The organism is Halanaerobium kushneri, from assembly GCF_900156285.1.
GTDB classification, from domain to species: domain Bacteria; phylum Bacillota; class Halanaerobiia; order Halanaerobiales; family Halanaerobiaceae; genus Halanaerobium; species Halanaerobium kushneri.
Window position 1 is genome coordinate 58,620 of record NZ_FTNC01000009.1, and the last position, 57,671, is coordinate 116,290.

The 57,671-nt window shown below is 35.9% G+C and carries 49 protein-coding genes and 1 tRNA gene (1 of these 50 only partly in view); 45 read left to right on the forward strand and 5 right to left on the reverse strand.

Translation table 11 applies throughout. The features are described 5' to 3' along the window. Positions 1–366 precede the first annotated feature (366 nt). The 6 genes from BW929_RS07710 to BW929_RS07735 all read left to right on the forward strand — a co-directional run bounded on the left by BW929_RS07710 (position 367) and on the right by BW929_RS07735 (position 8,804). Positions 367–1,176, forward strand: a complete 810-nt coding sequence (locus BW929_RS07710; RefSeq protein ID WP_076544794.1) for a pyruvate, water dikinase regulatory protein — start codon at positions 367–369, stop codon at positions 1,174–1,176. Positions 1,177–1,190: 14 nt separating this feature from the next. Further along, positions 1,191–3,815, forward strand: a complete 2,625-nt coding sequence (gene ppdK / locus BW929_RS07715) for a pyruvate, phosphate dikinase (RefSeq protein WP_407645373.1) — start codon at positions 1,191–1,193, stop codon at positions 3,813–3,815. 189 nt (positions 3,816–4,004) lie between these two features. Next, positions 4,005–5,543: a glutamine-hydrolyzing GMP synthase gene (gene guaA / locus BW929_RS07720; RefSeq protein ID WP_076544796.1), complete on the forward strand. Its 1,539-nt coding sequence runs from the start codon at positions 4,005–4,007 to the stop codon at positions 5,541–5,543. Positions 5,544–5,566: 23 nt separating this feature from the next. Next, positions 5,567–5,860, forward strand: a complete 294-nt coding sequence (locus tag BW929_RS07725; RefSeq protein ID WP_076544797.1) for a YerC/YecD family TrpR-related protein — start codon at positions 5,567–5,569, stop codon at positions 5,858–5,860. A gap of 82 nt (positions 5,861–5,942) precedes the next feature. Then, the gene (locus tag BW929_RS07730) at positions 5,943–7,199 is read left to right on the forward strand and encodes a hypothetical protein (RefSeq protein ID WP_076544798.1); all 1,257 of its coding nucleotides are present in this window, start codon (positions 5,943–5,945) and stop codon (positions 7,197–7,199) included. 201 nt (positions 7,200–7,400) lie between these two features. After that, complete coding sequence (locus BW929_RS07735; RefSeq protein WP_076544799.1) at positions 7,401–8,804, forward strand: NAD(P)/FAD-dependent oxidoreductase; 1,404 nt, start codon at positions 7,401–7,403, stop codon at positions 8,802–8,804. An 87-nt stretch (positions 8,805–8,891) separates the two neighbouring features. On the opposite strand, the gene BW929_RS07740 is transcribed toward BW929_RS07735, so the two are convergent. Further along, positions 8,892–8,968: transfer RNA gene (locus tag BW929_RS07740), tRNA-Pro, on the reverse strand. Positions 8,969–9,125: 157 nt separating this feature from the next. On the opposite strand from BW929_RS07740, the gene BW929_RS07745 reads away from it, so the two are divergent. From BW929_RS07745 to hslO, 10 genes are all read left to right on the forward strand, one after another. Continuing rightward, a complete protein-coding gene (locus tag BW929_RS07745; protein WP_076544800.1) occupies positions 9,126–9,587 on the forward strand; it encodes a redoxin domain-containing protein in 462 nt (153 codons plus the stop codon). Positions 9,588–9,830: 243 nt separating this feature from the next. Continuing rightward, positions 9,831–10,319 (forward strand): DUF456 domain-containing protein, encoded by a 489-nt coding sequence (locus BW929_RS07750; RefSeq protein WP_234978077.1) that lies wholly within the window; start codon positions 9,831–9,833, stop codon positions 10,317–10,319. A 73-nt stretch (positions 10,320–10,392) separates the two neighbouring features. Beyond that, positions 10,393–12,372, forward strand: coding sequence for a UvrD-helicase domain-containing protein (locus tag BW929_RS07755; RefSeq protein ID WP_076544802.1), 1,980 nt, complete (start codon positions 10,393–10,395; stop codon positions 12,370–12,372). A gap of 2 nt (positions 12,373–12,374) precedes the next feature. Beyond that, entirely contained in the window at positions 12,375–14,585 is a 2,211-nt protein-coding gene (locus tag BW929_RS07760) for an ATP-dependent helicase (RefSeq protein WP_076544803.1), read from the forward strand. After that, entirely contained in the window at positions 14,586–15,383 is a 798-nt protein-coding gene (locus tag BW929_RS07765) for a PD-(D/E)XK nuclease family protein (protein ID WP_076544804.1), read from the forward strand. A gap of 94 nt (positions 15,384–15,477) precedes the next feature. Beyond that, on the forward strand, positions 15,478–16,056 hold the full coding sequence (locus BW929_RS07770) for a hypothetical protein (RefSeq protein ID WP_076544805.1): 579 nt from the start codon (positions 15,478–15,480) through the stop codon (positions 16,054–16,056). A 13-nt stretch (positions 16,057–16,069) separates the two neighbouring features. Beyond that, on the forward strand, positions 16,070–18,376 hold the full coding sequence (recJ, locus tag BW929_RS07775) for a single-stranded-DNA-specific exonuclease RecJ (RefSeq protein WP_076544806.1): 2,307 nt from the start codon (positions 16,070–16,072) through the stop codon (positions 18,374–18,376). A 61-nt stretch (positions 18,377–18,437) separates the two neighbouring features. Further along, positions 18,438–19,136 carry a 2-phosphosulfolactate phosphatase gene (locus BW929_RS07780; RefSeq protein WP_076544807.1) on the forward strand — a complete coding sequence of 233 codons (699 nt, stop codon included), beginning with the start codon at positions 18,438–18,440 and terminating at the stop codon, positions 19,134–19,136. Continuing rightward, entirely contained in the window at positions 19,137–19,427 is a 291-nt protein-coding gene (locus BW929_RS07785) for a hypothetical protein (RefSeq protein WP_076544808.1), read from the forward strand. Between the two features lie 128 nt (positions 19,428–19,555). After that, complete coding sequence (hslO, locus tag BW929_RS07790; RefSeq protein ID WP_076544809.1) at positions 19,556–20,488, forward strand: Hsp33 family molecular chaperone HslO; 933 nt, start codon at positions 19,556–19,558, stop codon at positions 20,486–20,488. Positions 20,489–20,535: 47 nt separating this feature from the next. Here the strand turns inward: hslO and hflX are convergent, their stop codons facing one another. Further along, the gene (hflX, locus tag BW929_RS07795) at positions 20,536–21,765 is read right to left on the reverse strand and encodes a GTPase HflX (protein WP_076544810.1); all 1,230 of its coding nucleotides are present in this window, start codon (positions 21,763–21,765) and stop codon (positions 20,536–20,538) included. A gap of 432 nt (positions 21,766–22,197) precedes the next feature. Here hflX and adhE point away from each other — a divergent pair, with 432 nt between their 5' ends. The 18 genes from adhE to BW929_RS07885 all read left to right on the forward strand — a co-directional run bounded on the left by adhE (position 22,198) and on the right by BW929_RS07885 (position 44,301). Next, positions 22,198–24,792 (forward strand): bifunctional acetaldehyde-CoA/alcohol dehydrogenase, encoded by a 2,595-nt coding sequence (gene adhE / locus BW929_RS07800; RefSeq protein ID WP_076544811.1) that lies wholly within the window; start codon positions 22,198–22,200, stop codon positions 24,790–24,792. Positions 24,793–24,959: 167 nt separating this feature from the next. Next, positions 24,960–25,208, forward strand: a complete 249-nt coding sequence (locus BW929_RS07805; protein ID WP_076544812.1) for a (2Fe-2S) ferredoxin domain-containing protein — start codon at positions 24,960–24,962, stop codon at positions 25,206–25,208. Then, a complete protein-coding gene (locus tag BW929_RS07810; protein ID WP_076544813.1) occupies positions 25,201–26,928 on the forward strand; it encodes a [Fe-Fe] hydrogenase large subunit C-terminal domain-containing protein in 1,728 nt (575 codons plus the stop codon). Before BW929_RS07805 ends, BW929_RS07810 begins: the two co-directional genes overlap by 8 nt. Next, complete coding sequence (locus tag BW929_RS07815; protein ID WP_076544814.1) at positions 26,928–28,082, forward strand: SpoIIE family protein phosphatase; 1,155 nt, start codon at positions 26,928–26,930, stop codon at positions 28,080–28,082. Before BW929_RS07810 ends, BW929_RS07815 begins: the two co-directional genes overlap by 1 nt. Before the next feature lie 19 nt (positions 28,083–28,101). Next, positions 28,102–28,341, forward strand: coding sequence for an NAD(P)H-dependent oxidoreductase subunit E (locus BW929_RS07820; RefSeq protein ID WP_076544815.1), 240 nt, complete (start codon positions 28,102–28,104; stop codon positions 28,339–28,341). An 11-nt stretch (positions 28,342–28,352) separates the two neighbouring features. Next, entirely contained in the window at positions 28,353–29,774 is a 1,422-nt protein-coding gene (locus tag BW929_RS07825) for a monomeric [FeFe] hydrogenase (RefSeq protein ID WP_076544816.1), read from the forward strand. A gap of 167 nt (positions 29,775–29,941) precedes the next feature. Then, positions 29,942–30,385 carry a GIY-YIG nuclease family protein gene (locus BW929_RS07830; RefSeq protein ID WP_076544817.1) on the forward strand — a complete coding sequence of 148 codons (444 nt, stop codon included), beginning with the start codon at positions 29,942–29,944 and terminating at the stop codon, positions 30,383–30,385. A 50-nt stretch (positions 30,386–30,435) separates the two neighbouring features. Next, a complete protein-coding gene (gene pcrA / locus BW929_RS07835) occupies positions 30,436–32,583 on the forward strand; it encodes a DNA helicase PcrA (protein ID WP_076544818.1) in 2,148 nt (715 codons plus the stop codon). Positions 32,584–32,595: 12 nt separating this feature from the next. After that, a complete protein-coding gene (ligA, locus tag BW929_RS07840) occupies positions 32,596–34,611 on the forward strand; it encodes an NAD-dependent DNA ligase LigA (RefSeq protein ID WP_076544819.1) in 2,016 nt (671 codons plus the stop codon). A 79-nt stretch (positions 34,612–34,690) separates the two neighbouring features. Then, on the forward strand, positions 34,691–34,978 hold the full coding sequence (gatC, locus tag BW929_RS07845; RefSeq protein ID WP_076544820.1) for an Asp-tRNA(Asn)/Glu-tRNA(Gln) amidotransferase subunit GatC: 288 nt from the start codon (positions 34,691–34,693) through the stop codon (positions 34,976–34,978). 25 nt (positions 34,979–35,003) lie between these two features. Then, positions 35,004–36,446, forward strand: a complete 1,443-nt coding sequence (gene gatA / locus BW929_RS07850; RefSeq protein WP_076544821.1) for an Asp-tRNA(Asn)/Glu-tRNA(Gln) amidotransferase subunit GatA — start codon at positions 35,004–35,006, stop codon at positions 36,444–36,446. Positions 36,447–36,467: 21 nt separating this feature from the next. Then, positions 36,468–37,913, forward strand: a complete 1,446-nt coding sequence (gene gatB / locus BW929_RS07855) for an Asp-tRNA(Asn)/Glu-tRNA(Gln) amidotransferase subunit GatB (protein WP_076544822.1) — start codon at positions 36,468–36,470, stop codon at positions 37,911–37,913. Between the two features lie 110 nt (positions 37,914–38,023). Continuing rightward, the gene (locus tag BW929_RS07860) at positions 38,024–38,647 is read left to right on the forward strand and encodes an NUDIX hydrolase (RefSeq protein ID WP_234978078.1); all 624 of its coding nucleotides are present in this window, start codon (positions 38,024–38,026) and stop codon (positions 38,645–38,647) included. A 94-nt stretch (positions 38,648–38,741) separates the two neighbouring features. After that, positions 38,742–39,254, forward strand: coding sequence for a YeeE/YedE thiosulfate transporter family protein (locus tag BW929_RS07865; protein ID WP_076544824.1), 513 nt, complete (start codon positions 38,742–38,744; stop codon positions 39,252–39,254). A gap of 19 nt (positions 39,255–39,273) precedes the next feature. Further along, complete coding sequence (locus BW929_RS07870; RefSeq protein WP_076544825.1) at positions 39,274–39,810, forward strand: DUF6691 family protein; 537 nt, start codon at positions 39,274–39,276, stop codon at positions 39,808–39,810. Between the two features lie 65 nt (positions 39,811–39,875). Then, positions 39,876–41,252: an MBL fold metallo-hydrolase gene (locus BW929_RS07875; RefSeq protein WP_076544826.1), complete on the forward strand. Its 1,377-nt coding sequence runs from the start codon at positions 39,876–39,878 to the stop codon at positions 41,250–41,252. A 165-nt stretch (positions 41,253–41,417) separates the two neighbouring features. Continuing rightward, positions 41,418–41,747, forward strand: a complete 330-nt coding sequence (locus BW929_RS07880; protein ID WP_084566130.1) for an ArsR/SmtB family transcription factor — start codon at positions 41,418–41,420, stop codon at positions 41,745–41,747. A gap of 49 nt (positions 41,748–41,796) precedes the next feature. Further along, entirely contained in the window at positions 41,797–44,301 is a 2,505-nt protein-coding gene (locus BW929_RS07885) for a CoA-disulfide reductase (RefSeq protein ID WP_076544827.1), read from the forward strand. Positions 44,302–44,416: 115 nt separating this feature from the next. Here BW929_RS07885 and BW929_RS07890 read toward each other — a convergent pair whose 3' ends face one another. Then, the gene (locus BW929_RS07890) at positions 44,417–45,796 is read right to left on the reverse strand and encodes an MATE family efflux transporter (RefSeq protein WP_076544828.1); all 1,380 of its coding nucleotides are present in this window, start codon (positions 45,794–45,796) and stop codon (positions 44,417–44,419) included. Positions 45,797–45,813: 17 nt separating this feature from the next. Then, complete coding sequence (locus BW929_RS07895) at positions 45,814–46,743, reverse strand: AEC family transporter (RefSeq protein ID WP_076544829.1); 930 nt, start codon at positions 46,741–46,743, stop codon at positions 45,814–45,816. A gap of 202 nt (positions 46,744–46,945) precedes the next feature. Between BW929_RS07895 and rlmD the strand changes: the two genes are divergently transcribed. From rlmD to BW929_RS07925, 6 genes are all read left to right on the forward strand, one after another. Then, a complete protein-coding gene (rlmD, locus tag BW929_RS07900; protein ID WP_234978079.1) occupies positions 46,946–48,310 on the forward strand; it encodes a 23S rRNA (uracil(1939)-C(5))-methyltransferase RlmD in 1,365 nt (454 codons plus the stop codon). Between the two features lie 160 nt (positions 48,311–48,470). Further along, a complete protein-coding gene (locus BW929_RS07905) occupies positions 48,471–48,743 on the forward strand; it encodes a hypothetical protein (protein ID WP_076544831.1) in 273 nt (90 codons plus the stop codon). A gap of 39 nt (positions 48,744–48,782) precedes the next feature. Next, on the forward strand, positions 48,783–49,016 hold the full coding sequence (locus tag BW929_RS07910; protein ID WP_076544832.1) for an FmdB family zinc ribbon protein: 234 nt from the start codon (positions 48,783–48,785) through the stop codon (positions 49,014–49,016). A 119-nt stretch (positions 49,017–49,135) separates the two neighbouring features. Continuing rightward, positions 49,136–50,278 carry a DUF362 domain-containing protein gene (locus BW929_RS07915; RefSeq protein ID WP_076544833.1) on the forward strand — a complete coding sequence of 381 codons (1,143 nt, stop codon included), beginning with the start codon at positions 49,136–49,138 and terminating at the stop codon, positions 50,276–50,278. 16 nt (positions 50,279–50,294) lie between these two features. After that, positions 50,295–50,789, forward strand: coding sequence for a metallophosphoesterase family protein (locus BW929_RS07920; protein ID WP_076544834.1), 495 nt, complete (start codon positions 50,295–50,297; stop codon positions 50,787–50,789). Next, on the forward strand, positions 50,789–51,178 hold the full coding sequence (locus tag BW929_RS07925) for a YlbF family regulator (RefSeq protein ID WP_076544835.1): 390 nt from the start codon (positions 50,789–50,791) through the stop codon (positions 51,176–51,178). Before BW929_RS07920 ends, BW929_RS07925 begins: the two co-directional genes overlap by 1 nt. 96 nt (positions 51,179–51,274) lie before the next feature. Here the strand turns inward: BW929_RS07925 and BW929_RS07930 are convergent, their stop codons facing one another. After that, positions 51,275–51,496, reverse strand: a complete 222-nt coding sequence (locus tag BW929_RS07930; RefSeq protein ID WP_076544836.1) for a NifU family protein — start codon at positions 51,494–51,496, stop codon at positions 51,275–51,277. Positions 51,497–51,592: 96 nt separating this feature from the next. On the opposite strand from BW929_RS07930, the gene BW929_RS07935 reads away from it, so the two are divergent. The 5 genes from BW929_RS07935 to pyk form a co-directional block, all read left to right on the forward strand. Further along, positions 51,593–54,949, forward strand: a complete 3,357-nt coding sequence (locus BW929_RS07935) for a DNA polymerase III subunit alpha (protein ID WP_076544837.1) — start codon at positions 51,593–51,595, stop codon at positions 54,947–54,949. A 141-nt stretch (positions 54,950–55,090) separates the two neighbouring features. Continuing rightward, positions 55,091–55,312: a trp RNA-binding attenuation protein MtrB gene (gene mtrB, locus BW929_RS07940; protein WP_076544838.1), complete on the forward strand. Its 222-nt coding sequence runs from the start codon at positions 55,091–55,093 to the stop codon at positions 55,310–55,312. Between the two features lie 51 nt (positions 55,313–55,363). After that, positions 55,364–55,540 (forward strand): hypothetical protein, encoded by a 177-nt coding sequence (locus BW929_RS15360; RefSeq protein ID WP_166637082.1) that lies wholly within the window; start codon positions 55,364–55,366, stop codon positions 55,538–55,540. Between the two features lie 14 nt (positions 55,541–55,554). Continuing rightward, positions 55,555–56,553, forward strand: a complete 999-nt coding sequence (gene pfkA, locus BW929_RS07945; protein ID WP_076544839.1) for a 6-phosphofructokinase — start codon at positions 55,555–55,557, stop codon at positions 56,551–56,553. 21 nt (positions 56,554–56,574) lie between these two features. Further along, a protein-coding gene (gene pyk / locus BW929_RS07950; RefSeq protein WP_076544840.1) for a pyruvate kinase crosses the window boundary here: on the forward strand, positions 56,575–57,671 show its 5' portion. The gene runs 658 nt beyond the window's last position; 1,097 of the gene's 1,755 nt are visible here — the first part of the coding sequence; its start codon is at positions 56,575–56,577; its stop codon lies off the right edge, out of view.

Sequence of the window (57,671 nt, forward strand, 5' to 3'; positions counted from 1 at the left end):
GACGGACTCGATGTCCTAATACTAACTCGACCATGCGTCTTAAAAAAGAAGAGTTAGTGAAAATTTTTCTGCTTTTAAAAAAGGATTTTTTTGACGAATAGAGAATAAATATTATAAGAGAAAACAATTTAGCTATGAAAGTTTAAATTAAAGTTTTATTTTAATATTAACTAATTTAATTAATGCTGAATAAACAAAATAATATTGCTGAAAAACATCCAATTAAAATACTTTATTTTAAATTTTCATAATTTTTTGCGAAAAGTAAAGGGTTATTTTGCAAAAAATAGAAATAAAATACAGGTGGTGATATATAAAAAGAGATATATAATAATTGTAAAAAAGTCTGTAGGATAAGGTGATTATATGATAAAAAATTTCTTAGTCTATGTATTATCTGATTCAGTAGGAGATACTGCAGAACAGGTGGCAAGAGCTTCGGCAGAACAGTATAAAGACTCAGATTATGAAATTAAGAAATATCCCTATGTAGAAAGCAAAACCAAAATTGATAGTATTATAGAAAGCTTGAATTCCGAAAATTCAATCTTTGTTTATACCATCGTTAATAAGGAGATATCTGAATATCTGCGACAGAAATGTGAAGAAAAAAAAGTTCCTTACATTGATGTAATGGCTCCCTGTTTGAATACTTTTACCGACTTTTTGGGACAAGAACCGGTGAGAGAATCAGGTGTTATTCGCAAACTTGATGAGGATTATTTCAAAAGGGTAGAAGCAGTGGAATTTGCTGTTAAATATGATGATGGTAAAGATCCACGGGGTATTTTGAAAGCAGATATTGTTTTAATTGGGGTTTCACGATCATCAAAAACTCCCTTAAGTATGTATCTGGCTCATAAAAACTATAAAGTGGTTAATATTCCACTTGTAAAGGGATCAAAAGTACCAGATGAATTGTTTGAAGTTCCACGCAGAAAAATAATTGGATTGATGATTGATCCTTCAGATTTAATAGAAATAAGAAGAGAGAGAATAAGGGTTTTAGGACTTGATAACAGTGTGGATTATGTATCAATAGAAAAAATTTACGAGGAGTTGGAATACGCTGAAAAGATAATGAGAAAAGTTGGTTGTCCTGTAATTGATATGACTAAAAAGGCTGTCGAAGAAGCTGCTAATTTAGTCATTGATATCATAAATGATCTTAACTAACAAAAGGAGGGGTTTTGTTGAAGAAATATGTATATGGCTTTGAAGAAGGTAAAAAAGAAATGAAGTCACTGTTGGGTGGTAAAGGTGCCAATCTTGCTGAGATGAGTAAAATTGGTCTGCCAGTGCCTCCAGGATTTACAATCACTACAGAAGCCTGTATTCACTATATTGAAATTGGTGAAAAGTTGGAAGATAGTCTCAAAGAAAGTATTTTCGAACACTTAAAAGACTTAGAAAAGAAAATTGGTAAAGATTTCGGTGATGTAAATGATCCTCTCTTAGTTTCTGTTAGGTCTGGAGCAGTTATCTCTATGCCAGGTATGATGGACACAATTTTAAATCTTGGTTTAAATGATAAGAGTGTTGAAGGACTTGCTAAAAAGACCTCCAATCCTCGCTTTGCTTATGATAGTTACAGACGTTTAATTCAGATGTTTGGTAATGTTGTACTGGGAATACCTGGTTATGAATTTGATAATTATCTAGAAAGAAAAAAAGAGAAAAAAGGCTATGACAATGATACTGATTTAACTGTTGATGATTTGAAAGATATAATAAAAGATTTTAAAGCTTTAATAAAAAATAGAAAAGACATAGAATTCCCACAAAAACCAGAAGAACAACTATTAATGGCTGTTAAAGCTGTGTTTAGTTCCTGGAATAATAACCGTGCTATTTCTTACAGAAATCATAATGATATACCTCATGATTTAGGTACTGCAGTAAATGTGCAAACTATGGTTTTTGGTAACATAGGTGAAAATTCTGGTACAGGTGTTGCTTTTACTAGAAACCCTGCAACTGGAGAAAACAAAGTGTTTGGCGAATTTCTGCTTAATGCACAGGGGGAAGATGTTGTTGCAGGTATCAGAACTCCAAAAGATATCAGTGAACTTAATAATTTAATGCCTGATGTTTATGACGAATTTATTGAGGTAACTGAGACTTTAGAGCAGCACTATAAAGATATGCAGGATATTGAATTTACAATTCAGGAAGGAGATTTATTCCTGCTTCAAACCAGAACCGGTAAAAGAACTGCAGATGCAGCAGTCAATATTGCAGTTGACATGGAAGAAGAAGGTTTAATTGATAAAGAAACTGCTGTAATGCGAATCGATCCCGAGGATATAAGCCAGTTATTACATCCAAACTTTAAAGAAGAAGAGCTGGAAAAAGCAGATCTGTTGGCAAAAGGATTGGCAGCATCTCCTGGTGCAGCAACAGGTAAAGTTTACTTTAACTCAGAAGATGCAGCAGAAGCAGCAGCAGATGGAGAGGATGTAATTCTAGTTCGTAAAGAAACTTCACCAGAAGATATTGAAGGAATGGTTAAGTCCAATGGTATTTTAACATCACGTGGTGGTATGACATCTCATGCGGCAGTTGTTGCACGTGGAATGGGAAAATGCTGTGTTGCTGGTGCTGGAGATATTCAAGTTGATGAAAGCTCCAGACAGTTTTTTGTTGATGATCGTGTGTTTAATGAAGGAGATTATATATCATTAAATGGTAGTACTGGGGAAGTTTATGCAGGAATTGTTGAAACTACAGATGCTAATTTAACAGATAATTTTAGAATGCTGATGGAATGGTCTGATGAATATCGCGAGATGGGAGTTTATACTAATGCTGATACTCCTCATGATGCAGAAGTAGCTGTTGATTTTGGGGCAGAAGGTATTGGACTCTGTCGTACAGAGCACATGTTCTTTGATAGTGAAAGGATCATTTCTGTTCGAGAAATGATAGTTGCTGACAGTAAAAAGAAACGTAAAAAAGCTCTGGATAAGCTGTTCCCCTATCAAAAAGATGATTTTAAAGGAATCTTTAAAGTTATGCAGGATAAGACTGTAACAGTAAGGCTTTTAGATCCCCCATTACATGAATTCCTGCCTCAGAATGATAGAGATATTAAAAATCTTGCTGAACAACTTAGTATACCTGTTGATGAGTTAAAACGAATCATTGGTGAATTAGAAGAGATGAACCCAATGCTCGGTCACCGCGGCTGTCGTCTTGGTATTACCTATCCTGAAATTTATAAAATGCAGGTTAAAGCAATAATGTCTGCCGCTCTGGAAGTTAAAGAAGAGGAAGGTTATGATGTTAAAGCAGATATTATGATTCCTCTTGTTGGTACAGCCAAAGAATTAGAAATATTAAGAGAAGATGCTGTTGAAGTTGCAGAAGAACTTCTGGAAAATTCAAGTGTCAAAGTCAATTACAGTGTAGGTACTATGATTGAAATTCCAAGAGCAGCTTTAACTGCAGATAAAGTTGCAGAACATGCTGATTTCTTCTCCTTTGGTACTAATGACCTAACTCAGATGACTTATGGTTTCTCTCGTGATGATGCTGGTAAGTTTATTAGTAAATATCTAGATCAAGAGATATTTGCCAAGGATCCTTTCCAGGTCTTAGATCAGGAAGGTGTAGGTCAACTTGTCGAAAAAGCTTCCGAGCTGGGACGTAAAACAAAACCAGAACTGAAACTTGGAATCTGTGGTGAACATGGTGGAGAACCTTCTTCAATTGAGTTCTGCCATAAAACCGGCTTAAACTATGTATCCTGTTCACCTTATCGGGTTCCAATAGCTCGATTGGCTGCGGCCCAGGCTGCATTAAAAAATGATTAATTAATATCACAGACTCTAATTTTAAGGTTAGATATTAGATAAAAGAAAACTCCTTCCTGTTCAATTCCTTTTAACAGGAGGGAGTTTTAATATTTGAATTTAATAAATATTTTTCTCAGCGACTTATTCCTTGACAAAAGGCTTAATTCCACTGTATACTTTAGTAAATAAAAGCGGAAGGGGAATTAGATGGATTACGATAAGATATTGATTCTTGATTTTGGCGGCCAGTACAGTCAGCTGATTGCAAGAAGAGTAAGAGAATTTAATGTTTATTCTGTAATTAGAGGGCATGATATTGAGCTGGAAGAAATCAAACAAATTGATCCAGCAGCTATAATTTTTTCTGGGGGTCCTGATAGTGTTACAGCTCCTGGAGCACCCGGGGTTGATCAGGGTGTATTTGAACTTGGGATTCCAATCTTAGGTATTTGTTATGGAATGCAGTTGATGGCCCAGCTTTTAGATGGTGGTCATGTAGAAAAAGCAGAGCATGGTGAATATGGTAAGGCTGATTTAGAAATTTATACCGAAAAAAAATTATTTAAAGAACTCGAAAACCACTCTCAAGTCTGGATGAGCCATGGAGATCATGTCAAGGAAGTACCAGCAGGATTTGAAGTTATTGCTAAAACTGATTTAACAGCTACAGCAGCTATGGCTGATTTTGAAAGAAATTTTTATGGAGTCCAGTTTCACCCAGAAGTTAATCATACAATTCAGGGGAAAACTATTCTTCATAATTTTTTATTTAGGATTGTAGATGCCAGAGCGAACTGGAATATGGCAGATTATATTAATGAAGAGGTTGAAAGAATAAGAAATCAGGTTGGTAAAGGCAAAGTTATCTGTGGCCTTTCAGGAGGCGTAGATTCTGCAGTTGCTTCGGCTATTGTTCATAAAGCAATAGGAGATCAGCTGACCTGTATTTTTGTTGATCATGGTTTACTTCGCAAAGGTGAGGCAGAACAGGTCAAGAGAACTTTTGGGGAAGAGTTTAATATTCCTTTAATTTATGTAGATGCCAAAGATCGTTTTCTGAGCCGATTAGAAGGGATAACTGATCCGGAAGAAAAAAGAAAAATTATTGGTGATGAGTTTATCCAGGTTTTCGACGAAGAAGCTGAAAAATTATCAGATGTTCGTTATCTAGTTCAGGGTACAATTTATTCAGATGTCATAGAAAGTGGAGGCACAGATAAGGCAGCGACAATTAAGAGTCACCATAATGTTGGAGGCTTACCAGAAGAAATGAATCTTGAACTGGTTGAGCCGCTGCATTTTCTTTTTAAAGATGAGGTAAGAAAAATAGGTGAGGTACTTGGTTTGCCAGAAGAAATTGTCTGGCGCCAGCCATTTCCGGGTCCTGGACTTGCAATCAGAATAATCGGTGATGTTGACTGGGATAAGTTAGAAGTTTTAAGAGATGCTGATGCAATAGTGCAGGAGGAAATAAAAGAAGCGGGTCTTTACCGTGACATCTGGCAGTCATTTGCCGTTTTACCGGATCTGAGAAGTGTTGGAGTTATGGGAGATGAAAGGACTTATGGCTATCCGATTATTTTGAGAGCTGTAAATAGTGATGATGCTATGACAGCAGATTGGGCTCGCCTGCCCTATGAAGTGCTGCAGTCAATTTCTAATCGAATAGTTAATCAGGTGGAAGACGTTAATCGAGTTGTTTTTGACATTACTTCAAAACCACCTGGAACAATAGAATGGGAATAATGTCCAGAAGAGAGGTGTAAACTTTGTCCAGAAATATAAAGGATAAATTTACTGAGCAGCTGTTTGAAGCCATTTTAAAGCTTGAAAGCAAAGAAGAATGCTATAATTTCTTTCAGGATATAGCAACAATTGGTGAGATAAAAGCTCTGGGTCAGAGGCTGGAAGTGGCTAGAATGCTTAAAGAAGGTTATACATATGATCATATAGTTGCAGAAACAGGTGTGAGTACAGCAACTATTAGCCGTGTTAAACGCTCCTTAGAATATGGTGAAGATGGTTATAATTTGATTTTGAGTCGCCTGGAAGAAAACAATTAAACAAATAATTAACGATTATTAAGAAAAAAGCTCATTTTGAGCTTTTTTCTTTGATAATATAAAAAATTCAAGGAGGAAGAAAATGAAAAAAACACTATTATTTCTATTAACAATTACAATTATTTTTTCGACAGCATTAACTGCCTCTGCCGCACTTGATGCGGAAGCAATTGGGATGGGGGATAACTTTTCTACTATGACAGGTGAGGCAGCCTATTATTCTAATCCGGCTGGACTGGCTTTAAGAGATAATAATTTTGCCTTAAAAGCAAATCTAGGTTTTTCTATCTGGAATAATGTTTTTGAGAACAGTGAATTTTCTAAAGATGAGATTGAGAGCAAGTTAACTGGTGAAGATTTAATTTTGGCCGGTAGAAGTGCTTTTGGAACTCAGTTTTATTATAAGAATTTTGCTCTGGCAGTCAATGGAAGAGCAGAAGGAATGTTGAAAACAGATAGTGATGCAGCTGAGATTCTGACAGGTGATACACCTGAGATTAGTCTTGAGTCACTACAAGATAAAGGTTCAGTTACTGTTGAATTTGGTGACAGTGCTGGTGGAGCAGCTGCTACAGCAGATGTTTCTTTAAGCTATGCTCGTCAGATTTTTAGAAACTGGTCAAATAATTCTCATAATATTGAGTCTGTATATTTTGGAGCTACATATCACTATCTAGAAGGAGAAATCTATAAATTTTCTGGTGGCGGAACAATTAAGGCGACTGTAAATGAAAATTCTGGTGACCCATATGTAGAGTATAGTACTTCAGATGCTGAATTTTATGAAAACCATTCTAAAGATGGAGAGGCGACAGGTGATGCTTTTGATTTTGGTTTAGCTATTAAAACAAGCAATGATTATACTTTTGCCTTCAGTGCAATGAATATTGGTGAATTATCTGCGGATAGTTCTGTTATTGATGGTACGGGATATGGAGTTACAACAGAAAATAATCCAAATGATACTTTAACAGAAAATAATTTAAGTGGTGAAGAAGGTAAAATCACTTATCAACTTCCAAGAGTATATAGATTAGGAATGAAAAAAGAATTCAGTCAAAACACTGTTTTATATGCTGATTATTCAAGAGTAAGCTATGATGGTGGACAGGATGATAACATTTATGCAGTTGGTAGTGAATTTAGAAAGAATAAATTTATTCCCCTGCGTCTGGGAGTTAATTATTCTTCTTTAAGAGAGGATATTGAAGTTGCTGCTGGAATGGGAATTAATATCAGCAACAATGTTAAGGTTAATTTAGGTATTGCTGATTTATTAGCACTTAGTGACAGTGCCAAAGGTGTTAAGTTTGGTATTTCAACTTTGATTGGATTTTAATTTAAAATCTTGCAGAGTTAATTTAAAAATAAAATGAGAAATTTAACTACCGACCTTAACTATTTCTTTAAGGTCGGTTTTTATTTTGAAAAAAATAAAATTAAAAGCAGGAATTTAACTTCTGGTCTAGAAACTATAATATTGGTTTGTCTAAAAAATAATATTTAGACTTTATTAAAAAACCTGGAGGTTTAAAAATTAATGAGCAAAAAAGATTATGATGTGATTATCATTGGAGCTGGACCAACTGGAATATTTACTGCGATGGAATTTGTGAAAAAAGAAGCAGATTTAGATATTCTGATTTTAGAAAAGGGTACTGATCTGGAAAAAAGAGTCTGTCCAATGAAAGAAAATCCTGGGATGGGCTGTGTTAACTGTCCAAGCTGTGCAATAGTATCGGGCTGGGGTGGAGCAGGAGCTTATAGTGATGGTAAACTTTCTCTTTCTCCTGATATTGGTGGAAATTTAGAAAATTACATAGGAAGACAGCGATTAATAGATAATATTTCCTATGCAGATGATATTTATATGGAATTTGGTGCGCCTGATCGTATTTTTGGAGTAGCAGATGATAAACAAGATGAGATTAGGAAAAAGGCTGTCAGAGCAGAACTTAAGTTTATACCTGCCAGTTTACGGCATCTGGGAACAGGATACAGTCAGGTTGTTTTACAGAATATGCAGGATTATTTAGAAGAACAGGGTGTAGAAATAAGGTTTGGAGTTAATGTAAAGCGTTTTATAGTAAAAAACAATAAAATTGAGGCTGTTAAAACAGCTGAAGGCGAAAAAATAACTGCTGACTTTGTGATGGCAGCAGCGGGTAGGGAAAACGCTGAATGGTTAACTAATGAGGCTAAAAAACTTGACATTGAGACGGCAATTAACCCTGTTGATATTGGAGTTCGAGTAGAATGCCCAGCAGCAGTAACAGAATATATGACTGATAATTTATATGAATCTAAATTGATATATCATACTCCTACCTTTGAAGATAAGGTGAGAACTTTCTGTATGTCTCCTTATGGTGAGGTAGTTAGTGAAAATAATCAGGGTTTAATTACAGTTAATGGCCACAGCCATTCTGATCTTAAAACTCATAATACTAATTTTGCTCTACTGGTAAGCAAAACTTTTACAGAACCTTTCCATGAGCCAATTACTTATGGTAAAGACATTGCCAAACTGGCTAATATGCTTGCAGGAGGAGTTCTGGTTCAGAGGCTGGGTGATCTGCTGGAAGGTAGAAGAACTACTGAAGAAAGATTGAAACGATCTGTAACTGAACCGACTTTAAAAGATGCAACTCCTGGAGATTTATCTCTGGTACTTCCTCACAGACACCTGACAGGAATTATTGAAATGTTAAAGGCGCTTGATGAAATTACACCAGGAATTTATGGACGTGATACCCTGCTTTATGGAGTAGAGGTTAAGTTTTATTCTTCCAGATTAGATGTTAAAGATAATCTGGAAAGTAAGGTTGAAAATCTATTCTTTGGTGGGGATGGTGCCGGTATAACCCGAGGGCTGATGCAGGCTTCTGTTTCGGGACTTGTAATTGCTCGTTCAATTATGAAGAAGTTGGAAAAGAATAGCTAAAAAGTTTGTATTAATTAAATAATAATAATAAAGGCAGTAAGCTCAATCTCCTGGATGAGCTTTACTGCCTTTTAGTTTATAAATAAATGGTCTGGCTGCGGGGATTTGAACCCCGGACCTCTTCGTCCCGAACGAAGCGCGCTACCAAGCTGCGCCACAGCCAGTTAATATCATAAAACATTATATCACAATTTTTGTAAATACAAAAGCAAATAATTATGGAAATTGTTAAATTTTCACTTGATATTAAATCTTAAGAGAGTTACAATTAACACAAGTTAATAACTCAGGTTTAAATATATTTAACAGGAGGTATTTCAAATGAAATTAACAAAAGGTGAAAAAATTCCAGAATTTAAGTTAAGTGATCATCAGGAAGAAGAAATTACTTTAGAAAAATTCAAGGGTAAAAATGTATTGCTTTCTTTCCATCCACTTGCCTGGACAAGTGTCTGCCGTAATCAAATGCAGGCTCTAGAAGAGAATTATGATCAATTTGAAAAAAATAATACAGTTCCGTTAGGAATTAGTGTTGACCCTGTTCCTTCCAAACGTGCCTGGGCAGAGGATATTGGACTTGAAAATTTAAGACTTTTATCTGACTTCTGGCCTCATGGTGAATTTGCTTCTAAACTGGGAATTTTCATCAGAGAAAAAGGAATTTCAGGTAGAGTTAATATTTTAGTTAATGATCAGGGAGAAATTCTCTGGGTAAAAGAATATGATATACCGGAACTTCCTGATATTGATGAAGTATTGAAAGTGGTTTCTGACAACGCATAATTTATTGATATTGCTAATTTAATAAAATTTTTAAAAGCAACTGTTATTTAGCGGAATAAAGTAAAAAGTTCACAGTTTATTTATTCAAAAAAAATATTTAAGAGCTAGTAAACCCTGTTTAGATGACAGGGTTTTTTGCTTGCTCTTTGTTTTTTGTGTTATAATAAAATTTAGCTTAGACTTTAGAAGTAGATTAAATGATTTATTATTTTTTTAAAAATTTGAGCAATTCGTTGCCTGGGAGTGATCGGGTTGGAAATTTTTTTATTACTTATGATTTTAATATTATTTACCCTGGAAATTGCGGCAATTTTTTTGCCGGTACTGCCTGATTCTGTTTTTTTCTGGGCTGCAGTTATCTTATACAGAATAATTAAAACTGATATCAGCTACTCACCCTATTTTTGGACCGGTGCAGTGTTGATTACAGTCATTATTTTTCTGGCAGATTATCTGGCTAATGCTTATTTTATTAAACGCCAGGGTGGTACCAACAGGACAATTATAGCTGCTGTTTTAGGAATGATATTAGGGACCTTATTTTTAGGACCGCTGGGTTTTATAATTGGTCCATTTCTTTTAATATTTATCGCAGAATACTGGCAGAGCAGAAATAAAGGGAATTCCTTTAAACTTGCCTTAAGCAGCATCTTTGCTTTTGTTGCCAGTACAGCTTCTCGACTGGGGATGCAGATTTTTTTAATGATCTGGTTTTTTATCGAGATTTATTAATAACTAATTTGTTGTTCTTTTTTGAATTATATTTTAAAATTTTTTCATAATTTTAACTAAAGGAGACTGGCTGATGTACAGTATTTACAGTGGCAATACGGGTAGTGGTAAAACTTCAAAACTGAAAACTGACTACCAAAGGCTGGCAGCTGAACAGGGTAGTGAAAAGATACTCTTGTTTTTAAATTCTGCCCGTTCCGTCAGTCAGTTTAGAGAAGAATTAGATATAGAAATGATGGGAAATTTAAATATCTATACTTATTTTGGCTTTGTCAATCAGCAGTTAAATAAGAACTGGCCTGCTGTAGAGCGAAAATACAGTGGCTCCAATCAACTGATAGAGCCAACATTTATGAATATTGAAACATCTCATTTTTTAATGAGTAATTATGTGGCAAAATATAGAAAAGATAGATCATATTTTCGGAGTATTAAGGCCAGACCTGTTCAGATTGCAGTTCAGTTAATTGATAATTTGAATTTGGCTGCTTTCAACATGCTTGGTTTTAAGGAGCTTAAGCAGAGAATGCTAGGTTGGACTCAGAATGATGAAGAACGTAGAAAATATGCAGAACAGTCTTTAGAGATTATGAAGACTTTTAGAAATTTTTCGCTTACTTATCGGCTCTTTGATTATTCCGCAGCTGTAAGTTTGTTTAACAAATATCTGCTGGCTGATCCTGATTATCTCAGTAATTTAAAAAAACAATATAATTATTTATTGGTAGATGATTTAGAAAAAATGATTCCAGCCGGGCAAGAATTGATAAAGTCATTGATTGAATCTCAGATTAAAGGTATCTTTACTTTTAATGAGAGTGGGGGTTTTAATCGTTTTTTTGGGGGTAATCCTGCTGCGGCCAAAAAGCGTTTTTTTAAAGCGGAAGCAGAAATAATTGAAATTAATAAAAACTACACTGCCTCAGAAGCGAGCAGTGATTTAGCTGCAGAAATAAAAAAAGTAATTAAAGAAAGAAAGTCCAATTTAGTACAGTCTTCACTCCTCTTGGAAGAAATTGATAGTGAGTTAAGAGGTGAAATGCTGATTAAAGTTGGGAAAAAGATTATTTCACTTCTAAAAAAAGGAGTCAAAGCTGATCAAATAGCGGTTATTTCTCCTAAAATTGACAAAGTACTGAGCTTTAGTTTGCAGCAGATTTTAGAAAAAAATGGTTATCGATTGAGTAATTTTAACCGTTCTAAACGACTAATTGATATTCCTTTTGCACGAGCTCTATTAATTTTATATTTATTTCACTGTGAGAGAACTAATATAGTTGGCGTTTCTTCGCTGCAGCAGGCACTGTCGCTGCTTTTAGAATTGGATCCCCTGCGTTCATATATTCTGGCTGAGGAAATTGCTGCTTCCGGTATGAAATTGATAGACCTTGACCAGAGTGGGTTGAGAGAAAAGATAAACTTCCAATCTGCTGAAAAGTATGATTATCTAAAAGACTGGCTGCAGGATAAAAAAGAGGAAGAGCTGGAAATTGAAGATTTTTTTCAGCTGGTTTTTAGTGAAGTTCTGGCCCCTTTAGATCCTTCCCAGGAAGATATTTTTGCCTGCAGACAGATGATCGAATCAGTTGCCCGTTTCCATCAGGCAGTAGAAAATTTTCATCAGCATAAAAATGATCTAAGTGAACGTTATATTAAGATGATTTATGAGGGAACTCTGGCCGCAGAGACTCTATTTAAAGGTCAGGAAAAAGAAGCCGGAGTTATTTTGGCTTCACCCTATAAATTTTTATTTTCACCTGAACTGGCTGGAGTTGACTATCTATTTTTACTTGATATTTCCAGTAGTGACTGGCTGCAGAGTATTGCTAAAGAACTTGTTAATCCCTATATTTATACTGAACAGTGGCAGCAGATTGATAATTGGAATGACAGTCTAGATCAAAAGATAAGGTTAAATCAGCTCAGTGATTTTTTAATCAGTTTAATTTATAAAGTTAAAAAAGGAATTTATATAGCAGATAGTTTTCTAAACAGCAGTGGTAAAGAACAGGAAGGACCACTTTATCGCTGGCTTGATGTGAGAGGAGAGTAAGAATGGAGTTTAAACCCAGACCAGGACAGAAAGAAGTACTAGAATATCGAGGTGGAGAGCTTGCTGTACCTGCAGTTCCAGGAGCAGGGAAGACAACAGTTCTTGCTCATCTGGCAGCAGAATTGATTGCCTCTGAGTTAAATAATAACCAAAAAATATTAATTGTAACTTATATGAATTCAGCAGTGGCAAATTTTCGCAGAAGAATTGGCGATTTTTTAGCCAGCAAAGGACTTCCCCGCAGCCGGGGTTATAGTGTTAAAACCCTGCATTCTCTGGCGCTGGGGATTATTAAAGAAAAGCCAGAAGCCAGGCTGATCAATCAAGAATTTGAATTAATTGAAGCCGGAAGGCGCTACCGCTGGATAAAAGATCTATGCCGCAAATGGGCCGGAGAAAATGGAGAGCTGCTGCAGCAGTTTTTTAATTTAGAAAAAAACAGCTATCAATTTGATAAATATTTAAAAAAATGGAAAGAAGATGATTTTCCAGCCTATGTTGCGTCTATGATTTCTTATTTCAAATTAAAGCTGCTGGAAGGTGACGAGCTTAAAAATATGGTTAAATATTCAAATCTTAAATCAGCCAATATTTTATATCCTGCAGCAGAGATATTTGCCGAATATGAATTTCGTATGGCTCAAGCTGGTTTATTAGATTTTGATGATCTTGTTCAGCAGAGTTTGAAATTACTGAAAGAAGATCCTGAGTTTACAGAACGAATTGCTTCTCAGTATGCATTTGTTTTTGAAGATGAAGCTCAGGATTCCAATCAGGCTCAGGAAGAGATGCTTTATCTGCTGGCTGGGGAAAACAATAATTTAGTAAGAGTTGGAGACAGCAATCAGGCGATTACAGGTACTTTTACTCTTTCAGATCCTGATATTTTTCGCAGCTACTGTAAAAGAGAAGATGTTGATGTAGAGACTATGGCGGTTTCCAGCCGAAGCAGTCAGGATATTATAGACCTGGCAAATTATCTGGTTGACTGGAGCCAAAAAGAATTTGCTGAAAGAGAAATTGAGCCTCTGGAAAAAAAATATATTCAGCCGACTGTTAAGGATGACCCGGCTCCCAACCCCGACCCCGAAGGTTATAGAATTGGAAGCAGAGCTTTTAAAGATTGGAAGACAGAAAAGAAATTTATTGCCAGACAGGCTCTGCGTAAGGCAGGGGAAAATAACAATAACACTACAGCTGTACTGATGCCGACCGGCTGGCAGCTGGAAGAAATAGCAGGAGAGATTAAGAAACTTGGAGGAGAATTTCAGCTCGCCGGGAGCAGTTCAAGTGATGCCTTTTTAACAGAACTGGAAGTTATTTTAAAGTTTTTAACTTCACCTGCTTCTGCAGATAATTTAAAGCTTGTTTTTGCTGAAGTTTTTGCTAAAGAAAAGCCAAAATTAAATCAGCTGCTGGAAGCTGCACTGGCAGAAAGAGAGAATCAGGAGTTGATATTCCCTCTCTCGGGTTTAAATCGTGATAATTTTGAGTCTGAATTTAGAAAAAGAGATAAATTTGATGACTTTTTTAAAGCCCTGACTCGAACTCAGGGATGGCTTGAGGCTTCAATGGATCTGCCGCCTGATGAACTTATTTTATTTCTGGCTGAAAGAATTGAATTGACCGGAAAAAAACTGGCGCTGGCCCAAAACCTGGCATTAGAATTTGGCAGACTTTTAAATGAAAATCCAGCCTGGAGGCTGGACCAATTAACAGCAGAGCTGCCTGAAATTAGAGATCGGCTGCGGCAGTTTGCTGAAACTTTAACTGAAATGGAAGGCTTTGAGGCCAAACCTGATCAGGTAACACTTTCCACCCTTCACAAAGCTAAGGGTATGGAGTGGGATACAGTTTTTATTGGTAGTTTAACTTCAAGCCATTTTCAGCATGATAATGATGATTATTTTATGGGTGAAAAGTTTTATTTGAATGAAGAAATAAAAAACCCCAAAGCTTCGGCAAGAGCAGAATTAGAATATATTTTAAATGAAAAAAAGGAAAGAAATGCTGATTATAAGGCCCGGCAGGAGTTAATTGCAGAAAGAGTGCGTTTGCTCTATGTTGGAATTACCCGGGCCCGGAAAAACTTGTTTTTGAGCACCCATCAAAAAAAGGGCAAATGGGATAAAGATCCTGCTTTTATGTTTATCTCTTTAGATAATTTTATCAAGGAGATAGTAAAGAAATATCAGGCAGAGGAGGCAGATTAGATGGGAGTAAACAGCTTAAAAGATTTATATTTTTCTCAATCGGCCCTCTCTATCTTTAATAACTGCCGTCGTCGTTTTCGCTACCGCTATCTGGATGGTCTTTACTGGCCGGCTGAATGGGGAATGAAAGAAGAGGTAAAAAATGATTTAAAACAGGGAAGACAGTTTCACCTGCTGGCAGAAAGATATTACAGTCAGAGCCTGGGGGAAACCGTACTTGATTCAGCTGATTTGCTGGCCGCCTGGTTCAATAGGTTAAAATCATTTTCGCCAGCAGAGAATGTAGTAGCTGCAGAGCAGGAACTTCGCTACAGGCAGGATAATTTAAAACTTCTGGCTAAATATGATCTATTAAAATATAATTCAGAAGCGAAAAAATTTATAATCTATGATTGGAAAACAGATAAAAAAAGCCTTTATCAAAAAGATGTTGAAAGCTCAATGCAGAGCCGTTTTTATTTATATCTTTTATATGAAGCTGGTTATGATTATTTTGCTGACGATTATAATCTCAAAGAAATGCCGGAACTTATTTACTGGAACCCCCGTTATCCAGATCAGCGGGTGAGAATCAATTATACTTCAGCGGATTTTGAGCAGGATAGAGAATATTTTAAGCAGCTGATCACTGAAATTTTAAATGAAAAAGATTTTCCCCTTACAGATGATTTAAATAAATGCAGATTTTGTGAGTACAGGCCAATCTGCAGAGATAAAAAAACGGAAGCCAGAGAAGTTATAGAAGATGATTTAGATTTGAATCTTGACTGGGAAGCGGTTGAAGAAATAGAATTTTAAGCGAAATTAGATTTAATTAGATTCCTGCATTAGATTTTAATAAATAAAACGAGGTGAGTTTCTGGAGAATAAATTAAAAATTTATTCTTAAATTATGTTTGAATACGAAGATGAGTATCAGCTCCGCTACATTTATCACACCAATCAACACAACAATGCATATCTGGTTGAACTTAATTTAGATAATTATGATGATCTGTTTAACAGCTGGGATGGCTCAGCTCTTGATCGAAAAGAGCTTGATCCAGAATTGAGTCATTTTTTAGAAAGAGCAAGCTATGAGCTGCCCTTAAAGGAAAAAGTGGAGCTCTGCTTTTATCTGCCAGAAGACAAACAGGACGAGGGAGTAGAGGCAGACTCCAGAGCGACAATAAAAAATAATTTTAGAATGAATTTATTTTTTATTGATCAGGATTTAAAAAATAATAACAAAAAAATTATGACCTATATTGTAATGGGCCTTTTATTTTTAATTACAGCCTATTTAATTCCAGAAAATAAAGACCTGTCACTTCTGATTTCCCTGCTGATGGAAGGACTATTTGTAGGAGGCTGGGTTTTTCTCTGGGAAGCCTTTTCAATATTCTTTTTCGGCAGCCGTGAATTAAAAGAAAAGAAAAAAAGATATTTGCGCTATCTAAATTCAGATATAGTATTTAAATATAGAGAGTGAGTGGATTTGAGCTATGCAGATTAAAAAAGCAGAAGTATTTGAACCAGCTGAGGAATTAGTTGAATATCTTGAAAATAAACAGCTTGCCCGACTGGCTCAGAAGCGGGGGCTGAATTCAAAGGCTGAGTTAATAGAATTTATAGAACCAGCTGCTTATTCCCAGCTTGAATTAAGAGACTTTCCTCAGATTATGGAAATTGCAGATTTTATTATAGAACATATTAAAGCAAATAATAAAATTTTAATTTATGGGGACTATGATGTTGATGGAATAACTTCTACTTCAATTCTAGTTGGAGCGCTAAGCCGCCTTTCTGATCAGATAAGCTATCACATCCCTGATCGTTTTAAAGAGGGTTATGGTCTCAATAAAGAAGTACTGGCTTCATACCAGGATCAAATTGATCTGGTTATCAGCTGTGATTGTGGTATCAGTAATTATGAGGAAGTGAAATTTGCCAGAGAACTCGGAATGGATTTTGTCGTCACTGATCATCATGATCTGCCTGATGAATTACCTCCAGCAGATTATGTAATTTCCCCCCGGCTGCTGCCTGAAGATCATCAGGGATACTGGCTGCCAGGAGCGGGGATGGCCTATTTTTTAATAAAAGCAATTTATGAGCGGCTTGAGATGAATGGAGCTGAGAAAGATTATTTGGATTTATTATTACTTGCCATTATAGCTGATGTAGTTCCCCTAAAAGGAGAAAATCGTTACTTATTTAAAACCGGTCTAAAAAGATTGAAAAATACAGATAGAATTGGGCTTAAGGCTCTTTACAATGAACTTGATATAAATCCTCTAACGATAAATGAAAAGACTCTGGGATTTCAGATTGGACCCTTGTTAAATTCAGCTGGTAGAATTGACAGTGCTGAAAAGGGATTAAAATTACTTCTGGCAGATGATAAAAAGCAGGCAGCCGGACTGGCCGCGGAATTATATCAAATTAACCAGCATCGAAAAGAAATAAGCCAGAAAATTTATCTGGAAGCAGAGAAGAAAATCGAAAGCGGCCAGCGGCAGGGAATTGTTGCTTATGATTCCAGCTGGCATCAGGGAGTTATTGGGATAGCAGCAGGAAGAATTACTGAGAACTATCAGGTACCGGCAGTTTTAATGACTTCAAATCAGCAGAGTGAATTGATAACCGGCTCTGCCCGCTCGATTGAAGGCGTAAATATTAATAATTTGATCGGGAAGTGTTCTGATCTTTTAGAAAAACACGGGGGTCATGCAGCAGCAGCGGGTTTCTCATTAAAGAAAGACAGATTGGAAAAATTCCGTTTAAGACTGCAGCGTCTGATTGATCAAAAATTAACAGAGATTGATTCTGAGCTAAAAATTGAGACAGATTTGAATCTGAAGCTGGAAGAAATAAATGATGATTTTTATCAGGGACTGCGACTTTTTGCTCCCTTTGGCGAAGCCAATCCAGAGCCTCTTTTTTATCTGGAAAGCAAAGTCTTAAGCAGTCGTGAAATATCGGCTGGTAAACATAAAAAACTTATTTTCGGTGATCAGGATAAAAAAATCACAGCACTCTGGTGGTGGGCGGGAGAACTGGAAAGCAACTTTTTGCAGCAGACTGCCTGCAGATTAACTGAGAATATTTATCAGGGTAATAAAAGCCTGCAGCTTGAAATAAAAGCACTTGCACCACTAAAAGATGTCGCTAAAAAAGTTAAAAAAGGAAAAAATGAAAAAAGACTGCTTAAAGTAATTGACTGGCGCCAGAAAAAAATTTCAGAACTTGAAGCTGGTGCAGAAAACACGGTTTACTTTGCTGAGGGTCTGCAGGAATATCAACTTTATCCCTTAATAAATCGAAATTATTTTAAAAAGGCTGATAAATTAGTTTTGCTCACCATTCCTCCTTCACTACCTGTCTTAAAAGAAATTATACTTTTAAGTAACTGTCAAAAATTAATTTTAGTTAAGAGCAGAGAAGAGAGTTTAGTTTTTAATAAATTCATCCAAAAATTACTTTCGCTGCTTAAATTCAGCCTGAAGCAGGAGAACGGAATTTTTAATCTGGAGCGGGCTGCACTGGCCCTTTCAGCAGAGGAGATAGCTGTTAAGAGAGCTTTAGAGTTTATTCGGGCTAAGGGAATAATTAGCTTTGAATATATCAGTTATCAGGAACTTTTAATTACAAAAGATGGTTCCAGAGATCAGGGAAAAGCTAATTTAAGCAGGCAAAATTTAAAGAAATTACTAAATGAAAGTTCAGCCTTTAGATCTTTTCTTAAAAATCAGGAAATAGAAAAAATTGAAGATCTTTTAAATAGGAGTCTGGCCTCAGCCAGATATTAAATTTCTCTGGTGTTTAAAAAAATATTAAGCCATAAAATTTGGAAGTTAGGGAAGTGGAAAGATGGAAATAAAAAAACTAAAATTTTTAGAGGGAGCTGCAGAAGCAGAAGGCTTAACAGTAATCATTGATGTTTTCAGAGCCTATACAACTGCCGCCTATCTTTTTGCAAATCAAGCAGAAAATATTTTTATAGTTAGTAAAATTAAGACAGCAAAACAATTAAAAAAGAAATTAAAAAATTCAGTATTGATTGGAGAGAGAAGGGGAATTAAAATTTCAGAATTTGACTTTAATAATTCTCCATACTTCATCTCCTGTCATAATTTTGCGGATAGAAATATAATTTTAAGTACCAGTGCCGGTACTAAAGGAATCATTGCAGCCCAAAATGCAGCTGAAATTATTACAGGTAGTTTTGTAAATATTACTGCGGTGGCTGATTATATTAAAAGCAAGGATCCTCAACTGGTCTCTCTGGTAGCAATGGGCAATAACGGAGTCACAGAGGCAGCTGAGGATAATCTTTATATCGATCAATTAACAAGAATTTTAGAAAACAAAAAAACTTTTTCTAAGGCTGAAATTAAAAAGAGATTAAGGAGTCCTGCCGGAGATAGATTTTTTGTAGAAGAGACTCAATCAGAAATGCCGGCTGAAGATTTTGAGTACTGTCTAAAAATAAATAAATTCAATTTTGTGATTAAAGCAGAGAAAGTAGATTCTGATATTTACCAACTAAAAAGAAAAGAGGGTGATTAAATGAAAAATTTTTTAATAAGCTTAGTAATTATTCTGGTTTTGTTAGTCGGTGCAGCGGTTACGAATCCTTCTCGGGAAGAATTTATCAACTGGGGTGTTGCAGAGATTCGTTCGCAGGCAGACAATGATATTGAAAGAATTTTTGGAGGTGCAGTTGCAGCACCAATGCTTGAGTTGCAGACCGAGGTTGATGATTATGTCTTTTTTAGTATTTTCACTCTACAGAAATCCGAGAGTGAAGTTAGGTATTTGGGGGTTTTTAATAATTTCTTTATACTTACTGAAAATTAAAATGAGAACTTTGTATAATTAAGTTAGAATAAAATAATTTGACATTAGAGCTGAATTTAATAAAATAATGTATGGATAATTAAAATTATAATTTGATTTGTAGCTAATCAATCTGGAGGAGATTATATATGGATGATTATTTAATTCGTGCAATAACAACCAATAAGGAAATAAGAGCTCTGGCAGTTAAATCTACTAATGTTGTGAGAGAAGCACAGGAGAGACACCAGACTACCCCTGTAGCAACTGCAGCTTTAGGTAGGGTTATTACTGGTGCCTTATTAACTGGCTCATTAGTTAAGTCTGGAGATGAAATTGTTCTAAAAATTGAAGGTACTGGACCTGCCGGTAAAATTGTAGCTGATGCCAATCAGGAGGGTGAAGTAAGAGGTTATATTGAAAATCCAAACTTAGATTTATATCAAACTGATACAGGTAAGCTTGATGTGGCAAAGGCTGTTGGGGCAGGAGAACTTTCTTTAACCAAAATTATGAGAATGAAAGAGCCTTATACAGGTAGTGTGCCGCTAGTTTCGGGAGAAATTGGGGAAGATTTAACTTATTATTTTACTGCCTCTGAACAGGTTCCATCAGCTGTAGGTCTGGGGGTTTTAGTAGACACAGATCTCAGTGTTAAAGCAGCTGGAGGATTTATTATCCAATTACTTCCTGATGCTTCTGAAGAGACTATTCAGATGCTGGAAGATAATCTGGCAAAGGTAAGTTCAGTCAGTAAATTAATTGAGGCTGGAATGACTCCGGAAGAATTATTAGAGGAACTGCTGGGAGATATGGATTATAGAATTATGGCCCGCAAAGATGTTAAGTTCAAATGCCGCTGCAGTAGAGAAAGAAGTTATGAATTAATAGCCGGACTTGGCAGAGAGGATATAGAAGAGACTCTGGCTGAAGAAGGAGAAATCGAAGTTCGCTGTCATTTCTGTAATAACACTTATACTTTTAATAAAGAAGAAGTGGAAGAACTGCTTGCTGAACTGGAAGCAAAAGAAAAAGGGATTCCCGAAGTTGATACTGATCAAATAGTTGTTGAAAATGATTAATCAGAATATAGAATAGAATAATTTTTAAAAAGTAAGCCGCAGAGAATTTAAGCTTCTCTGCGGTATTTTTTTAGTTTTGCAGCTGTAGTTTGAGGAAGCAGAGCTTTTAAATAAATATTATTTTTCTGGTATTTTTCTTCATATACCTTAGCTGTATTGTGAATCCTTTCTACCCAGGATGCTTCAGAATAGGGAAGATCCAGCTCTACTTCTACCATTTCTTCGCTGATAATTTTATTTAGTTTCTCAACAACAGAATTAGTATTAATTCTTTTTAAAGCTGAGATAAAAAGAGCATCTGGATAAATTATTTTTAAATCAGCAAGTCGTGATTCCTCAATTAAATCAATTTTGTTAAAGACCTTGATGATTTTACAGTCAACTTCAACCAACTCTTTGATTTCGTCATTAACCACCCTAATATTTCTTTCCAGATCAGAGTTTGAGGCATCAATTAAATGCAGAATAATATCAGCATTTTCTATTTCTTCCAGGGTAGTTCTAAAAGAAGCTACCAGCTGGTGGGGGAGCTTACTGATAAAGCCAACTGTGTCACTCAAAATAATATTCTGACCCACAGGTAACTCCAGCTGCCTCATAGTAGAATCAAGAGTTGCAAACAATTTGTCAGCAGTATAACTGTCTGCTCCAGCAAGTCTGTTCATTAAAGTTGATTTCCCAGCATTTGTGTAGCCAACCAGTGCTGCCACTGGGTCACGCCTGCTGCTGCGCTGAACTTCTCTGCTGGCTTTAATTTCTTTCAAATTTTCTTTTAAACGGTGGATTTTCTTTTCAATTCGACGGCGGTCAACCTCGAGTTTTGTTTCACCAGGACCACGAGTTCCAATTCCACCTGCAAGTCTTGACATTTCTACTCCTCGTCCCTGCAAGCGGGGAAGACGATATTCTAGCTGTGCCAGTTCAACCTGAATTTTGCTTTCACGGCTGTGAGCATGACGGGCAAAGATATCTAAGATTACCTGAGAGCGATCAATTACTTTTATTTCAATTTTATCTTCCAGATTACGTTGCTGAACAGGTGAAAGTTCATTATCAAATACAATTAAATTGGCTGCTGCAGTTTCAGCTGCTTCTCTAATTTCTCTAACCTTACCACTTCCTATATAATAGGCGGGATCAATTTTTCGGTCATGATAGGTCATTTTTAAAATGCTTTTTGCTCCTGCTGTTTCAACAAGAAGTTCCAGTTCATTCAACTCACTTTCATTTTGACCAACCAGAACAGCTTTTTCTTCCATTTGTTCTATTTGATACATCTCATTTTTTTCATTGATTGTAAATTTATTATTAATAATATCATCTCCTATTGTGTTATTCTAAATTATAGAAACTAGTCAAACTAAATAATTTGTACTTCATTTTATTCACTTTTGCTTATTATTATTATAACATTTTTTAAAATAAACTAAAATTTTTAGCTGCTATCTAAATAAAACTGAGAATTAATAGGATTTAGCATAGTAAATGATAGCTAATCGCTTTTAAAGATTAAATATAATGTGAAATTAAACACTTTTATATTTGATATAATAATTTTTGCGTGTTATTCTATAAATATCAGATAAGTTATAAAAATAAAAGGCTGATATAACAACCATTATAATTTCATAAGATAAAGAAAATATTTTTTTATTAAAATTTGTTATAATCTTCACAATAACTTTATAAGTCCAAAAGGAGGATAACTAATGAAGATTAAAAATGTTAGTACAGTAGAAGAATTTGATGAGATGATTGCTGAAGTAGAGACAGCTCAAGAAGAATACGCCGAGTATAGCCAGCAGGAAGTTGATGCAATATTTAGAAGAGCTTCAATTGCTGCTAACGATCAGCGGATTGAGCTAGCTAAGCTGGCTGTTAAAGATACTGGAATGGGAATTGTTGAAGACAAAGTAATTAAAAATCATTTTTCATCCGAATATATTTATAATAAGTATCGTGATCAAAAAACATGTGGGATTCTGGAAGAAGATACTGCATATGGTATTAAAAAAATTGCGGAGCCGATTGGAATTATCGCCGGTATTGTTCCGGTAACCAATCCAACTTCAACAACAATTTTTAAGTCCTTAATTTCTTTAAAGACTAGAAATGCTATTATATTTTCTCCCCATCCTAGTGCTAAAGAGTGTACAATTGAAGCGGCAAAAACTATTCTAAAAGCTGCAGTGGAAGCAGGAGCTCCCGAAAATATTATTGGCTGGATAGATGAGCCTTCAATCGAGTTATCTCAGCATTTAATGCAGCATCCCAAAGTCAGTATGATCCTGGCAACTGGTGGCCCAGGAATGGTTAAGGCAGCTTATTCTTCAGGGAAACCAGCAATTGGGGTTGGTGCAGGAAATACTCCAGCAGTTATTGATGAGACAGCTCATCTAAAAATGGCTGTTAGTTCAATATTAATGAGTAAAACTTTTGACAACGGAGTTATCTGTGCTTCTGAACAGTCAGTAACTGTGGTTGATGAAGTTTATGATAAAGTAAAAAAGGAATTTGAAGATCGTGGAGCTTATATTTTAAGTGAAGCTGAAAGAGAAAAAGTATCCGAAATTCTGCTTATTGACGGCCATATTAATGCTAAAATTGTAGGGCAGAGTGCTCATAATATCGCAGCAATGGCAGGAGTTAATGTACCTCAGGATGCAAAAGTATTAATTGCAGAAGTAGAAGAGGTTGGTAAAGAAGAGCCTTTTTCTTATGAGAAATTATCACCAACTCTTGCTTTATATAAAGCAGCTGAGTTTAAAGACGCAGTGGCTAATGCAGTTGAATTAGTTAAATTTGGTGGAATTGGTCATACCTCCGTTTTATATACTGACAGTATAAATGATGAGCGTAAAGATTATTTCAGTCATCAGATGAAAACAGGTAGAATTTTAGTTAATATGCCTTCATCACAGGGAGCAATTGGTGACATTTATAACTTTAAGCTCGAGCCATCATTAACTTTAGGTTGTGGGTCATGGGGTGGAAATTCAGTCAGTGAAAATGTGGGGGTTAAACATCTAATGAATATAAAAACGACTGCAGAAAGAAAAGAAAATATGCTCTGGTTTAAAGTTCCCGAAAATATTTATTTTAAATATGGAGCGCTACCTTCTGCTCTGGCAGAATTGAAAGACAAAAAGCGAGCCTTTATTATGACAGATAAGCCGCTTGCCAAAATGGGCTATACTGATCGAGTTACAGATGAACTGGATAAGCATGGTGTTGATTATAGAGTGTTTGCCGATGTTGAGCCAGATCCAGAAATTTCTATGGTCCGGAAAGCTGTAAAACAGATGCAGAGTTTTAAACCTGATTTAATCATTGCTCTTGGTGGGGGCTCACCAATGGATGCCGCAAAAATTGCCTGGCTGTTATATGAACATCCAGAGGCAGAGTTTAAGGAACTCTCAATGACCTTTATGGATATCAGAAAGAGAATTTATAAATTTCCTGAATTAGGAAACAAAGCTGAACTGGTTGCGATTCCGACTACTTCCGGTACAGGTTCAGAAGTTACTCCTTTTGCAGTAGTAACAGATGACAGTACAGGAATAAAATATCCGATTGCTGATTATGAGTTAACACCAAATATGGCAATTGTTGATCCTGATCTGGTGCTATCAATGCCTAAAACTCTGACAGCACATTCCGGGATAGATGCTTTAGTTCATGCAATTGAAGCCTATGTATCAGTTTTATCAAGTGAATATACCAGAGGCTTATCTTTAGAAGCCATAAGATTAATCTTTAAATATTTACCCGAGTCTTATCAGGGAGGAGCAGATGCCAGAAAAGCAAAAGAAAAGATTCATTATGCAGCTACAACTGCTGGTATGGCTTTTGCCAATGCCTTTTTAGGAATCTGTCACTCAATGGCTCATAAGCTGGGATCGGCTTTTCATTTATCACATGGATTGGCAAATGCTTTACTAATTAACAATGTCATCAAATATAATTCCAGTGATAAACCAGTTAAACAGACAGCTTTTCCACAGTATAAATATCCAAGAGCTAAAATTAGATATGCAAAAATAGCAGATCACCTTGGTCTGGGAGGAAGAACTCCAGAGGAAAAGGTAGATCTTTTAATAGATGCAATTAATGAACTGAAAACAGAATTGGATATTCCTGCAACAATTCAGGAAGCAGGAGTAACAGAAGAACAGTTTAATAAAAAAGTTGATGCGATCTCCGAATTAGCTTTTGATGATCAGTGTACAGCAGCAAATCCACGCTATCCGCTGATTTCAGAAATCAAAGAGCTATATCAAAAATCATTTAAAGGAGATTTATAATAAATTTGCCCAAATGTAAAATATACTCTAGCAAAAAGATGCTCTCCCCAGAGCATCTTTTTGTGATTCAAAATATCGTATATAATAGATACTTTGTTGATTTTCGCAAAATTAAAAGTTAAAAACAGTAAGATTTAAATTACTTAAAACTTAGAGGAGGACATACAATGAACGAAATAATTATATGTGTTGGCAGCAGCTGTCATTTAAAGGGGTCAGAGAAGATAATAGAAATTTTTAAGAAAGAAATTGAAAAAAATCAGCTTCAAGAAATAAAAATTTCTGGCAGTTTCTGTCAGGGGAACTGTACGGCAGGCGTTAATATAGAAATAGATGGCCAGAAGATAGCTGCAGTCACTGAAGAAAATGCCAGAGGAATCTTCAAAAAATATTTGCTGGATGATCAAAATGAATGAGACCTTGATTGTCAGGCCGGCCAGCTGTAAGGACTGTCATAAGTGTCTCCGGGAATGTCCGGTAGCAGCAATTGGATTTAAAGATAATCAGGCTTTTATTATTGAAGAAAAATGTATTTACTGTGGCAACTGTATTAAAACCTGTCCTCAGGGAGCAAAAAGTGCGCTTTTTGAAGAAAAGAAATTAGAAGCATATTTGGAATCAGACAGCTATTTAATTGCCTCAATCGCACCATCGTTTGTGGCTGCTTTCTCTGAGCTTAAACCAGGACAGTTAGTTAAAGCACTAAAATTAATTGGTTTTGATTATATAGCTGAAACTGCAGAGGCTGCTGCCAGAGTTGTACAGCAGTTTAAAGAGGAGAGAAAAGAGATGGATAAAACTCTGATGACTTCCTGCTGCCCGGCGGTAGTAAATTTAATTGAAAAACACTATCCAGAATTACTGCCCCAACTAGCTTCCGTCCTCTCCCCAATGATGCTGCAGACAGCAGAATTAAAAAATAAATTTGAAAAGGCAAGAGTAGTTTTTATTGGTCCCTGTCTGGCCAAAATTGAAGAAAGTAAAAATGAAAAAAGAAGAAATTATAGACCTGATATTGTAATAACCTTTGAACATCTCAGGCTTTTTTTAGAGAAGAAGGGAATTAAAATTTCTGAACTTAACGAGGTAGAGGTGGATCTTCCAGCCTCTCAGTTGACTGCAGATTATGCTCTTTCTGGTGGTGCTGTTAAAGCAGCAGATTTACTTCGAGCTGATCCCGGTTGTGGAAATAAAGCACTGCATTTAAGTGGTCTTGATAATATAATAAATTTTCTGGAAGATTTAAAAAGAGATAAGGCTAAGATTAAGGTAGAGCTGGTCGAACTGCTTGCCTGCTCAGGGGGGTGTATTAATGGTCCAGCAATCAATAATGATTTAAGTATTCCTTTAAAAGAGTTAGAAGTTCATAATTATTTAACAGCTAATAAAAAAAATAAAATTAAAAGCTATCTTCCTATAAATAAAGAGGTATCAATTAAAAGAGAACATCAGAATAAAAAAATGCAGCTGCCTGAAGTACCGGAGTCAGCAATTAGAAAAATATTGGCTTCGATTGCTAAAGAAAAGAAAGAGGACGAAAAAGACTGTGGTGGCTGTGGTTATTCGAGTTGTCGCGAAAAAGCAGCTGCAGTATATCATGGATTTGCGGAAAAGAAAATGTGTATTCCCTACATGAAATCAAGAGCTGAGTCTCTATCTCAAATTATAGTTGAGTCATCACATAATGCGATAGTTGTAGTCAACGATCAGATGGAAATTCAGAAATTTAATCCTGTGGCCCGAGAACTATTTACTCAGACGAATAGAGATTTGAAGGGGATAAAACTGGATAAATTTATTAACAGCAGTAGTTTTCAAAAAGCCTGGAATCTTAATCAGCGGCTTATTCACCAAAAATGCTCCTATAAAAAGGGAGGTATTATCGTCGATCAGACTATTTTCGCGCTTAAAGAACATAAAGTTATAGTTGGAATTTTAACTGATATCAGCCAGCAGGAAAAACAGCGGCTTGAGCTTCAGAAAATGAAAAAAGTAGCTGTTGAAAAAACAAATGATGTTGTTAATAAACAGATGCAGACTGTGCAGGAAATAGCAGGTCTTTTAGGAGAAACAACTGTAGAAACAAAGGCTGCTTTAACAGAGCTTGCAGATCTGCTGCAGGCAGGTGATGAATAATGGGACTGGTTTTTGAAGAATTTTATAGATCGATTCCTAAAGCTGGAGAGGAAGTCTGTGGTGATAGCGTAGAGATTATTAAAAAAGGAAATAAAACTATTGTCGTTTTATCTGATGGTCTGGGAAGTGGTATTAAAGCCAATATTCTTTCCACCTTAACCGCAAAAATTGCTTCCGGGCTGCTGGAAAAAGAACTACCTTTAAAAGAAATTCTTTCGACCATTCTGGCTACACTTCCTGTTTGTGAAGTTAGAGGAATTGCTTATGCTACCCTGGTTTTTTTAATAATTGATCAAAATCAGCAGCTGCGGCTGATAGAAATTGATAGTCCTTCAGCTTTTTTATTTAGAAACAAACAGGTGCAAAAATTAGATTATAGAGAGTTTGAATTAGAAGGCAAAAAAATTAGAGAGGCCAATTTTAAATTTCAGCGTCAGGATCAGCTGTTTTTAGTTAGTGATGGAGTTACTCATGCCGGGATAGGGGGACTTCTAAATTTCGGTCTGGGCTGGGAGGGAGTCGCCTGTGAAATTGAAAGAGTAGTTAAAAGAAGTCAGACAGATTTAAAAAATAATATTAATAAACTAGTTAAAGTTTTTAATACTTTTTATGGGGATCAGGCTGGTGATGACTTTACAATTATTGGTATGAAATATCGTAGGAAAAGAAAATTAAATATCTGGAGTGGTCCTCCTTTGAAAAAAGAAAATGACAGTCTTCTGGCCAGGAAAATTTCTGAAGCCGAAGGTAAAAAGATTATTAGTGGGGGAACTACAGCTCAAATTGCAGCTCGCGAATTGAACAGAGATCTGGAGGTTGGATTTAAATATTATGATCGAGATATTCCTCCAATCAGTAAAATGGATGGAATTGAACTTTTAACTGAGGGATTATTAACTTTAAACCGGGTTCTTTCAATGCTAAAAAAATATAAACCTGGTCAGATTCCAGTTGAAGGTAAGGATGGAGCTTCTCGTTTTACCCGTCTGCTTTTGGAAAGTGATAGTGTTAAATTTCTGGTAGGCCGAGCTGTTAATGAATCTCATCAGAGTCTTAATCTGCCAATTAATCTTGGAATCAGAAGTCAGATAATTAGTCAGATTGCTGAGCAGCTGAGGCGGATAAAAAAGAAGGTCGAAATTGAATGGTTTTAAGTCAGAGGAGGTGGAATAGATGTCCAAAAACATTTTGAAAATATGTATAGGAACTCCCTGTCATTTGATGGGAGCTGCGAATTTGCTTGAATCAGTAGAAAAATTTGATTGTAAGCTGCGGCAAAAAATAGAGTTAAAAACAAGTCACTGTATTGATAACTGTTGTGATCAGGCTCCAGTTGCTGAATTTAATGGTAAAGTTTATCAGAATTTAAATCCGGAAAAACTATATAAGATTATAAGAGAGAATATAAAATAGGAGCTGTTAAAATGAGTAATAATGCAATTTCTGAGATTGTTAAGTTAAAAAGAAAACTGTATGTTGAGCTTCTCAAGCTTGTTAAATCTGGAGATCTGACAGCAGAAATTTCGAATTTATCTAAAAAAATGATAACAAAAGATACAGCTCGCTACAGATGCTGTGAATTTAAAGAAAGAGCTATTTTTGAGGAGCGAATTAAAGCAGTACTGGGTTTTAATATTGCAGAAAACAGCAAAAAAAGTTTGGAGGAACTGGCAGCTTCATTGCCACGCTGGCAGAAGAAAAAAAGGATAGTTGAAGTAATTGGTAAAGCATGTGACAGTTGTCCAATTGATAAATATCTAGTTACCGATGCCTGCAGAAATTGTGTAGCCCATAAATGTGTTAATAGCTGTCCGGTAAAGGCAATAGTAGTTATTCAGAATAAAGCTTATATTGATCAGGATAAATGTGTGGAGTGTGGCAAATGTGCTCAGGCCTGTTCTTATAATGCTATCTTAGAAAATGAACGCCCCTGCAGCAGAGCCTGTGAGCTTGATGCCATCAGTTCTGATTCCAATCGTCAGGCTAAAATTGATCAAAAAAAGTGTGTAAGCTGCGGCAGCTGTATAGCAGCCTGCCCTTTTGGAGCGATAACAGCGATTAGTGATCTGATTGAAGTTGCCCTAAATTTGTTTGCTGAAAAAAATAACTTGGCTGTGATGCTTGCGCCTTCATTTTTAGGCCAATTTGGACATCAGCAGAGTGCAGCAAAGGTAAATTATGCTCTGAAAAAAGTTGGTTTTAGGCTGGTGAGAGAAGTTGCTGCTGGAGCTGAAATAACTGCAGCAGCTGAAGCTGAAGAACTGGAAGAAAAAATTGAATTTAATAAGACATTACTTTCTTCCTGCTGTCCGGCCTTTAAAAAAATGGTAGAAAATGAATTTGAAGAACTTTCAGCTCTAATTTCTAAGACAGACTCTCCGATGTCAGTAACCGCGGCAGAAATTAAGAGTAAAACTCCTGAGCTGAAGACTGTTTTTGTGGGACCATGTACTGCCAAAAAGGCAGAGGCACTAAAGGATAAAAATGTTGATTATGTTTTGAATTTTGCAGAGATGCTCGCCTTATTTACAGCCAGCAATATTAATTTAGCTCAAATAAATGAGGAAGAAGAACTAAATGATGCCGGACAATTAGGCAGACAGTTTGCCTATGCTGGGGGTCTACAGCAATCTTTAAAGGAACTGACAGCATCTGATTTTAAATGCCGGCAGCTAGATGGATTAGGAAGACTAAAAAAGGAACTTTATTTAATCAGGGCAAATAAACATGATTATAATTTTCTGGAAGGGATGGCCTGTAGTGGTGGGTGTGTTGGGGGTCCATTTTCGATGATTAATCAAAATTTAGCTAAAAAATTAGTAAAAGAATTTGCAGAATCCTTTTAGTTCTTGATTTTTGGTTTAAATAATAATTGCTAAATTCCAGCTTAAAAATTGATAAAAACTTATAAATGTATTATAATTGAAATGCCGGGATACCGGCATTTTTTCTGTTCAATATGCAGGAAATAAGTGATTTTAACTTAAATAGAAAAGTTAGTGGAGTGATTGTAATGAGTGAATCCCCTGCTGGTGGAGTATATATTTTAAAAATAAAAGTTGAATATCAAAAGAAGATTAGGATTGGTGCCCTGGGTAAGAAAGACTTTACTCCTGGTTATTATTTTTATGCGGGTACAGCTCAGCGGAACCTTGAAGCAAGAATTAAACGTCATTACAGCAGTGATAAAAAATTCCACTGGCATATAGACTACTTTTTAGCAGAAGTAAAGCTGGAAAAAGATTTTGTTTTTGAGCTCCCAGCTGAAGGAGAATGTTTTCTGGCCCAAACTTTAATCAATAATGGTGGTAGAACACCAGTAGAAGGTTTTGGGGCCAGTGACTGCAGCTGTGGCAGTCATTTAATTTATTTTTCTCTGACTGAAGGTAGAGAGATTATGGAGCAGCTAAGTTCAGAAAAGGATTTGGAAGCAGAATTTTATGCGGCTAAGGGTTAAAATAATAACATTTAAAAAAATAATAAGTTTTAAAATAAGGAAGTGATTTGGTGGAAGCAAGTGAAGTACTGAAAAATTTAAATCAGGCTCAAAAAGATGCTGTTAAACACCATAAAGGTCCAGAGCTGGTGCTGGCTGGTGCTGGTAGTGGAAAAACTAGAGTTCTGACCAGAAGAATAGGTTATTTAATCAACCATTATGGAGTTTCTCCCTATAATATTCTTGCTGTAACCTTTACCAATAAAGCAGCAAATGAAATGAAAGAAAGAGTAAAGGATATGGTGGGAGGAGTAAACAGCAGCCTCTGGGTTAGTACTTTTCACTCTTTTTGTGTTCGGATTTTACGCCGCGAGGCGGAAAAGCTTGGTTATAATAAAAATTTTGTTATTTTTGACAGTCTCGATCAGCGAAAACTGGTAAAAGAAGTTTTAAAATCAAAAAATCTAGATCCCAAAAAAACTAAACCGAGATCTGTTTTAAGTAAAATTTCAAATGCAAAAAATGAACTAAAAACTCCGGAAGAGATGCGAGCAGTTTCTGGCAGTTTTTTTGATCAGACTGCAGCTGATATTTATGCAGAATATCAAAAACGTCTTAAAGAAAATAATGCTATGGACTTTGATGACCTGATTCAGCAAACTGTAAGGCTTTTTGAAGAATATCCACTTGTTCTGGAACACTATCAGGAACGTTTTAAATATATTCTGGTAGATGAGTATCAGGATGTCAATCATGCTCAGTACCAGTTGGTAAATTTGCTGGCAGAGAAATACCGAAATGTATGCGTAGTTGGTGATCCAGATCAGGGAATCTATGGTTTTAGAGGAGCTGACATCCGCAATATTTTAAATTTCGAAGATGATTATCCGGATGTTAAAACTATTCGCCTGGAGCAGAATTATCGCTCTAAAGGGAATATTTTAAAAGCTGCTCAGGCAGTAATTAAAAATAATGCCTCCCGCAAAGAAAAAGAACTGTGGACAGATCAAGGGGAAGGTCCTAAACTGGAACTTTATGAAGCTAAAGATGAAAAAGAAGAGGCTGATTTTGTCTGTCGAACTGCAAAAAAACTGACTGAAAAGGAAGATTTAACCTTTGATGATCTGGCTGTTTTATACAGAACAAATTCTCAGTCAAGAGCTTTTGAGGATATGCTGATGAAATATGGTATTCCCTATCAGATAGTCGGGGGAGTTCGTTTTTATGAACGAATGGAGATTAAAGATATTATGGCTTATCTGCGTCTTATTTACAATCCGGCTGATGATATCAGTTTTTTAAGGATTATTAACCGTCCTAAAAGAGGAATTGGAGCCGGGACTCTGGGTAAGATCCAGGATTTTGCTGAAGCAGAAGGTCTTAACTTATATCAGGCTGCTTTAAAGTCTAAAGAAAACCCTGCTTTAAGTGGAACCTATGCTAAAAGAGTGCTTCATTTTACAGAAATTATAGAAGAATTAAGAGCTGAACAGGATGAGATTGCCCTGGCCAGATTGACTGAAAAACTTTTAGATAAAAGTGGTTACCGTCACAATTTAGAAGAAGAAAAAACAGCTGAAGCAGAGAGTAGATTGGAAAATATAGAAGAATTATTTTCTGTTATCAATGAGTATATGAAAAATAGTGACAACAATACTCTGGCTGGATTTTTAGAGGAAGTTACTCTAATGTCAGATATTGATTCTATGGAAGAGAATCAGAGTTCTTTAACTTTGATGACCATTCATTCTGCTAAAGGATTGGAGTTTCCAGTTGTCTTTTTAGTCGGTATGGAAGAAGGAATTTTTCCTCACTCTAATTCAATGTTTGAACAAAAAGGAATGGAAGAAGAAAGGCGTCTCTGCTATGTTGGGATGACCAGAGCAGAAGAAAGATTATATTTAAGCAGAGCACAGGTCAGACTTCGTTTTGGGGAAAGAAAAATAAATCCTCCTTCTCAATTTATCGAAGAGATACCTTCTGAACTGCTTTCAGGGGCAGCTGATACCCGTTCTGAAATGGCAAAAGAGGAAGAACTTATTCATAGTGATAATTCTGGTACTGATTATGCTATTGGTCAAAAAATTGTCCATCCTCGCTGGGGAATTGGAACTATTCTTTCTATTCGGGGAGAAAAAAATCCAGAATTAAAAATTGCTTTTGCCGAAGGTAAGACCAGAAATTTACTGGCAGAATATGCTCCAATACAGAAAGTTTAGGTAGGTGTAAAGATGACAAATTTAACAAAAGAAAAGGCAGAAAAGAAAGTAAAAGCTTTAAGAAAAAAAATAAGAGAACATGAATATAAATATTTTGTACTTGATGATCCTTCAATTTCTGATGCTGAGTTTGATCAGTTGATGCAGAAATTAATTAAACTTGAAGAAGAGTTTCCCGAACTTGTAACTGAAGATTCCCCCACTCAGCGAGTCGGAGGAGAGGTTCTGGATGAATTTGAAAAAGTTGAGCATTCTGCAGCTATGCTGAGTCTGGATAATGCATTTGATGCTGGAGATTTAAGAGATTTTGATCAGCGGGTCAGGAAAAATCTTAGTGGTGAAGATTATCAGTATGTAGTAGAGCACAAAATTGATGGTCTTTCGGCAGTGATGAGATATAGAGATGGGAGTTTTGAGTTGGGTGCAACCCGGGGGAATGGAGAAGTTGGTGAGGATATTACTCAAAATATGAAAACTATCCGCTCACTTCCCTTAAAAATTGAAGAGCAAGCAGAGATGGAGCTCAGAGGAGAAATTTATCTGGCAAAAAGTGAATTCCAGCGTTTAAATGAGGAAAGGTTGGAAAATGAAGAAGCTCCCTTTGCCAATCCCCGTAATGCCGCTGCAGGTTCAGTTAGACAGCTGGACAGTAAAATTGCTGCTCAGCGCAGTTTATCTATTTTGATTTATGATCTTATTTCCCATTCAACCAGAGAATTTGAGACCCATCTTGAAGTGTTTTCTTACTTAAAAGAGCTGGGTTTTAAGGTCAACTGGCATCAAGCAGCTGCAGATATTGAGGCGGTTATTGAAATCTGTGAACACTGGCAGGAAGAAAGGGAAAGTCTGGATTTTGAGATTGATGGACTGGTAATCAAAATTAATAATCTTTCACTGAGAGAAAAATTAGGTTCAACAGCAAGGTCACCTCGCTGGGCAATTGCCTATAAATTCCCGGCTCAGCAGAAGACAACTCAAATTAAAGATATAGAAATTTCACTCGGGAGGACAGGGGCACTAACCCCCACAGCTATTCTGGAGCCAGTGGAGTTGGCTGGCTCAACAGTGAGTAGAGCGACTCTGCATAATGAAGATGAAATAAAAAGAAAAGATATCCGGATTGGTGATACTGTTCTGGTTCAGAAAGCAGGAGATATAATTCCCGAAGTTGTAAAAGTAATAAAAGAAGAACGCGATGGTTCAGAAAAAGAATTTAAAATGCCAGATCAGTGTCCGGTCTGTGGTGGTGAGGTAATTAGGCCTGAGGGTGAAGCTGTTACCCGCTGTACTAATATCAGCTGCCCCGCCCAGCGCAAGGAGAGTATACTTCATTTTGTTTCCAGAGATGCGATGAATATAGATGGGGTTGGTCCTGCATTAATTGAACAGCTTTTGGAAAACAATCTGATAGAAGATTATGCTGATCTTTACTTTTTAAAGCAGTCACATCTTAAGGACCTGGATAGAATGGGCGAAAAATCTTCTCAAAATGTGATAGAGGCAGTTGAAGCCAGTAAAGACAGAGAATTCTTTCGGGTTCTCTATGCACTGGGAATCAGACATGTTGGAATTGGTGCTGCCAGAATTTTAGCAGCAAACTTTAATTCTATAGAAGAGCTGCAGCAGGCTTCAGCAGAAGAATTAGAAGCAATTGATGAAATTGGCCCGGTGATTGCCGAGAGTATTTTTGGGTTTTTTAAGGAAAGACACAATAGAGATCTTTTGAGCAGATTAAAGCAGGCCGGGATCAGGCTGCAGAAAAAAGAATCAGAAAGCACAAAATTTCTTGAGGGCTTAAAATTTGTGTTTACAGGTTCCTTAAACAATTACAGCCGTTCTGAGGTTAAAGATTTAGTTGAAAAAGCTGGCGGCAGGGCAGTTTCTTCAGTTAGCTCTAAAACAGATTATCTGGTAACTGGAGATAATCCTGGTTCTAAATATGATAAAGCCAGGGAGCTCGGGATCGAAATCTTGACTGAAGAAGAGTTTAAGGAATTAATTGAGGAGAAAAATTCTTCTGAGAATTAAGTGTTATTATTTGCTAATCATTTAAGATTAGAATTTTAAATAGATTATAAAATTATCCTAAAGTGAGGAGGAAATATAAATGATTGATAAAAAAGATGTAGAGTATGCAGCAGGTTTAGCACAGCTTAAACTTGATGAGGAAGAAAAAGAAAAGTATACAGAACAGATTGGTGAAATACTTGATTATGTTGATAAGCTGAGTGAACTGGATACAGATGATGTTGTACCAACAGCGTATACAGTACCCATGAAAAATGTACTGCGTAAAGATGAGGTTCAGGAGTCACTTCCGCGTGAAAAATCACTGGCCAATGCGCCGGATAAAAAAGATGGGCAGTTTAGAGCACCAAAAATTATGTCAGATTAAGCAGCTAAGGAGGTAAGATAATAAAATGAATATTTATGATTTAACAATTCATGAACTAAAAGATAAGATTGCTGCCGGAGAAATGACTCCTGCAGAAATTAAAAAAGCTTTTGCAGATAGAATTAATGATGTAGAAGATAGAGTAAAGTCTTATATTACAGTAACTGATGAGCTTGCAGAAAATGGGCTAGCAGATTATGAAAATAAGAAGGATGGTCTTTTAGCTGGGATTCCAATTGCAGTTAAGGATAATATGTCAACAGATGGCATAAAAACCAGCTGTGCTTCAAAAATGCTGAAAAATTATAAACCACCCTATGATGCAACAGCTGTGAAAAAATTAAACGAAGCTGGAGCAGTTATTATGGGAAAAACCAATATGGATGAGTTTGCTATGGGATCTTCAACCGAAAACTCTGCCTTTTTCAACACCCATAACCCCTGGAATTTAGATCGAGCTCCCGGTGGATCCAGTGGAGGATCAGCAGCAGCAGTTGCAGCAGGCGAATGTGCAGCAGCTCTGGGATCTGATACAGGTGGTTCAATTAGACAACCTGCGTCTTATTGTGGAGTAGTAGGTTTAAAGCCTACTTATGGTATGGTTTCTCGTTATGGGCTGGTAGCTTTTGCTTCTTCTTTGGATCAAATTGGCCCTATTACAAAGGATGTTGAAGACAGTGCAATTTTGATGAATGTAATTGCAGGTCATGATCCAAAAGATTCTACATCTATTGAAGGCAAAAAAGAAGACTATACTGAATATCTTAAAGAAGATGTCAGTGGTATGAAGATTGGTATTCCAGAAGAATACTTTAATTTAGATTTTGATAAAGATGTTAAAGAAAGTGTACTATCAGCAGTAGAAAAGCTTAAAGAAGCGGGAGCTGAAGTGGAAACGGTACATATGACAGATGCTTCTTATGCTCTGGCAGCTTATTACGTAATTGCTCCAGCAGAGGCCAGTTCTAACCTGGCTCGTTATGATGGGGTTCGTTATGGTCTGCGCAGTGAACATGCTGCTGATATTAGTGAAATGTTTACGAACACCAGACATGAGGGTTTTGGTGATGAAGTAAAAAGAAGAATAATGATTGGTACTTATGCCTTAAGTTCAGGTTACTATGATGCTTATTATCTTAAAGCTCAGAAGGTTAGAACTCTGATTAAGGATGATTTTGACCGTATTTTCAATGATTTCGATCTAATTATTACTCCTACGGCACCGACAACAGCTATTGAACTGGGATCAAATAGTGATCCGCTAGAAATGTATTATACAGATATCTTTACAGTACCAATTAATATTGCCGGTGTGCCAGCAATGTCTGTACCCTGTGGCTTTGACAGCAAAGAAATGCCAATAGGGCTGCAGTTAATTGGACCTCACTTTGGTGAGGGGAAAATTATTCAGGCAGCTTATACGCTGGAAAAATTATTAGATATTAGCAATAAAAGAGCGGAATTATAAATACTTAAGAGAGGTGAAAAAATGTCCACTAAATATGAAACAGTAATTGGACTTGAAGTCCATGTACAGCTAAATACAGATTCTAAGATTTTCTGCGGCTGCAGCACAGAATTTGGCAAAGAACCCAATGAAAATACATGTCCGGTATGTCTGGGATTACCTGGAACTCTGCCGGTATTAAATAAAAAAGCGGTAGATTATGCAATTATGGCAGGTTTAGCTCTAAATTGTGATATTGCTGAATACTCTAAATTTGATCGCAAAAATTATTTCTATCCAGATCTGCCAAAGGCCTACCAGATTTCTCAATTTGATCTGCCAGTTGCAGAAGACGGTAAAATTGAAATTGAAACTGATGAGGGTATCTTTAATATTGGAGTCACCAGAGTTCATTTAGAGGAAGATGCAGGTAAATTGATCCATGAGGGGAGTATTGATAAATCTAAAGGTAGTCTGGTAGATTATAATCGTACCGGAGTTCCTCTTATTGAAATTGTTAGTGAACCTGATATGAGAACTCCTGCTCAGGCAAGGGCTTATTTAACTGAGCTAAAAATGATCATGGAGTATCTTGAGATTTCTGACTGCAATATGGAAGAAGGCTCTCTACGCTGTGATGCCAATGTGTCCCTGCGGCCTGTAGGACAGGAAGAATTTGGCACTAAAGCAGAGTTGAAAAACATGAACTCTTTCAGTGCAGTAGAAAAGGGTTTAGAATATGAGGTTAAAAGACAGCGTGAAATTCTGGAAGAAGGTGGGGAAGTTGTTCAGGAAACTAGAACCTGGGATGAGTCTTTAAATAAGACAATCTCCATGCGTGGAAAAGAAGAAGCACATGATTATCGCTACTTCCCTGAGCCTGATTTAGTTCCTCTAGAAATTGATGAAGCCTGGAAAGAAGAAATGCGTAAAGAAATTCCAGAACTGCCGCGAGAAAAGTATAAGCGCTTTGTTTCCGAACTGGGGCTGCCTGAGTATGATGCAGGTGTGCTGACAGGAGAAAAAGATATGGCAGTTTTCTTTGAAGAGGTTCTTAAAGACTATACTGACCCTAAAAACTTAAGTAACTGGATGATGGGAGAATTTTTGAGATTATTGAATGAAAATAATCATTCACCATTTGAGTCTGGTGTTACTCCACTGAATCTGGCAAAAATGCTGAAGCTGATTGATCAGGATGTTATCAGCGGTAAAATTGCCAAAGAAGTTTTTGAAAAAATGTATAACAGTGGTAATGATCCTGAGACTATTGTAGAGAGCGAGGGTCTAAAACAGATTAGTGATGAAGATGAATTAGAAAATATTGTTGATGGAATTATTGAAGCTAATCCAGATGCAGTAGAAGATGTTCAGAGTGGTAAGGATAGAGCAATAGGATTTTTAGTAGGACAGGTAATGAAAGAAACAAGAGGTAAGGCCAATCCTGGTCTGGTAAATCAGATGTTGAGGGATAAATTGATGGATTAAATAGAATTTAATTCAATAACTAATAAATAGCTTATTTACTGGTCTCCGGAAAGCTGCATTTTTGGAGGCCAGTAAAATTATTAAAAAATAGATTAATATTATTTTTAAGGGTGATTTTTTTGAAAATTGAAAATATAAAAGCAAAGATTCAGAATAGAATACCCGGACCGACCAGAATACAGCATTATTTTTCAGTTTTAATTCCTTTAGTTGAGATTGATGGTGAGATACATTTAATTTATGAGCTGCGATCTAAGAATTTAAACACTCAGCCAGGAGAAGTATCTTTTCCAGGAGGAAGAATTGAGAGGGGGGAGGAATTCTCTCAGGCTGCTGTTAGAGAATGTAGTGAAGAACTTTTGATTCCAGAAACAAAAATTGAACTTTTGGGAGAAACAGATTATTTAATAACACCATTTAATTTTATAATTTATGCTTTTGTTGGTAAAATAAATGTGAATTCAATTGAAGAAATCGGGGTTAATAATTACGAAGTTGAGGAAATTTTTACAGTTCCCTTAAAATTTTTTTTGAATCATCAGGTGGAAAAGTATGCAGCAGTTTTAAAAAGTGAATTTGATCAGGATTTCCCCTATCATCTTCTACCACAGGGAGAAAAGTATAACCCCAGACAGGGTGATTATCAAATTTATTTTTACCGCTATCAGGGACGAGTTATCTGGGGAATTACAGCAGAAATAACAAAATCTTTTATCGATATCTTAAAACATTAATTTATCTTTATTGGAGGAATTATGCTTTTTGTCTGGAATATGGTACTAACAAACAGTTTAAATAAATTTACTGGGAAAAAGGAGTTGGTTTCTAATGATTAAGTTTATTTTTGCTGACAGTTGGTCACCCTATCTTGTGGGGACATTAATTGGAGTTTTAAGCTGGTTTTCCTTTATAATTTCCAGGAAAGCCCTCGGCACCTCTACCTCATTTGCCAGAGGGTCTGCAAAATTGGGAGCTCTTTTCCTGGGAGAAAAAGTTTATGATTGGAAGTATTATCAGAAATATAAACCCGAACTCGAATGGCAGTCAATGCTGGTAATTGGAATTGTAATCGGAAGTTTTATTTCCGCAGTTCTTTCTGGAGAGTTTAATCTCGCTTTTCTACCTCAAACAGAATTTGAGTCAATTTTAAATCAGAATCTAATCGGCAGAATTTTTTCAGCTTTTACTGGAGGTATTTTACTGGGCTTTGGGGCTCGTCTGGCAGGCGGCTGTACAAGTGGGCACGGTATAAGTGGAACTTTTCAGTTAAGTATTGCCAGCTGGATTAGTTTAGTCGGATTTTTTGTTGGGGGAGCTATAACTGCATTTTTAATTTTTTAATTGAGGCAGGTGGAAAGATATGGAAAGCAAACTTAGATTAATTAAGGGACTGGGTACCGGAATATTTTTTGGTTTTCTGCTTCAGCGAGGAGGAGTAACTGATTATAATGTTTTAGTCGGTCAGCTTCTTTTAGAAGATTTTACGGTAGCCAGGATAATTTTAACTGCAATAGTTGTTGGAATGCTGGGAGTTTATTTTTTAAGCGATAGAGGGCTTGTTGTACTTAAACCTAAGTCCGGTTCCTTGCGGCGTACAATTTCTGGAAGTTTAATTTTTGGAGCAGGTTTTGCTCTGCTTGGTTACTGTCCGGGTACAATTGCTGGTGCTATTGGTCAGGGGAGTATTGACGCCCTTATCCCCGGTCTGCTAGGGATTTTTACTGGTTCCTTTATTTTTGCAGCTTTTTATGAAAAATATAGTAATTTTATAGAGAAAAATAAATTCAAGTTTAATACTTTTCCCGAGCTTTTTAAAATAAATCACTGGAAAATTATTATTCCCTTGACTACTGTAATTATTATCTTTTTATTCTGGCTGGAGAGTATAGGCTTTTAAGTTAGAGAGTCTGGGCTTTTGGGTTAGAGATTTAGAATAAAATTACAAAAATGGAGTGGTTATTTATGTTATTTGAAAAAATAAAATCACCAGGACTTGCTCATATTTCATATTTAATTGGTGATGGTAGTGAGGCTGTGGTGATTGATCCCAGAAGAGACATTGATATTTACTTAGAAAAAGCAGTAGAAGCAGGATATAAGATTACTAAAGTTTTTGAGACTCATCGTAATGAAGATTATATAGTTGGCTCAAATGAATTAAAAGTAAAAACTGGAGCTGAAATTTGGCATGCAGATCGGATGCTGGATTATCAGTATGGCAAAGCTGTTGAGGATGGTCAGGAGTTTAAGGTTGGGAGTTTAAAGTTTAAAGCAATGCATACACCCGGACATACTCCTGGTTCAATGTCTTATCTTCTATATGGTTATGAGGGAGAACCCTGGATGGTCTTTACCGGAGATGCACTTTTTGCTGGAGATGTTGGCAGAATTGATTTTCTGGGTGAGGAGAATTTGGAGAAGACAGGAAGCTGGTTATATGATTCTATTTTCAATAAAATACTGCCTTTGGGAGATGAAGTTATTCTCTGTCCTGCTCATGGTGCTGGTTCGGTCTGTGCTTCAGCAATTTCTGATAGAGAATGGACAACTCTTGGTATAGAAAAGAAGTTAAACCCTAAACTTCAGGTTAAAAATAAAGAAGAATTTATTAATCTTGTTGGCGAAATGTTGGAATATCCTCCTTATTTTAAAAATATGGAAGAATCGAATTTAACCAGACAGGAACTTTTGGCTAACTATCAGCAGCCAGCTGCTCTTTCAGCTGCTCAGTTTACTGAGGCTATGGAAGATGATAATACTTATATTATAGATGTAAGAACAGAAGTCAGTTATGCATCTGCACATCTACCAGGTTCAATTTCTATTCCTCTACAAAATCTTCCAAGTTTTGTCGGTTGGTTTATTCCAACTGGAGCCAGGATTTTACTGGTAACTGAAGGTGAATATCCTAAAGAAGCGATCAAGCATTTATATAGAACTGGTTATGATAATATTCTTGGCTATTTAGGAGGGGGAATTATTAAATGGCATATGACCGGCAGGAATAGTGAAGCGATTAATACGGTTACTGTTGATAAACTTTGTAAATTGCTGGATAATGACTCTGATGACTGGTTTATTCTTGATATTCGCTCTGAGGATGAGCTCGAAGAAGAGGGAGAAATTAAGTATGCAGAACATATTCATTTAACCCAGCTGCCTGAAAATTATAATCAGCTGCCTAAAAATAAGCCAATATATATTTTCTGCGGTAGTGGTTTGAGGTCAATGACAGCAGCAAGTTTATTAAAAAATGCAGGTTATACTAACCAGTGGGTAGTATTAGGAGGTTTGACTGCCTGGAATTCAACAACCTGTCCAGTAGTTAATCATCAATAAAATTAAGGTATAAATCCAGGTGGCCATTTTTGGCCACCTTATATTTTAGCTGGAAAATTTATTTTAAGCTGCTTTGTTAAATAATTCTTAAAATAGCTTGACATTTTATTCACTATATCGTATTATTTAAATAATGCAATACAAATTAAGATTGGAGGTAAAAAAATGCCTTTTTTCACAGGTGAAGAGGGAAAAGAAATTTTAAAAGAACACGGAGATATATTGGAAGAAGAAGCAGAGTTATTAAAAGCGCTTGCTCATCCAGTAAGATTGATAATTGTTAAAGGACTAATGGCTGAAGAAGGCTGTAATGTTTCCGAAATGCAGCAGTGTCTGAATATTCCTCAGTCAACACTATCTCAGCATCTTGCTAAATTAAGAGAAGCTAATATCTTAAATAGTGAAAGAAATGGTCTGGAGAGAAATTATTATGTTGTTAATAAAAAAGCTATGGATATTATAAATGTACTTCAGGATTTTAAAGTAAACAAATAAATTAAAGTTATTAGTAAAAGTTTATTAAAAAATAATTAGGAGGATAATAATGCCTAAGAAAGTAGTTATAGTAGGTGGAGTTGCAGGAGGAGCAAGTACTGCAGCCCGGCTACGAAGAATGGATGAAGATATTGAAATAATAATGTTAGAGAAAGGAAAGCATATCTCTTTTGCCAACTGTGGTTTACCTTATCATATTGGTGAGGTTATAAAAGAAAGAGAGAAGCTATTGGTTCAGACTCCTCAATCTATGGAGGAGAGATTTGATATTGACGTTAGAATTCAGCATGAAGCTGTTAAAATTAATCGGGAGGCAAAAGTAGTAGAAATTAAGGATCTCCAGAGTGGTGAAGTATATCAGGAGAGTTATGATAAACTTGTTCTATCTCCCGGCGCAGAACCTATTAAACCACCACTGCCTGGCCTTGATTTACCTGAAGTTTTTACACTTAGAAATATTCCGGATACAGATAAAATAAAGAATTTTGTAGATGAAAAAAAACCTAGCCGGGCTGTAGTAGTAGGTGGAGGTTTTATTGGTCTGGAAATGGCTGAAAATCTTCATGAAAGAGGAATAGAAGTTTCAGTTGTAGAGATGATGGATCAGTTAATGGGATCACTTGACTATGAAATGGCTGCAATGCTTCATAATCATCTTAGAACCAAAGGTATTGATCTGCATTTAGGAGATGGCATAACTGCTGTTGAAGAAGCGGATGGAAGGAAAATAGTAAAATTACAGAGTGGTAGAACTGTAAAAACTGATCTTGTTATTTTGTCTATTGGAGTAAATCCAAGAACTGAACTGGCAGAAGAGGCGGGGCTTGAAATTGGAAGCAGTAAAGGAATTAAAGTAAATGAATATCTTCAAACTTCAGATCCCAGTATTTATGCTATTGGTGATGCTATAGAAGTTAAAGATCTGGTGACAGACAGGTCGGTTAGAATTCCTCTTGCTGGACCTGCTAATAAACAGGGTCGAATAGCTGCTGATAATATTTGTGGAAGGAAAGAGACATACAAGGGAACTCAGGGAACTTCAATTGCTAAAGCCTTTGATTTAACAATTGCTTCCACAGGGGTTTCCGAAAAGACACTTAAAGATCTAAAATGGGATTATCAGGTTGTTCATACAAATTCTAATAATCATGCCGGTTATTATCCAGGGGCAGTACCGATGATGATCAAATTAATTTTTGCTCCGGATAACGGCAGGATACTGGGAGCTCAAATTGCAGGTTATGATGGAGTTGATAAAAGAATTGATGTTCTGGCTACAGCAGTTAGACAGGAAATGGATATTTATGATCTCCAGGAGCTAGAACTTGCTTATGCACCACCATTTGGTTCAGCTAAAGATCCAGTAAATATGGCAGGTTTTGCTGCAGGTAATATTTTAAATGGTCTGGTTGAGCCAGCTTACTGGCAGGAACTAGAAAATATTGATCCAGAGCAGACAGTAATTCTCGATATTCGCGAAGAAGTAGAAACACAGCTGGGAAGTATTGATAATTCAATTAATATTCCGCTAAATGATTTACGAGATAATTTAGATCAGCTTGATCCCCAAAAGGAGTATATCGTCTACTGTGCTATAGGCTTAAGGGGATATATAGCTGCCCGAATATTAAACCAGAATGGTTTTAGTAAAGTCCGCAATTTAAGTGGTGGTTATAAACTATACAAGGCTGTTAAAGATGATCAGGAACAGGTTATTGAGGATCCGGCTGAAGCAAATTATAATTCTGCAGAAAGTCCGGAAGAAGCAAATCTTGCTGCTAAAGACATGTTAAAATATGGCAAAGGTACAGTGGTAGAACTGGATGCCTGTGGACTGCAGTGTCCGGGACCAATTATGCAGGTATATAAAAAGATGGAGACAATGGAAAATGGAGATATGCTGGAGGTAACAGCAACTGATCCTGGATTTATGCAGGATATTAAAGCCTGGGCTAAAAACACTGGTAATACTGTTCTAAGAATAGAAGAACTTGCCGATAAAATAGAGGTTACTCTTTTAAAAGGCCAGTATAATCAAGGCCAGCAGGCAGAAATGGTTCAGAATACTGCTGCTCAATCAGTTCAAAAAGGAAAAACGATGGTTGTTTTCAGTGGTGAACTGGACAAAGCTATAGCATCATTTATAATTGCCAATGGAGCAGCTGCAATGGGTAATCAGGTAACTTTATTCTTTACATTCTGGGGTTTAAATATTTTAAGAAAAGATGGCCCGGTCAATGCGGATAAGAGTATGATGGAAAAAATGTTTGCTAAAATGATGCCTCAGGGTAGTAAAAATCTGCCACTTTCAAATATGAATATGATGGGAATTGGACCAAAGATGATTCGAGGTATTATGGAGAAAAAAGGTGTTGACTCTCTAGAAGAATTGATCGAAAATGCGGTGGAAAATGGAGTTAGACTTGTTGCCTGTCAGATGACAATGGATATGCTGGGAATTAAAAAAGAAGAATTAATTTCCGGAGTTGAAGTTGGAGGCGTGGCAACTTTCTTGGGCTCAGCAGACGAATCTAACATGAGCTTATTTATTTAAGTAATAAAATAAAGTTTTAGTTAAACCCCGGTCAAAGATTAATTTAATCTTGCCGGGGTTTTATAGTTGCTTTAATGAATATAATTAAAATCTGATAGTCAGTTATTAATAAAAACTATTTAGGATTCATGTTTTTTCTTTTTTCCATTCTGGCAAAAATACTTCTAAATTTTAACCGTAACCAGATTGAAGCTGGCAAAATACTGGCAGCTTCTGAAATTGGAAAAGCAAACCAGAGATATTCTAAACCGAAATAATGCCCCAATAAATACATTACGGGTAGTAAAACAACAATTTGCCTTAAAAATGAAAAGATGAGGCTGGGAAAGCCATTACCCAGTGCCTGAAAAGTAGTTGAAATAATAATTGCAGGTCCAATAACAGGAAAAGCAATACTTATTTTTTTTAGAGCATTTGTACCAATTCGGAGAAGTTCAGGATCGCTGTTAAACATTTTAATTAGTAGACCTGGTACGGTTTGAAAAATTATAAAACCTGTTGTTGTAAAGGTGATTGCGACAAGAAGAGCAGACTTAAAAGTCTTTTTCATTCTTTCGGGATTATTGTGTCCATAGTTATACCCCATAATCGGCATATAACCCTGATTGAGACCAAAAACAGGCATAAAAACAAAAGACTGCAGTCTAAAATAAATACCTGCCGCTGCAATTGCAGTACTGCCAAAACCGGCCAGAATTTTATTCATACCTCCGAGCATAAAACTGGCCAAAAATTGCATTACCATTGCCGGGAATCCAACTATATAAATATCTCTGATTATTTTAAAATCAAAAGAAAAATCCTTCAAAGAAATTTGCAGCTCATTTTTTTTACTGAAAAGTAAAATGTAAATTAAAAAACTACCGCTGATTATTCTGGCAGCAACTGTTGCAATTGCAGCTCCAGCCACCCCCATCTCCGGAAAAATCCAGATTCCAAAAATTAAAAAAGGATCAAGAATTATATTTAAGACTGAGCCAATCAGCATAGCTATCATCGGGGTAAATGTATTACCCTCTCCCCGTAAAATATTATTACTAATCATCGGAAAAAACATAGCTATAGATCCAATTAAAATAATTTTTATGTATTCACTTCCCATTCTAATCAAATTTGCTTTATCTGTAAACAGCTGTAAAATTTGATCAGAAAATAAAAAGCCCAGAATAGCAACTATTACTCCATAAAAAATAGAAAGCATAATACTGTGTTCAGCTGCATTAACTGCTGCATGATTATTGTTCTCTCCCAGTCTTCTAGAAATTAAAGAACTGGCACCTACTCCGGTTCCGACTCCGATCCCGATCAGAATAATCTGAACTGGAAAGGCCAGGGAAAGTGCAGAAAGAGCATCGGTGCTAATACGACCTACATAAATACTATCCACTACATTATAAAGTGCCTGAATAGCCATTGCTATAATTGATGGTATTGAAAGCCTCATCAGCAGAGGAATTATTGGCTCTGTACCAAGTTTTTGAGAGTTACTTTGCATTTTAGGTTCCTCCATTTTTATTTGAAATATGTTGTTAAATAAGAAATTAGTGGGATACTCAGAGCAGCCATTAAAGTTGATAAAAAGAGACTCTCAGCTGCAAAGATATAATTACCCTCATATCTTTCAGCAAAAATCACTCCATTGGCGGCAGCAGGCATTGCAATCTGTAATACAAGTATCGTTCTAACAGGATCAGAAATATTGAATAGGTTTAAGATCATTAATGCAGCTGCTGGTATTAATAATAATTTCAATGCTGAGTAAGATATAATATTTAGATCTTTAAAAATTCCAGTGATTTTAATCTGAGCCAGTCCGCTTCCAATGACCAGCATTGAAAGTGGAAAGGTAGCATTTGCCAGCATATCAACAGCTGTCATAATTGTAGTTGGAAGTTTGATTCCAGTCAGCATTAAAAATAAACCAATGATAATGGCAATAACTCCATTATTAAAGATATCTCTGAGATTAATTTTTTTGTTATCATTGTTTCGTAAAAAAAGGCTGGCTCCATAGGTCCATAAAAAGATATTAAAAACTACTACTCCAATTGAGCCAAAAAAGATACCGTTTTCTGGGAAAATTACATCTATTACTGGTAAACCCATATATCCAACATTACCAAAAATCAGGAAAAATTTAAGAACTACTTTTTTATCTCTGGAAATTGGAAATAATTTAGTAATAACTGTTGCCAAGACTATCAGAATCAGATAAAAAGCAATCCAGTATAAAAATAAATTAATAAAATCTCCCAGCATTTTTGCAGTAATATCGATTTGTAGTGAAGAAATTAGCATAGCTGGCAGGATCAAATCCAAAAGGAGTTTCGAAATAGCACCGGTTTCTTTTTGATCTAAATGTTTGCTGCGCCGGAGAAAATAACCGACAGCAATGAGTAGAAATAATGATATAATTTGTGTTATGACAACCTGAAAGTTCAAAGAACTGCCCCCTTATAAAATTCCTTTAAATTGAATAAAAGTTTGACTGTTATTTAAAATCAATTTGTTTATAAATCATAAATATTCTATCAAATAATTCTACCACAGAAGCATTTAGCTGTAAAGCTGGCTTGATAAGCGGGAGTTTTTTGTGATAAACTTGATAGGGATAAGTTAAGAATTATTTTTAATAGATAGAGGAGTGCCAATTTTGAAAAAAGGTGAGATTAAAAATTTTAAAATAGAAGATTTAGCCCACGGTGGAGATGGAGTTGCCAGAGCAGAAAATGGGATGGCTGTTTTTATTTCTCTGTCTTTACCTGGGGATCTGGTAAAAGCAAAAATTACTAAGATTAAAAAGGATTACGCCTTTGCTGAGTTAATAGAAATTATCGAAGCTGGAGAGGGAAGAACCGAAGCCCCCTGTCCGGTCTATAATGAATGCGGAGGCTGTCAGCTTCAGCATATTAATTATCAAAAAGAACTGGAATTTAAACAAAATAATATTAAACAACTAATTAATCGGATAGCTGAAATCGATAATTTTAAATTAAATGAGGTACTGGCGGCAGATGATGATTTTCGTTATCGTAATAAAGCTCAGTTTCCATTAGCTCTGGATGATAATGATCAGATAACAGCTGGATTTTATAAAAGAGGAAGTCATGATATTGTTCCTAATCATAATTGTTTAATTCAGCATCCTTTAATTAACAGGATTTTAAGAATTACTCTGGAAGAACTGAATAAATTTCAACTGAGTGTATATAATGAAAAGACTCTAAAAGGACTGCTGCGGCATCTGGTGATTAGAGTAGGTACCTGCACAAATCAAGCTTTGCTGGTCATGGTGACTAATGGAGATGATTTTATAGATAAAAATTTAATAGCCAGGACTTTGATGCGCAAAATACCTGAACTAAAGGGAGTAGTTCAAAATATAAACTCTCAAAATACCAATGTTATTTTTGGGAGTAAGGATATACTTTTAGCAGGAGAAAATAAAATTACTGAATATATTGGCAGTACTGCATATTTAATTTCTGCCCGTTCTTTTTTCCAGGTTAATACAATGCAGGCTCAGAAATTATATGATACCGCAGCAAAATATTTGGGGAATACTCACAATTCCAGGGTGATTGATGCCTTTTCTGGTACCGGGAGTATTGCCTTATACCTTGCAGATAAAGCGGAAAAAATATATGCTGTTGAATCTTTGAAGGCAGCTGTTAAAGATGCTAGAGAAAATGCCGGCCTGAATAATGTAAAAAATGTTGATTTTGAATTGGGTAGAGTAGAGGATAAACTGGCAAAGATACTAGAAAAAAATCAGATTGATTCGATTATCTTTGACCCGCCCCGTAAAGGATTGGATCAGAAAACTATTCAGCTGCTGCTTAAAAAGGAGCTAAATAAAATTATTTATATTTCCTGTAATCCAGCTACCCAGGCCAGAGATCTAATGAATTTAAAAGAAAAATATAGATTAGTAGAAATTCAGCCTGTAGATCTTTTCCCTCAGACCTATCATATAGAGTCTGTAGCCTTATTAGAGTTAAAAAATTAGAATTAGTAAATTATTACTACTATAAACAGCGTTAAACTTTAGTTTTCAGTCTCAAACTGTAAATTATTAACTTGCTAAAACACTTTATTTTATGATATATTATTATAAAGTTATATTTTAATTTCAAGAATCAGGAAACTCCATAACTGGAGGTTAAATTATGAACTTATTTTTATTGATTATATTTTTGCTGGTTGGAATTGCCGGTCTTATTTATAATGTTGATTCAGGAGTCTTTATTGGTCTGGGATTAATCCCCTGGCAGATATTAAAAATTAAATTGAAACGAAAATTTGTTTTGACTGCAATAATTATTAGCTCAATCGCTGGACTCAGTTATTTTATCTACTATTCTAAATGGTTGATTGCTGCTTTATTTGTATTTATTCAGCTTTATAATTACTGGGGTTATCTAAATATTGTTAATGAATAAAAATTAAAATAGAAGAAAGGATATGAAGGAGGAATAAAAATGCCGACATATTTATATGAATGTGAAAAGTGTGGTAGATTTGAAGAATTTCAGAATATTAATGATGATGCCTTAGAAGAATGTCCGGAATGTAGTGGTGAGGTAAAAAGAATTATTGGTTCACCTGGAATAATTTTTAAGGGATCTAATTTTTATGTAAATCAGGATAAAAAGAAAGCAACTAAGTCTAAAGCAACTAAGTCTAAGGAAAAGAAAAGCGAAAAAGTTTCTTAATCAGGTATTTATTCAGTTAATGCTTTAAATGCAGTAATTGAGTAAAGTAGAAAATTAAAGAAATAAGCCGGCCTTAGTGCCGGTTTTAATTTTTTCTTGAGCAGAAAGAAGGTAAAAAAATGACTATTGTAGCTGCAAAAAAATGTGCAAGTTATCAAAGGGAAGAACTGGCTGCCAAACTTGATTTATTATTAAATGAACTTGGTGGACTTGATAATTTCGTTAAGCAAGGAGATAGAGTGGTTTTTAAAACAAATCTTTTAATGGGTAAATCTCCTGAGGCTGCAGTAACGACTAATCCAGAATTTATAAGAGTTCTGGCCCAAAAAGTTAAAGCACTTGGAGCAAAAGTGGTTATTGCGGACAGTCCTGGAGGTCCTTTTAATGAAAAATTATTAAAAAGAGCATATCAAAAATCGGGTCTTTACCAGCTGGCAGCTGAGGAGAATCTGGAATTAAATTATAATACTGATTCCAGAAAGCATGAATATCAAGCTGGTAAGATTAATAAATCTTTTCAGCTGGCTTCATATTTAGAGAATGCTGATTTGATAATTAATCTACCAAAACTAAAAACTCATGGCTTAACAATGTATACAGGTGCAGTTAAAAATCTTTTTGGCTGTATTCCAGGGATTCTGAAAGCAGAATATCATCTCAGAATGCAGGCAGTAGAAGATTTTTCGCGGATGTTAAATGATCTGGCAGGACTTGTTAACCCGGCTTTGACAATCATGGATGCGGTTGTGGGAATGGAAGGTGATGGTCCCTCTAATGGAAGACCAAAAGAATTTAACTATTTGCTGGCATCTACTTCTCCTTATTATTTAGATCTGGCAGCTGTCAGTTTAATGGGTATAGATCCAGTAGAGAAGGTTCCGTCGATTAAAGCAGCGATTGATGATCAGCTTATTCAAAAAGATAATTTAGAGCTTAGAGGAGATCCAATCCAGGCTCCAGCTGCAGTAGAAGTTCCCAAAATTGAAAAGGAAAATAATTTATTTGATACCAAATTGCCCACCTTTTTGTCAGATATTTTAGAAAAATTTCTGCGTCCAAAACCAGTTTTTAAAGAAGATAATTGTGTGGGCTGTCGTACCTGTGCCGAGAATTGTCCCCCAAATGCAATTACAATGGTTGATAATTTTCCAGAAGTGGAATTAGAAACATGTATTCGCTGTTTCTGCTGTCAGGAGTTGTGCTCCTATGATGCAGTTGAAATTAAGTATCCACTGCTGGCTCGACTGTTCTTTTCAAAGTAATGGAGGTTTAATAGAAATGAAGATAGGAGTTATTTCAGATACACATCTGCCCGGTGCAGATCAGGATTTTCCGAAAAAATTAATTGAAGAACTAAAGAATGTTGATTTGATTATTCATGCTGGTGATCACTGTGAATTAAGATTTTTAAATAAATTAAAATCTATTGCAGAAGTTAAAACAGTTGCCGGCAACAGGGATAGTTATCAGTTACAGCAGAAGTTAAAGGATAAAATCACTTTTGAGGCCGCTGGAAGGAAGATTTCAGTTATTCATGGTCATCAATTTAGAGGTAGAAATATTTTGCAGGGTTTAAACTACAGTTTTGGTGATAGTGATATTATTGTTTTTGGTCATACACACAGACCTTTTAATGAAAAGGTAAGTGATAAATTATTTTTTAATCCGGGTTCACCAACAGATAAACGCCTGGAAAAAAATTATACATTTGGTATAATAGAAATTGATGAGGAAATAAAAGCTGAAATAAAAATTTTGAAGGAGGAATCTTAATGTCAGTACATGATACAGCACGGAGATTACAGAGAAAATTAAAAAAATCTGATGAATATCAAAATTATCTTGAACTTCGTAAAAAGGTAATGGCAAAAGAAGGTTCAAAGAAGATGCTGCTCGATTATCAGAATTTGATGATGGAAATGCAGAGCAAAAGAATGTCTGGAGAAGAATTGAGTGAGGATGATAAGGAAAGACTTCAAAACCTGCAGAATTTTATTGAAATTAACAATAATGTCAAAAAATATTTAGAAGCTGAATATGCACTCAGTAAGACAATACAGGATATTCAAAAAATAATCTTTTCAGATATAGAAGTAGGAATATCAGAAGCAGAATTGAATTCAGAGCAAGAAGAGTCAGATTTAGAAGCTGAAACGGAATAGAGAAAGAGTGATTGCTAAACAAAAAAGCATCCCCAGCTTGAGGATGCTTTTAAACTCTTTTTATTTAAATGTTAAAAACTTAAATCTGTTAAAATCTTATACAGGTTTAACTTCTTTAACACCATCAACATTTTGTTTTAAAGTTCTTTCAATACCATTTTTTATGGTTAAGGTTGACATTGGACAACCACTGCAGGCTCCTAAAAGCTTAACTTTAACAACACCATCTTCAGTAACTTCTACCAGTTCAACATCTCCACCGTCAGCCTGAAGACTGGGTCTGATTTTATCAATATATTTTTGTACCTCTTCTTTCATTCTTGCACCTCCTAAATTGACATTTGATTATATTATACAAAAAAACTCAAGATTTTACAAGCATAAATTAAGTATAAATTTAAAGGAATGATTTTAATGTCCAATTTTGTCCATCTACATAACCACACAGCTTTCAGTCTGTTGGATGGAGCTATCAGAATTGATTCTCTGATAAAAAAAACAAAGGAATATGGAATGAAGGCCGCAGCTATTACCGACCATGGTGTGCTTTACGGGATGATTGAGTTTTACAGAAAGGCAAAAAAAGAAGGTATTAAACCAATCATCGGAGCAGAACTTTATCTTGCTCCAGGTAGCCGCTTCGAAAAAAGCCGTAAGCGCTATCATCTGGTACTTCTGGCTCAGAATAAAGAGGGTTATCACAACTTGATTCAGTTGGTTTCTAAAGCCTGGCTGGAAGGTTTTTATTATAAACCTCGGGTTGACAAGGAACTGCTGGCAGAATACAGTCGGGGTTTAATCTGTTTATCTGCTTGTCTGCAGGGAGAGATACCACAGCTTATAATTAATGGAAATTATGATCTGGCTAAAAAGGCAGCTTCTGATTATCAGGCGATTTTTGGCAGAGATAACTTCTTTTTGGAACTTCAGGATCATAATTTACAGAAAGAAAAAGAGGCAGCTCAGGGATTACTCAGATTAAGTAGAGAAGAAAAAATTCCGGCAGTTGTAACAAATGACAGTCATTACTTAAATAAAAAAGATGCAGAACTTCAGGATATTCTGCTGGCCCTACAGACTGGTACTACAGTTGATGATGAAAATAGAATGACCTTCAGTGGAAAGGAATTTTATTATAAGTCACCATCCGAGATGCAGGCGCTTTTTCCAGAGCTGGAATCTGCCTATCAAAATACCGGAAAAATTGCAGATAGAGTTAGACTTGACCTGGATTTTAATCATTTTTATTTACCTGAATATCCAGATTTAGGAGAAGCAAAATCTCCGGAGGAGCTTCTGAAGAAATTATGTTTTAAGGGTTTAAAAGTAAAAGGGATGGATTCAGATCAGCAGGCATTAGATAGACTAAAATATGAGCTTAAAATCATCTTTGAGATGGGCTATGCAGCTTATTTTTTAATTGTTTATGATTTTGTAAAATATGCAGAAGATAATGGTATTATGGTTGGTCCCGGTCGTGGTTCTGCTGCCGGTAGTTTGGTAGCCTATCTATTAAATATTACCAAAGTTAATCCCTTAAAATATGGTCTGATCTTTGAACGTTTTTTAAATCCAGAGCGGGTAACCATGCCTGATATCGATATTGACTTTGATGAGAATCGGGATCAGATTATTGATTATGTAAGAAAAAGATATGGTACTGAAAGAGTAGCACAGATCGGAACTTTTGGAACTATGGCAGCCAGAGCAGCAGTCAGAGATGTGGGCCGGGTGCTGGCCATCCCTTATAGTAAGGTTGATCGAGTTGCTAAATTGATTTCTTCTCGCCGAGGAATAGAACAGTCACTAAAAGACCAGAATAAATTAGCGGAACTCTATCAAAATGATCGAGAAATTAAAGAGCTGCTTGATTATGCCAGAGGAGTTGAGGGGCTGCCACGCCATATTTCCACTCATGCAGCTGGAGTAATTATTGGAGCTGAGCCGCTGGCGGAGATAGTACCCCTGCAGCAGCAGGATGAGAGTGTTATTACTCAGCTGCCAATGGGTGATCTGGAAGCACTCGGGCTTTTAAAAATGGATTTTTTAGGTTTAAGAAACTTAACTGTGATTAAAAATACCTTAAAATTAATAGAGAAACGCCGCGATAAAAAAATTGATATTGACAATATACCGCTTGCTGATCCAGAAGTATATGAATTTTTGTCTACCGGAAAAACCGCTGGTGTTTTTCAGATGGAATCATATTTATTTCAGTCTTTGAACAGAAAAATGAAACCGGAGAAGTTTAATGATTTAATTGCAATGTTGGCTCTGGGTCGCCCGGGCCCTCTGGGAAGCAATATAGTTGATGATTTTATTGCCATTAGACATGGTGAAAAAGAGGCTGAATATTTACATCCCAAATTGAAACCGATTTTAGAAGAAACATTTGGCATGATTTTATATCAGGAGCAGGTAATGGAAATTGCCAGCAGCCTTGCTGGTTACAGCATGGGTGAGGCTGATCTTTTGCGTCGGGGAATGGGAAAAAAGAAATTGGAACTGGTAGCTGCCGAAAGAGAAAAATTTGTTAAAGGAGCAGTAGAACGGGGGATTGAAGAAAATACCGCCCAGGAAATTTTTGATCAGATGGAGTATTTTGCTGGTTATGGATTTAATAAATCACATTCTACTGCCTATGCTTTTCTGGCCTATCAGACTGCTTATTTAAAGTATCATTACCCGGAAGAGTTTATGGCTGCTCTTTTTTCTTCGGTTATGGGGAATCAGGATAAGATTGCAGACTATATAAAAGCTTCTCGAGAAATTGGTCTGAAAATATTAGCTCCTGATATTAATCGAAGCTATCATGATTTTACAGCTGAAGCTGAGGATAAAATCCGCTATGGTTTAAAAGCTATCAAAAATGTTGGTTCTGCTGCGATTCAGGCTCTGGTTAAAGCCCGAAAAGAAAGGGAATTTACTTCTTTAATTGATTTTTTGAAAAGGGTGGATATCTCTGCAATTAATGTTCAGTCTCTGGAAGCTTTTATTAAGGCAGGGGCCTTTGATCAGATTGCTGTCAGTAGAGCTTCACTGCTTTTAAATTACGAAGATTTATATAATAAATATAATAATTTAGCAAAACATCGAGCCCAGGGTCAGCAGTCTTTTGCAGAATTATTTGAAGATCAGAATGATTTTATGGAAGAAGATTTAAATTATACCGAAGTAGAAGAGTTAAAAACAGAAATTATTTTAGAACAGGAGAAAGAATTTTTGGGGATCTATCTTTCTGCTCATCCTCTGGATCAGTATCAGGAGAAGCTAAAACATTTAAAAACATATTCTGTTAATCAGGTTCTTAAAGCTTCTGAAGGACAGAAAATTTTAACAGCAGCTTATTTGACAAACTATAAAGAGCACATAACAAAACGTAATAATAAAATGGCTTTTTTAACAGTTAGTGACCAGGATGAAAAAATTGAAGTCATAGTTTTTTCTGATTTGTTTAGAAAAATCAGATTTGATCTAAGAGAAAATAGAGGTCTTTTAATTTATGGTGAAAAAAATGATGATCAGTTAATTGCTAAAAAAATCATATCTTTAAAGCAAAAATTGTTATTGATGGATATTTCTCAGCTTTCTCAAAACAGAATTTCTAAATTGAAAAGGTATTTAATAAAAAAAGAAGGTAATATTCCGGTTCTATTGAAAAGAAATAATAAGCTGATAATTACTGCTGATAAGTATAATATCGACAGCAGTCAGCAGACTCAAACAGAACTGGCAAGAGCTATGCAAAAATCAGAGTATAAATTTATTTAAAGATGGAAATGCTTCCAGTTTATTTGACTCTGAGTCGAATAAAATTTAAAATTAGGATAAACTTTGTGTTAAAAATGTCAAAATTTCTTGACAATGCTTTTTTGCTTATTATATTATTAAGTGGATAAAGGGGGAAAAACCATGGATGTTAATGCTGATTATATTTTAATTAAAGCTCTGGAAGATGGAGTTACAATTATTGGTTTAACCAGAGGCAAAGATACTAAATTTAATCATACAGAAAAATTGGATAAGGGAGAAATCCTGGCTGCTCAGTTTACCGAAAATGTTTCTGCAATGAAAATTAGAGGTAAAGCTGAAATCATGAGCAAACACGGCAGTTTAAATTCTGAGGGAAAATAAAGGCTTTGTTTTCTGATGCATTAAGGATCAGAGATTGAAAGGAGCTTATAAATGTGGCAGGTAGTATATATAGCTTCCTCAAAAGAGGAAGCTGATAATATTTTAAAAATTATGGAAAAAGAGGGCTTTATGGTTCAGGTTGATGATGCCGGCTCCGGCAGCTACCAAATTAAGGTCCCGGCAATTGAAGCTGAAGAAGCCTATTCCTGTTTACATAAAAACTTTTAATTGGAGGAATATAAATGAAAAAAGTAGCAGTACTTACAAGTGGAGGAGATGCTCCAGGTATGAATCCAGCCATCAGATCAGTAGTAAGAACAGCAATTTATTATAATCTGGAGGTAGTTGGAGTTAGGCATGGATATAAGGGATTAATTGAAAAAGATTTTTTTCCAATGGATAGAGGTTCAGTTGCAGATATTGTTCAGCGTGGGGGCACAATTTTGCTGTCAGCACGTTGTGATGAATTTAAAACAGAAGAAGGTAGAAAAAAAGCCTATGCCAATATGAGGGAAGAAGGTATTGATGCAATAGTTGTTATTGGTGGTGATGGTTCTTTGCGCGGTGTCCAGAAAATTAATGCTGAAAGTGATATTAAAGCAGTAGGTATTCCCGGCACAATTGATAATGACTTATCCTGCACTGATTATACAATTGGTGTTGATACAGCTATGAATACAATTCTGGATGCAATTAATAAAATTCGTGATACAGCCACCTCACATGAAAGAACTTTTGTAATCGAATGTATGGGGCGGGATTCTGGTTATCTTTCTTTAATGACAGGTCTTGCCGGTGGTGCAGAATATATTCTGGTTCCGGAAATTGATTTTACACCACAGGAAGTTTGTGATAAAATTACACAAGGTTTTAAAAGAGGTAAGTTACACAGTCTAATTTTAATTGCCGAAGGAGTAAAGGCTCCATTTGCTGATTTAGAAGAATATCATGGCAGTCCCGGGATGGCAATGGGAGATTTAATTAGAGAAAAAACTGGTATGGAAACCAGGGTAACTATTTTAGGTCACCTGCAGCGTGGTGGTAGTCCAACTGCAACTGATAGGATCGTTGCCAGTCGAATGGGAGCTAAGGCCATTGATCTTTTATTAGAAGGTAAAAGAGATAAGATGGTTAACTACAAAGATAATTCAATCGGTTACTGCAAGATTGAAGATGCAATTAAAAAGACTGAAACAATAAATATGGATATTTATAATTTAGCAAATATTTTATCAATGTAAGTTAATAATTGGGAGGTTAATATGCGAAAAACGAAGATAGTATGTACTTTAGGTCCAGCAACAAATGACAAAGAAATAATTAAAAAAGTAGTGGAATCCGGGATGAATGTAGCCAGGATGAATTTTTCTCATGGAGATCATGATGAACACAAACAAAGAATTGAGATGGTAAAAGCTGCAGAGAAAGAGACTGGTCAAACAGTAGGTTTGATGCTTGATACCAAGGGTCCTGAAATCAGAACTGGAGAAATGCAGGGTGATAAGATCCAGCTAGAAGCTGATACTGAGCTTATAATTTCCAGAGAAGATGTTGAAGGTACAACTGATAAAATTTCTGTATCCTATAAAGATTTAGCAGAGGATATGGAAGTTGGAAATAGAATTTTAATTGATGATGGTTTAATCGAACTGGAAGTTACAGCCATTGAAGGTGGAGATGTAGTAACTCGAGTTGTTAATGGAGGAGAACTTGGTTCACGTAAAGGTGTTAACCTACCTGGTGTTAAAGTAAGTTTACCTGCATTAACAGAAAAGGATATTTCTGATATCCGTTTTGGTGTCAGTCAGGGGATTCACTTTATTGCGGCCTCTTTTGTTCGTAAAGCAAGTGATGTAATTGAAATCCGCAAGATTTTAGAAGAAAGCGGAGATGAAGATATTTTTATTATTGCTAAAATTGAAAATCAGGAAGGTGTAGAAAACCTTGATGATATTTTAGAAGTAGCAGATGGAATCATGGTAGCTCGTGGTGACCTTGGTGTAGAAATTCCTGCAGAAAAGGTACCAATTGTGCAGAAGATGATGATCAGAAAGTGTAATGAAGCTTCCAAACCAGTTATTACAGCAACTCAAATGCTGGATTCTATGATCAGAAACCCACGCCCAACGAGAGCAGAGGCTTCTGATGTTGCCAATGCTATTTTTGACGGTACAGATGCCACTATGTTATCAGGAGAATCAGCAGCCGGTAAATATCCAGTAGAGTCAGTTAAAACTATGGCTCAGATTGCAAGAGAGGTAGAAGGTTCAGAAAGTTATAAAGAAAAATTTGCCGGTAAATATGAGTTTGCAGCTGAATCAGTTACTGCTGCTATTTCACTGGCCACCTGTCAGACTTC

Bases quoted from the DNA above. Each gene is read 5' to 3' on its own strand.
- BW929_RS07745 (WP_076544800.1), top strand. From the start codon at position 9,126: ATGAAATTAACAAAAGGTGAAAAAATTCCAGAATTTAAGTTAAGTGAT.
- BW929_RS07915 (WP_076544833.1), top strand. From the start codon at position 49,136: ATGACTATTGTAGCTGCAAAAAAATGTGCAAGTTATCAAAGGGAAGAA.
- BW929_RS07875 (WP_076544826.1), top strand. From the start codon at position 39,876: ATGTTATTTGAAAAAATAAAATCACCAGGACTTGCTCATATTTCATAT.
- pfkA (WP_076544839.1), top strand. From the start codon at position 55,555: ATGAAAAAAGTAGCAGTACTTACAAGTGGAGGAGATGCTCCAGGTATG.
- recJ (WP_076544806.1), top strand. From the start codon at position 16,070: ATGCAGATTAAAAAAGCAGAAGTATTTGAACCAGCTGAGGAATTAGTT.
- BW929_RS07935 (WP_076544837.1), top strand. From the start codon at position 51,593: ATGTCCAATTTTGTCCATCTACATAACCACACAGCTTTCAGTCTGTTG.
- BW929_RS07730 (WP_076544798.1), top strand. From the start codon at position 5,943: ATGAAAAAAACACTATTATTTCTATTAACAATTACAATTATTTTTTCG.
- BW929_RS15360 (WP_166637082.1), top strand. From the start codon at position 55,364: ATGTGGCAGGTAGTATATATAGCTTCCTCAAAAGAGGAAGCTGATAAT.
- BW929_RS07805 (WP_076544812.1), top strand. From the start codon at position 24,960: ATGAACGAAATAATTATATGTGTTGGCAGCAGCTGTCATTTAAAGGGG.
- mtrB (WP_076544838.1), top strand. From the start codon at position 55,091: ATGGATGTTAATGCTGATTATATTTTAATTAAAGCTCTGGAAGATGGA.
- BW929_RS07930 (WP_076544836.1), bottom strand. From the start codon at position 51,496: ATGAAAGAAGAGGTACAAAAATATATTGATAAAATCAGACCCAGTCTT.
- BW929_RS07885 (WP_076544827.1), top strand. From the start codon at position 41,797: ATGCCTAAGAAAGTAGTTATAGTAGGTGGAGTTGCAGGAGGAGCAAGT.
- BW929_RS07710 (WP_076544794.1), top strand. From the start codon at position 367: ATGATAAAAAATTTCTTAGTCTATGTATTATCTGATTCAGTAGGAGAT.
- BW929_RS07880 (WP_084566130.1), top strand. From the start codon at position 41,418: ATGCCTTTTTTCACAGGTGAAGAGGGAAAAGAAATTTTAAAAGAACAC.
- BW929_RS07825 (WP_076544816.1), top strand. From the start codon at position 28,353: ATGAGTAATAATGCAATTTCTGAGATTGTTAAGTTAAAAAGAAAACTG.
- BW929_RS07830 (WP_076544817.1), top strand. From the start codon at position 29,942: ATGAGTGAATCCCCTGCTGGTGGAGTATATATTTTAAAAATAAAAGTT.
- BW929_RS07755 (WP_076544802.1), top strand. From the start codon at position 10,393: ATGTACAGTATTTACAGTGGCAATACGGGTAGTGGTAAAACTTCAAAA.
- BW929_RS07910 (WP_076544832.1), top strand. From the start codon at position 48,783: ATGCCGACATATTTATATGAATGTGAAAAGTGTGGTAGATTTGAAGAA.
- BW929_RS07870 (WP_076544825.1), top strand. From the start codon at position 39,274: ATGGAAAGCAAACTTAGATTAATTAAGGGACTGGGTACCGGAATATTT.
- adhE (WP_076544811.1), top strand. From the start codon at position 22,198: ATGAAGATTAAAAATGTTAGTACAGTAGAAGAATTTGATGAGATGATT.
- BW929_RS07925 (WP_076544835.1), top strand. From the start codon at position 50,789: ATGTCAGTACATGATACAGCACGGAGATTACAGAGAAAATTAAAAAAA.
- gatA (WP_076544821.1), top strand. From the start codon at position 35,004: ATGAATATTTATGATTTAACAATTCATGAACTAAAAGATAAGATTGCT.
- guaA (WP_076544796.1), top strand. From the start codon at position 4,005: ATGGATTACGATAAGATATTGATTCTTGATTTTGGCGGCCAGTACAGT.
- hslO (WP_076544809.1), top strand. From the start codon at position 19,556: ATGGATGATTATTTAATTCGTGCAATAACAACCAATAAGGAAATAAGA.
- BW929_RS07765 (WP_076544804.1), top strand. From the start codon at position 14,586: ATGGGAGTAAACAGCTTAAAAGATTTATATTTTTCTCAATCGGCCCTC.
- BW929_RS07785 (WP_076544808.1), top strand. From the start codon at position 19,137: ATGAAAAATTTTTTAATAAGCTTAGTAATTATTCTGGTTTTGTTAGTC.
- gatB (WP_076544822.1), top strand. From the start codon at position 36,468: ATGTCCACTAAATATGAAACAGTAATTGGACTTGAAGTCCATGTACAG.
- BW929_RS07810 (WP_076544813.1), top strand. From the start codon at position 25,201: ATGAATGAGACCTTGATTGTCAGGCCGGCCAGCTGTAAGGACTGTCAT.
- BW929_RS07920 (WP_076544834.1), top strand. From the start codon at position 50,295: ATGAAGATAGGAGTTATTTCAGATACACATCTGCCCGGTGCAGATCAG.
- BW929_RS07780 (WP_076544807.1), top strand. From the start codon at position 18,438: ATGGAAATAAAAAAACTAAAATTTTTAGAGGGAGCTGCAGAAGCAGAA.
- BW929_RS07820 (WP_076544815.1), top strand. From the start codon at position 28,102: ATGTCCAAAAACATTTTGAAAATATGTATAGGAACTCCCTGTCATTTG.
- BW929_RS07735 (WP_076544799.1), top strand. From the start codon at position 7,401: ATGAGCAAAAAAGATTATGATGTGATTATCATTGGAGCTGGACCAACT.
- BW929_RS07890 (WP_076544828.1), bottom strand. From the start codon at position 45,796: ATGCAAAGTAACTCTCAAAAACTTGGTACAGAGCCAATAATTCCTCTG.
- BW929_RS07770 (WP_076544805.1), top strand. From the start codon at position 15,478: ATGTTTGAATACGAAGATGAGTATCAGCTCCGCTACATTTATCACACC.
- hflX (WP_076544810.1), bottom strand. From the start codon at position 21,765: ATGTATCAAATAGAACAAATGGAAGAAAAAGCTGTTCTGGTTGGTCAA.
- BW929_RS07905 (WP_076544831.1), top strand. From the start codon at position 48,471: ATGAACTTATTTTTATTGATTATATTTTTGCTGGTTGGAATTGCCGGT.
- ligA (WP_076544819.1), top strand. From the start codon at position 32,596: ATGACAAATTTAACAAAAGAAAAGGCAGAAAAGAAAGTAAAAGCTTTA.
- BW929_RS07760 (WP_076544803.1), top strand. From the start codon at position 12,375: ATGGAGTTTAAACCCAGACCAGGACAGAAAGAAGTACTAGAATATCGA.
- BW929_RS07865 (WP_076544824.1), top strand. From the start codon at position 38,742: ATGATTAAGTTTATTTTTGCTGACAGTTGGTCACCCTATCTTGTGGGG.
- gatC (WP_076544820.1), top strand. From the start codon at position 34,691: ATGATTGATAAAAAAGATGTAGAGTATGCAGCAGGTTTAGCACAGCTT.
- BW929_RS07815 (WP_076544814.1), top strand. From the start codon at position 26,928: ATGGGACTGGTTTTTGAAGAATTTTATAGATCGATTCCTAAAGCTGGA.